Raw genomic sequence first — 51,653 nt, 5'->3', positions numbered from 1 at the left:
TTTCCACTTGATAGATATCAAGCTTTTTTGCTGTGTTGAATTTAGTTTATGAGTTATTTTTGGTGATTAATGATGAAATATTCAGTCCTTTGGCCATCAGTAAATGAATTTTGGTGTTGGCAACTCACGAAGGCGTTATGTTATAAATTTAGAGTAATGGGTGGCTTTATATTTTTAGCAACCAAATTCGATAAGAATTGGTTGGTGGGATTAGCTTGTTTTTGTGCTGTTGAGGGGTACTTAATGGAGAATGTTGGAGACACAAAATTTAGAGAATGGCTAGTTGATAAAAGGTCAGAATAATGTTTATTCTGACCTTTTATCTGTTCAAATTAAATAGCTTTATATGTGTCTTGTTGATGAAAGAATTTAGTAAGCACCAAGGATTGAAATAAACTCGTCACGCTAGATGTAGCCCAATATAAACCGATAGCGGATGGAAAGCTTATTAAGGTAACAACACAAATAATAGCGGGGATTATAAGCAACAAAGTACTGGTCTGCTCCGCGCTACCTGGCATCATAGTCATAGAAAAGTATGTAATAACGCCAACAAGCAATGCCAGTGCAACATCAGGTTTTGCAATGTTAGCAATCCAAGCAAATTTACTATTAAACACTATCTGTTGAAGGGCTTGGAACATGCATAACCCAAAAGCACCCTGACTGACAATATTAACTGCACTGCTTTTATCCAGAATTTTAATATTGTGTTTTTTATATAGTGCCATTGTACATTTAGCTATTTCATTTGGTTTGTCTTTATATATTGTTTTTATTTCTTCTAACTCTGGTTTTATTGCAGATATCGCTTTTTTATTTCTATACATATTCGCCATAGCTAAAACGTTAATAGGCATTAAAGCTAAGCGGCCAATTAGAGTAAACAATATTATTGCTACGGCCTCAGTCACACCAACTTCGTTAGTAAAAAAACCAATAGTTTGTACAATAAAACTGGTGAAAAAATTCCAAATATCCATTTACACTTCCTTGTTTGACATATTATGTCTAAGTTAGCTTTTGAGACATATTATGTCAATTGTTTTTTATTTGACCATTTAGTGAATGAAATATGCAGGAACTAAGAAAGCCTTCAATTTTTACTGAGATGACTTAACAACTTATTGGGCTGGATTTAGACTAAGAAAAAGGTAAAAGGCTCTGATCTCGACGTGATTTACGTTAAGCGCATTGGTTAAGTTATGGGAAACACATAGCTTCAATTTAACTTATTGCCTGCCGCAGGCCTATGTGCATATACAACTGCGAGACGCTGCAAGTACATCCTTGTAAGCTCTGCCAAAACGTCCCTGTTTTGGAAGCTCGCTGCTGCATCTACACCGGAATTTTCATATCTTCGATTTAACTTTATATATTGCGTTTAGTAACAGCGAAAAAAGTTGAATATCTATTTGTCTCTGGCTCAACTTTAATTGAGGCATCGAGAAAAGGCCGTGAGCTTGGCATGGATGCCAAGCTAGCTTTCGTTGGGCCAGGGAAGGCCCATCGGAAGCGTTAGGTTTTTTCGACAATGACCGAAGCCATCTACAAACGAAGTCAAAAGCTGGATTAATCCCCATCGAAAATCATGCGTTTTTCAGCATTTTTCGTCTGGGGCGCTGAGGGATTGTTAAGGGGGACAAGCGCTTTTTCCCTTGGCTCTGGTGTGGGCGAAGCACCACGACTTTGATCTAATCATTAATCTAAACGAAGTTTAGAAATAAACAGACCCATCTTAACCTTCCTAAATTAGCGCTTAAGCAACCGTTGATGAAACACCATTTGTGTCACCGATAAATGTTGGTATAACAGCGTAATAAAATGCTCTCTAAATGCCTGAAAGTTATCAGCCAATCCCCAGTAGATTTACTTCTTTATTTAATAAGCGTTAGTCCACATTCTGGCATTAATGTCAAAATGCTACCGTTGTCACTTTAAATACAATTATGGAACCGAGATTTAACTTATTGGTTACAGCTTGGTTGTTTTTTCCAAACCCTATTGCAACCCTCGTTTTGGAATTCATTCCAGTTCTATGATCACATCATTGATTACACATAGTTTCTCTGTGAGGCACCTTCTTTAAAGCTTAATTATTAGAGAAGGTTTTTTTAACAATAAAAATAATGGTGATGTGATGAAAAAACGTTTATTTCGAAACAATAAAAACTCGGCAAATAGTCAATTTAATTATACCAAAATAGGATTGAATTTAATTGGCGTATTGATTGGGAGTGCGCTTTCTGTGACTGGTGCAAACGCGGCAGTTATTGAAAATACCGATGTACAATTTGGTGGTTATATTAAAGTCGACAGCATGTTCAGTGATTATAGCCATGGTGCACCAGATTCAGGGTCTATTTCTAGGCAGTTTTATGTACCTGGGACAATATATGGCGTAGAGGGTAACGGAAATCAGGTGGTCGATTTTCAGGCGAGAGAAACACGATTTAACTTTAAAACGATTACAGATATTGATGACCATAAGTTAACCGGCTTTATCGAACTGGATTTTATGACTCATGCTGACGGTAACGAACGAGTGTCCAACAGTTATTCGCCACGTATTCGTCATGCATTTGTGAGTTTTGATAATTGGACTGTTGGTCAATCATGGACCACTTTTCAAAATCCAGCCGCTTTACCTGAGAACCTCGATTTTGTTGGCGCTGCAGAAGGCACCCCATTTGTACGCCAAACTCAAATACGCTATACCAATGGCGGCTTTCAATTATCTGTAGAAAACCCTGAAACCACCTTAAATGGTTACCAAAGCCCTAGCCGAATTCTGAGCGGTAGTGGCATGGTACCTGATGTTGTTGCACGCTATAACTTCAAAACAGAGGCTGGTGCTAAATTGTCTGTTGCTGGTATTGCAAGGCAACTCAATATTGAAACTCGCATTAGCGATACTCAATTTGATGCAACGGCTTTGGGTTACGGCGTTAGTTTTAGCGGTATTTTACCCGTAGGTGCAGATGATATTAAATTTACTGCGACTTATGGTGAAGGTCTTGGCCGATATATGGCGCTCAATTATGTCAATGCGGGAGTTATCGATGCCGATGGCGATATTGAGGCGATTACCTCTTATGGTGGTTTTATTGCTTATCGCCATTGGTGGAATGACCAATGGCGTACCAGTGTGACAGCGTCAGCGTTTAGCGCGGATAATGATGTCAGCTTGATGGGCGAAAATGTTAATAAAGACTCATATTCTGGTTATGTGAATTTACTTTATTCACCAGTGAAACCATTAACTGTGGGTGTTGAATATATGTACGCCAAAAACAGTAAAGAAAACGGTATTGAAGGCGAACTTAATCGGGTGATGTTTTCTGCTAAATACGTGCTTTAGTTTACTTATAATTAGTGAGAATAGAGATATAGCGATAATAGAGACATAACATGAGCCTGACAGCAGTCAGGCTCGATTTTAAGTACGTTTACAGGCCGATAGTAAGCTAGCCTTGTTATATACTATGTTAAAAATAATCAAATGGCCTTTGATTACCACATTAATTCATTAAATTCCTTTTCAGCTTACTAAAGTAGCGCTTAAACCATCTTTGGTGCAAAACAACTTGTTTCGCCGTCAATGGTTGATATTGCAGCGCAATAAAGTGTTCAGTCATTTTTTCAAAATTAGCCACCAGTTGTGGTTGCTGCTCACTAAATGCTTGATGAATAAACTGGGCATACGCTTGTGGTGGCATCGCATCACGTTGAAAGCCTTTGTGAGCCAGCTTTGCGCAAATAAGGTTATAGCGTTTGATGCAAGGATCTTGTTTGGGCTGCAGTTTAAACACGCCAGCAAAATAGGCAATAATAAGGGCAATGATGATAAAGCAGATGATCATCATAATAGCCACTTTACTGCTGCTGACATTGCCAAGGAGTTTGGCTAATACTTGTTGCTGGCGTTGCTCATCAAAACCCAGTACCCACACACTCCAGTAAAAATCGATGCTCGCCAGTTGCAGGCGAATATTGTTTAACCACGGAATATTTTTGACCTGTAAACTGGTAAATAGGCTGTCTTGTAAGTAACTGTCTTGGCCTGTAAACGTGGCATCAAAGCCGTCTAATACTCGCTCTGGGGCAATCATGGCGGTGGGGTCAAACCTTACCCAGCCTTGGCCTTCAAGCCAAACTTCAGTCCATGCATGGGCCATGTATTGATAGATGCTGTAATAACCGGCTTTGGGGTTATATTCGCCGCCTTGGTAACCGGTGACCATTCTGGCAGGTATGCCACTTGAACGGGCGAGAAATACTAGCGCTGAAGCGTAGTGGGAGCAAAAGCCTGCTTGGTTAGTAAATAAAAAGTCATCTACTTGCTGTTGGCCAAGCTTTGGCGGGCTTAAGGTGTAGTAAAAAGCCTGCTCAGCAAAGTAACCCATCATGGCATTGATGCGGGCTGCTGGCTGTGGGTAATCCTTAGCAAATTGGGCTGCCAACTGGCGAGTTTGTGGATTGCTATTATTAGGAATGGCCAAATTTATCTTGCTGATGTCTGGCGCGAGTTTGGCATCAAGAGCGCTACTTGGATAAGAGCTCACTTGGTAACTTAAGCGTTGATCAATGTTTCGCAGTGAGAATAGCCTAAAGTCGGATAACTCGACAATGTGCTCAGATTGACTAAAAGCCTGATCTAAACCAAACAACCATTTTTGATAGGTCGGCTCGGTGATCACTTGATAAATTAATGGCGCAGTAAGACCTGCTGAATTGGGCTTAGCGCGCTTAGGTTTATTGCCATAGGCGCTACGTTGTTCATTTTTACGATAAGGCGACTGACTCCAGCGTTGACCATCGTAGTTTTCCATGACCAGTGTGCGCCAGTACAGTTGCTCATTGCTAATGAGTTGCTGCTTATCGGTGTTATTGAGTTCATTTTCAAAACCGACTCTAAATGCCAAATTCGGCGAGCGGGTTAACTTACTAATATCCCCTAATGCAATTTCATCTGACAGGCCGGTAGTAGCATTTTTCATGCTGGGGGCTAACCACAATGGTGGCAGCCTTGGAAACACCACAAAAAGCAGTATGGCTAAGGGTAGGCTTTGGGCAAATAATTTCACCCCGAAGCGAAAGTTTACCTTGCGACTTGAATGCTGATAAATGCTGATCAGCACACAGGTATTAATGATGGCGACAAAGCTCAGTTGTAGAGTGTCGAGTATGGATTGGCGATCTAATAACGCAAAGCCTATTAAGAAAAAGCCCACCAAGACCACGACTTTAACATCGCGCACTTGGCGCATTTCGATGTATTTAAGGGCGTAGCCTAGCAGGAGCAAATTGACTAATGCGTTAAGTAAACCAATTTCCTGTGACACTAAAGCCAAGGTGACAGCGGCGCCAATGGCTAGCCCTGTGACTAATACTTTAGGCGGCGCCGCTACCTTGCCAAGGTAAATTCCCACACGCCACACAAAGCAAATGGCGCAAATGCCGATGCTCCATAAGGTGGCATGCTGGTATAACGGTGATAGCACCAATACATTGGTAATTAATAACCAAAAGAGGGTATTACGACCAATGTTCTCATTAAATGGATCATTTAACTGATGTTTTAACGCCTCTGAGCCTTGGGTCATTTTCTGTTCCCCACTGGGTGTTTATCAGTAAATGCTGACGTTGACTCAGGTGTAACTCTTGGTTCTGTTGTAATTGCTGGCTTAGCTACTGAACCATAAAGCGCAATCATTTGCTGACATTGTTTTCTGTGTGACTCGCCACTGTCTTGTTCGATAATTTGTTGGTTTAATGCCAAGCCAAAAACTTGCTGCGATTGAGATAAGGCGTTGACTTGCCACGCCAGCTTACTGAGTTTTTGTTCAAGACTATCACCGAGGGTGTCGTCTAAACTTAGCCACACCGGTTTGCCTTCAGGTTGGGCAAATTCTTTTGTTAGCATTCCGCGCCCTTGTGCCCATTGCTTCCACGCCACTTGTTTAAGTGACTCACCTTCAACGAAGGTTTTAAGGCCTTTATAGTCATCAACCCCTGGTTGTAATTTACCGTGTTCAAATTCGGTTTGATTGTCATTATCTAAACTGGTTAACGATACATGGGTGGCCAGCGGCGCGGCATAAATAATATGCTGGATATTTAAATCCACATAGGACCAAGTGTTAAATAACCCCAGTGGGAAACTGGATGAGACGCGAATTCTACCGGGGTTAGCTAGGCCTCTGGATTGCGCGGTACAGCTGACGCTGGTATCGACGCCTTCAGCGACATCGGTAATGCGGCTATGGCGCTCATTAGGTAGATTCAAGCAAATTTGCTGGTGGCTGGTTTGGCTGTTGTCTTTGTTGATTTTACTGGATAATACAATCGGAAAGGCCAAGTTTTGGTTGGCATAAGTCTCAGGCGGGGTTAATGCTGTTAAGGTTAAACCTGCAAGATTTTTATAGCTGTAAATAATGCAACTATGGAACACACTGGCCAGCAATAAACTTAAGCCGATCACCAAATTGTTTTGATAGTTGGTGCCAAATAAATACAGCACCACTATCAGCACAAACCAAGCGACGCCAAAGCCACTGGGTAAAATAAAAATACTTTTATGGCTTAAGGTAATTTGTTTGTTCGCCGGTATTCGCTTATCTAGCCACTTTGACCAGCGCTGCTTAATCGCGGCGGGGATCAAGCGTGAATACCATTTTTTTGCTGCCTTGGAATTATTCATCTGCAATTAATTTCTGCTTAGCTTATTGGGTTAACGCGTGCGAGAATTTGATCTGACAGCGCTTGCCCCTGCAGTTGGCTATTGGTTCTTATGCGGTGCTCTGCTACGCAATGAAATACGGCCTGAATATCTTCTGGTACCACATAATTACGATGATTTAATAGCGCCCAGGCTTTAGCTGCGTCTAGCAGTGCAATACTGGCCCGAGGCGATAGCCCATTGCCATCGATTTGCTGACGAGAGTATTGGGCAAGATTGATCAAATACTTAAGCACAGCATCAGAGGCACTGACTTTTTGTACTTGTTGTTGCAAGCTCATTAGCTCGGTTGGGCTTAAGCATTGTGTGAGCGGCGGGGCATCGCTGCGCTGATGTAGTCCTTTTAGCATGGCTAACTCAGCATGTTCATCTGGGTAGCCAATAGAAATGCGCATCATAAAGCGGTCAAGTTGCGATTCAGGCAGCGGGAACGTCCCTGATTGCTCAATGGGGTTTTGGGTAGCGATAACAAAAAAAGGCTGTGGCAATGTGTGTGTTTCACCATCAATGGTGATTTGTCTTTCTGCCATGGCTTCAAGTAAGGCACTTTGGGTTTTAGGGCTGGCGCGGTTGATTTCATCGGCTAATAACATTTGATTAAAAATCGGCCCTGGGTGAAATTCAAACACTTGATTTTGTTGCTGGTAAATGGATACCCCTAGAATATCAGCGGGTAACATGTCACTGGTAAATTGAATACGTTGATAGCTCATGCCCAGTGAGGTGGCTAAGGCCTGAGAAAGACTGGTTTTACCCATGCCAGGTAAATCTTCAATCAGTAAATGACCTTTAGCGAGAATGCAGGCTAGCGCCAGTTTGATTTGCTCAGGCTTACCTAATAATACCGTTTCTAATTGGCTTAACAGCGATTGTAGTTTTGTTGCTGACACTAAACACTCCGTTAGTTAACAAAAAGGGCCTAATTAAGCTATTTTGCTAACAAGTACATCGAATGGCTTACGTTAACCTGCCAAAGATAATAAAGGAAGATATTCAGTGATAAAAAATGATAGCTAAACTCTGTGATGAGTTTAACTATCGTGGCAGTGAGTTATCGGTTTCGAACACTACTCACGACAGCCTTAGTAAGTCTTAAGCGGCGTTAAAGTGGCTAAGCTATTTAGCTAAGGCTAATGGCTATTGGTTAATGACAAAGTGACCAATAAACACATTGCCGTCGTCAAATCTATCAGTAAGCAAACTTGCGTTCGGCTTCGCTGAACATAGGGGCATCGCGACCCTCTTGTTGCTGATAGATCATTCTATAGCTCAGTACGGCTTGCACATATTCCCGGGTTTCCTTAAAGGGAATGGTTTCGATAAAGCTCATGACATCCAGTTTTCCGCCAGACTCTTTTAACCAACGGGTGACCCTGTGGGGGCCGGCATTATAGGCTGCTGTGGCGAGCACGCGATTTTGATCAAACTGTTTGAGCAATTGGCCGTAATAAGCGCTACCAAGTTGAACATTATAATTTACCTTATATAGGTCATTTTTATTGTTAAATTTGAGCTTATTTTTTCGGGCGGTTTCTTTTGCTGTTGCGGGCATGAGTTGCATTAATCCGCGCGCACCCACACCCGAGGTGGCATAAGGGTAAAACGCACTTTCGCGGCGGGCGATTGCGCGTATTTCATCTATCTCAACCTGATATTTTTTACTGGCTTGTTCAAATTCGTTTTGGGCGGCGTTAGGAAAGCGCAATTGCAAACTATTCCATTGTCTGGCTTGTATGCTGGCTTCGACGCTATAATCAAACCAGCCATTTTTAAGGGCGAGTAGGCCATATTCAGCCTTCATCGCGGTATCATGGCGGCGCAGCAAATGAACCCATTCACTGCGAGCATCGCGGGTTTTATCGATGGCAATCAATTCGATAATTCTGGCAAGCCCTGGGTCATCATGAAGTTTTTTGGCAAGCAGTGGCGATGACTGTAACTTGTCATTATTTAACGCCAGCGGGGCCTTTATGGATTGGGCGGCGTAAAAACCATAAAAATTACGTGCTTGGCTAAGTTGCTTCGTTATCTTGTCTGCTTGGGTTTTATCTGTGGTTTTATTTATGCGTGCGCTCCAATACTGCCAGCGAGAGTCATCAATGACATCATCACTGAGTAAGGTTAGATAGTGTTTGATTGCTTTTGTATCTTGCGCTGCGATTGCCCAGCGCAAACGAATTTGAAATAAGTCATCAGAGTCTAAAATCGGTAAGCTTGCATCAATGTGTTCCAGTAAATCAGCTTCTTTTCTGATTAATGCTCGGCGGACAATATAACGATTAAGTTGTTGGCCTTTGATGGCATTAAAACGGTTAGCTTTATCATATTTCTTATATAATTTTACCGCTTGTTTTAAGTCTTTTCTGGCAAGTTTTCTGAGCCCAACATTAACAATATCCGCCACAATGGGCGTTTTAGAAGAAAACTTTTTGGTATTACGTAGGCTGTTGGGATCGCGATAAACTGAAATTAGTAAATCGGCCTCAGCTTTATTTTTGGTGATTTTTCTGGATAGGTATTGGGTTAAGCCATATTGGTTTTCATTAAAACTAAGTAACATTCTTGACCAAATTAATGCTTGGGTTCTTTTACCGGCCTTGGTCCATTGACTAAATAACACATCACAAGCCTTGGGGCGTGAGCGACCATAAAGCCACAGTTTTTCAGCGCCGTCATAAGCGATGTTGTTATTGCCTTGAGATAATTGAGCGCGGTAATAGTAACACTGCAAGGTGACATCATTAGGGGCGTTAGGTGAGATGGCTAAAAAGTTTTGCCACTGCTTTTTTTCGCCAGCATTTTTCAAATAGCGATAACGTAAGCCGTTATAAAGCGGAGTGGTATTAAACTGCTCGATGGCTTTATGGGCCTGAGTTCCACTCATTTTTATAATGTCGGCTACTTGCTCATGGTAATCAAGGTAGACAGTTAATGGGTAATCACCCAACTGCTTACGTAGCTTTTGGTATTGGTTGAGCTGTTGTTTATCTAGCGCTTTGCGGGCATCAAGATACAATTGTTGCTGGGGGCTTAAACTTGATTCTTCAGCATGGGCGAGATTAACGCTAGCTGACAGCCACAATAACCCTTGAAAAAATACAAAACTAACCAATATGTTGCGCATAATAATGAGAATCTCCGCCTCAGTACGACATCTTTTGCGAACCAAACTGTTTGAATCTAATTAATAAATAGTATCTATTAAGCTGCATTATCAATATTAGCCAAGTGTCTATTTTTGCTTAAGGTGTTGCCACCTCAAGCCAAAGAATAGTGCAATTAGCTATAATTGCTCATAAAAATTGCTCATAAAAACTGAATTAAAACCGCTTATGACTCTTTAGAGTCATCTAAGGCTTTATTTATTAATTGAGGATCAAGGTTTTTACTGGTTTCAACGCCCAACTTTTGCATAACATGGGCTTGCCTTATTAAATTACCTTTACCTTGGGACAGTTTATTCATTGCTTGCTGGTAGGCTTTATCGGCAGTGTCTAAAGCGCGGCCAAGTTTATCCATGTCGTCAACATAGCTGCATAATTTATCGTAAATTTTACCTGCTTGGGCTGCGATACTTTGGGCATTTTGGTTTTGGTACTCATAGCGCCAAATATTGTTAATGGTGCGCAGTGCTACTAATAAGTTGGTTGGACTGACTAACATAATATTATGATCGAGGGCGAAGTTCACTAAGCTAGGATCTGACTCCAGAGCCAGTAAAAATGCAGGTTCTATTGGAATAAACATTAATACATAGTCGAGACTTTTTAGGCCGTGTAGCTTGTGATAGTCCTTATGGCTTAGGCCTTTAATGTGTTGACGAATAGATAAAGCCAGCTCTTTTATCGCTTGTTGCTGTACTAGCTCGTCTTCACTATTAAAGAAGCGCTCGTAGGCAATTAATGACATTTTGGCATCAATCACCACATCTTTTTGTTCAGGAAGGTGAACGATGACATCAGGTTTAAAGCGCTTACCTTGATCGTCTTTTAAATCTTGCTGAGTATGGTATTCATGGCCTTCACGTAGACCACTTTCTTGTAGGACCCGCTCAAGGATGACTTCACCCCAATTACCTTGCTGCTTGTTATCGCCTTTGAGCGCCTTAGTAAGATTGACTGCATCTTGACTCATTCGCAAATTAAGTTCTTTGAGTGCATCAAGTTGATGTTTAAGGGCGCTGCGTTCAGTTTGCTCCTGGCTATAGGATTCTCTAACTTGTTGTCTAAAGCCTTCTAGCTGCTGTTTTAATGGCCCAAGCACACCATCCATTTGGCTGACATTTTGCTTTTTAAAGTTTTCTGACTTCTCCTCGAAAATACGATTCGCCAGATTTTCAAATTGCAGTTTTAGTCTTTCTTCGGCTGATTCTAGTAAGGCGATTTTGTCATTTAAAGCGGTTTTTTCGATATTAGCCTGCGCTTGAATGCTTTGTTGAATCGCATTAGATTTAGACAGTGCTAGCTGGGTTTCCATGAATTTACGCTGGCCATCGTTTAACTGTTGTTCTAGTAATGGCACTCTTTCGGCAAAGGCTTCCATTTTAGCTAATTGACCAATCAATGACTCGAGCTTATTTTGAGTGAGCATTAGCGCATCTTGTTTGTCATCAATTTGCTCTGTAAGTGATTGCTGTTTAATTTCAAATTCAGCAGTTAATTGGCTCATTTCTTCAGCAATGCGTTGTCTGTGTTGCTCCCAGCGCTGACGGGTTAATCGCTGATTAAGTAGTGCGCCAATTAGAAGAGATAAAAAAGCGACGGCGGCTAAAACGATAATTTCGGGGATAGTTAAACTTGTAGGAAATGTCATGCAAAAAACCTGCAAAAAATGATGCTTAAGATTCTCATGCAGGGCAGTACACTGCAAGGCTCAAAAGGACTAATTAATACTTAAGCGCTTAATTATTAAACTCAAAACATCAAAATAGTAAACTTTTTGAAATTTTAACGCGTATTAGACTGTCTACTATTTATATCAAATGATAATAATTGAATGAGGTGACCTATGGTGTCAAAGAAAGGTTTTTTCAAAGGCATTGCCAACCCACCATCATGGGCATTAAAAGAAAATCAAGTCACTCCAGAAACGGTGTTTCGGGATCGACGCAATATCGTTAAAGCCTTGGGGCTAGGCTCGCTCGGGGCTAGCTTGCCGGGGCAAGTGCAGGCGGGTTTGTTCGATTTATTTGGCAGCGACGATAAACCTGCGTTTGCGGTGCAAGGTATTGATTATACAAAGCCTAGCCGCTTTCAAATCAATGATAAATTAACCCCAGAAGATAAAATTACCCGTCACAATAATTTCTATGAATTTGGCACTAATAAACAAGACCCGTTTGAAAATGCGCAATCATTTCAAGTTAATCCCTGGGAGCTTAAAATTGAAGGCTTAGTGGATAAACCGTTAACCTTAGATTTGAACGACTTAACCAGTAAATTCGCCCTTGAAGAACGTATTTACCGCTTAAGATGTGTAGAGGCGTGGTCAATGGTGGTGCCTTGGGTAGGGTTTTCACTGGCTGAGTTATTGAAAATGGCAGGGGTATCTAATAAGGCAACTCATGTGGCCTTTGAGACCTTGTTTGACCCTGACCAAATGCCAGGGCAGCGAAATCGTTTAATGGGCGGCGGGATACATTACCCTTATGTAGAAGGGGTAACCATTGCTGAAGCCATGAATGAATTGCCATTTCTTGCCGTAGGCTTATATGGTAAAACCTTGCCGCCGCAAAATGGTGCGCCAGTGAGGTTAGTTTTACCTTGGAAGTATGGCTTTAAGAGTATTAAGTCCATCGTTAAAATTCGCGTTACCGATAAACAGCCACCTACCAGTTGGAATCAATTAGCGCCAAGCGAATATGGTTTTTATGCCAATGTGAATCCGCAGGTTGATCATCCTCGTTGGTCGCAGGCCTCTGAGCGCAGTATTGGTGAAGGCGGTTTGTTTTCAGCCAAACGAATTCCAACACAAATGTTTAATGGTTATGGTGAGTCTGTGGCTGGTTTATATAACAATCTTGATTTGAGGAAGTATTATTAATGCGCTTAACCCCGGGTGGTTTATTGTGGTTAAAAGGGCTTTTACACCTTAGTTTTATCTTACCGGTTGTTTATTTAATTATGCTGGTATTAACCGATAATGCTGGTGGCGATCCGGTGCAATATATTATTCATTTTACCGGTATGGGCGCGATAAATGCTTTGGTGGTGACTTTAATGATCTCACCACTGGCTAAGCTGACTAAACAAGGCTTGTTATTGCAAACAAGGCGGCTGGTTGGCTTATATGTATTTGCCTATGCTTGTCTACATATTAGCGCCTTTATCAGTTTAGATTTGCTGTTTGCGTGGGGATTTTTAGTTGAAGAAGTCATTAAACGGCCTTACATTTTAGTCGGATTTAGCGGTTTTATTATTGCACTATTGCTAGCGGTGACCTCTTTTAAAGCATTAAGGCGCAATATGGGCAGGCGCTGGCAATCATTACATAATTGGATTTATGTGTTAGCGATATTGGCACCCATTCATTTTTACTGGTCGGTCAAATCTGAGATTATTGAACCGAGTATTTATATTGCTGTGATAGCGTGCTTGTTATGGCTAAGAAGACGCCAAATTAGTCACTGGTTAATGCCGAAATCAAAATTGAAACCGAAAATTAATACGAATGCTAAAAGCCAAACCTGAATATTTAAGGTTTTTGAGTAGTTGAATTTTGAACGCTTAAGCTTAAAGGCTATAAGCTTGAAGATTTAGCTGATGACATAAAAATACCGGCAAAGTGTCGGTATTTTTATGGCTAGCATTTATTGAAAATCATTTATCTAAATAAGCTTTGTTTGCTTCTAGCTTGTTTTACTAAGCCATTGACCGAGTAACTGGCAAATAGACTAAATAACATTACCCCAGTCATAATCGCAGCAAGGCGCAGCCAAGGTTGCTCCATGTCTATTCGTAGATCAATATATTGAACAGTGCTTACGCCCCATACCGCGATGGTACCTAATACCAGGCCGATTTGGATTACTCGGTTTAAAAAGTTGCTTTTAAAAGCGAGTAGTAAAGGCATAACCGCACAAGTGATTGCTAATGGCATTTGAGCGTAACGCAAAAAGTGTGCGCCAAGTAACATGTACGCTAAGGTGATTAATAGTACGCGCCACCACATAGGGATTCTCCGAAAAGCTGACAATTGCTTAATGAACTTCTTAAGCAAGGGTGTTGAAAGATGACGCAATATAACCGATTTGCTAATGCTAATTTCTAATCTCTATCACATATTCAATAGAGAATAGTTCTTTAGGTGACAAAGCTTGCTGAAAGCGCTGAAAGTGAGATTTAAGGATTAAATCTAGGCTTGGGATTATGTGTTGATATTGTCATTGTATGGCAAGCACAGATGAAGTTATTAAGGTAATTTAAGTCTCTGAGCTTAATAATGAGTATTGATTTTATGTGTTATTTAGGCAAACGAGAAACTTAAAGAAGGGGTAACGCTAAAGCAGAAGAATTGGTCGGGATAACAGGATTTGAACCTGTGATCTCTTGTCCCCCAGACAAGCGCCTTACCGGACTAGGCCATATCCCGAACGTCATTCTTTAGCTAGATTACCTAGAAGGTATTTGCGCCGCAACAATAAAATGCAAAATTGAATTTAAATGATTAATAAACAGGCATTTGCTTTGTGGCTTTTACATCTTTAGTTATCTTTTGCTTGGAAAACAGGCAATATTTTCTGACGACTAAACCGAGATTGAGTTAAATAGCATCAACCACGGTTCAATGGTTATTTATTGTAAAGCCTTCGACCTTCGCGCATGACCTGAATTAGCTCAGGAGCACTGAGTTTTCGCTTAAGACGTTTTTTGTAGTCGATATCATAAATTCGATATTTTCCGTGTCTGCCTAGAACCGTAATCTCATCTTGTTGGTATATTGCAAAGGTACTGCTATCACCGATATAGACCCAGCTCTTCTCACTGGGTTGTAATAGGTTGTATCCAGAGCTGTAATCGGTGATCGGGTTATTACAATGCAGTGCTTGCCCCATGATTGTCGGTACTACGCCATAGTGGCTAGTACGATAATTTACGGTATCAGAGGTTGTTTTAGGCCAATGCATGACAAAGGGCACTTTGACATTAGCAGGTGAAAGATCCTGATTAACTTCACGAGGATTACTACTGAAAATTTGCCCATGGGTACCGGTGACAATGACTAAGGTTTGATCATCAAGGTTAGTAAGCAGTTGTTGTATTTGCTGATCGATAAAGAATAGCGACTGCCTGTATTGGTTATATAGCACTTTTTCAGCAGGTTTTAAGCTTAGATGGGGCTTAACAGTTTCAATGCCTAAAAAGCCAATTGGGGTGTCATAGTGCTTAGTGGCAGATAAGTTTACCAATGAAAACCACGGTGAGGCTTGCTGAGCTTGCCATTGAATAAATAGCTCAGTATTTTTGATGTCGGTTTGCGCGCTGCCAATATCGCTATGGCTTAGGTGCATATCCATACCGTCAAAAATGGCATGGTTGGCTAATTCGTCGGCATTGTCTTGGGGCATAAATACCGCTTGATGATAGCCTTGTTCTGACAATACTTGGGTTAATACTGGCGCAGTATGCTCGAACGCTTTTTTATCACTATAGCTCCCTTGTAAGCCATAAAGTAAGGCAAACATACCGGTATTAAATTGGTTGCCACCACTAAAGTGTTCAGTGAATTGCTTATTTTGCAGCTGATACTGGCTGAAAAACGGCATTGTTGCCGAGTTCACCATATCAGCTCTTAAACCGTCAACCGAGACGATTAGGATATTTTGTTGTTTTTGCGCTTTGCATTGCAGCGCAGCTATTGGGTAATTCAGTAGTTTTGATTTTGTTTGATAGGTCTTATCTGGCGCAGTGGTGCCTTCAATACCATGACTTTCCATAAATGAACGTGCCGTTGCCGGATAAGACAATGGCATGGTGTCATCAAAACGGGTAATTTGAATGACATCATTAGCATCTGCCCAAATATGGATAACATGACTACTGACAAAACAAATACCGATAAAGGCTATGACTTTATTACCTAACTGCTTTTTCTCTATTTTTTCAATTCGTTTCCACAGAAAATTCGCGGCTGTGAGCTCAATTAAAATAATGCCGATAGGAGTAGCAATATAAGAGGTGTTACCTAATAGGGCATTGAGATCTGACCAGGCTAAGTCAAAAGCGAATGGACTTAAGTGAATACCATAATCATCAAATATTACGGTGTCATAAAGTAAAATACATAAGCCGAGGGTTGCGATTAAGGCAGCATAACCCCGTAGGATTTTTGAATAAGGTAGTAATAATGTGGCAGGAAAAAGAAAAACGACGTAAACAATAAAAGCCAAAAAGCTAAAATGACCAATACTGCTAATGGCTAAGTAACCCCAACCTATGAGGGTTTCAGGGTAACCCACACTACTGAGGTATCGCGTTCCCACAATAATGGCTAACAAGCCATTAAAGAAGGCAAACCAGTGGCCCCAGTTAACAAGACGTGACACTTTGTCACGGGTCATTTGTTTTTTGCGCTCAACCATGCGGTATCGTTTTCCTAATTCGTATTAATCAAAAATAACAGGATAATTGATTAATTTAAATGCCTTTTAATGATACTTAACTGGTTTTTACAGATTGAGCCAAGGCTTTAGCGAATTGCTCTGCTACTGCTTGACGAGATTCACTGGGTACCTTGTTTTCCAATAAGTGAGAAACGCAGTTACCTAGCACCATCAAGCTTAAATCTGTAGGCGCTTGATGCTTATTCAGCACTGCTAATAGCTCAGAAATTAATGCTTCAACTTGGGTGTTGGTGTATTTAGATTGGATAGCCATATTCGAAATCGTTCAAAAAGTAATGAATTAGCACGTGATTATATCGGATTTAAAGCTGATACGCTGCAAGTTTCTGTTGCTGGGTGTTAGTGATTATGGGGTTTATAGCTGGTGTTTTCTAAAGCGGACAGAACATCAGTTTAACCCTTGGATCTCAGGAGATGCATTTGACGTAATTTGACGGTTTTATTTTTAGATTTTTGAACACGGTCTGTTATGATATCTACCGCTATTTCGCTTCCATCACAAAGATCAGTTAGGGCTTATGAGCATTAATATCGAACAAGCAATTATCCATGAAATTTCTCAAGATAGTCAGGGGCAACTAAGTTGTCGTTTAAGACCTCAGCCACTATTAAATAGCAGCGCCGTAGAAGCGATGTTAGAAGAATTACACCAAACCTATACCGGTAAAGCGGGTAAAGGTTTTGGCTTTTTTGGAACCCACGGCGAAGATGGCGAAGCAAACCCCGCTTTTTCTGATGCATTAAGTGAATACCGCAGTGGTGAATTAGGCTTTGTTGAGTTTAGCAGTGCTGCCAGTAAGCTTTTACAAGAAGAACTCGCTAAATATGATTTTAGCCAAGGCGGTTTTTTATTAATGTCTTGCTATACCAACATGACTAGCGATTATTTGTTTGTCGCCTTGCTTAATGCCAAGCCTTCAATGACGGTACTTGATGATATGGAGTTGTCGCAAAATAATCATCTTGATTTAACTAATGTCCAACTTGCCGCCAGAATTGATTTAACCGAATGGCAAGCAGACAAAGCTTCACGTAAATATATTTCATTTGTCAGAGGCCGCGCGGGCCGAAAAGTGGCAGACTTCTTCCTTGATTTTATGGGCTGTGTTGAAGGGGTAAATACGAAAGCGCAAAATAAAACCCTTATGCATGCAGTTGAAGATTTCGTAGCTAGCAGCGAATTAACCAAAGATGAACGTCAACAGTGCCGCGACAAGGTATTCGAGTATTGTTCAGAAAGAGCTGATGAAGGCGCTGATATTGAAGTCAAAGATTTAGCGGATGAACTTGCCGACTCTGGTATGGATTCGTTTTATGACTTTGCCTGCGGTGGATCTTATGAACTTGATGAAGAGTTTCCAGCAGATAAGGCCAGTTTACGTACCTTGAAGAAGTTTTCAGGTACCGGTGGCGGGGTAACATTAAGTTTTGATGGCGGCCATTTAGGTGAGCGAGTTATCTATGATCCTATTTCGGACACGATTTTGATTAAAGGCGTGCCTGCAAATTTAAAAGATCAATTAGACCGTCGCCTAAAAGGTGAATAAAGCAACGATTTACAATTAAAGTGTCCAAATGGGCACTTTTTTTTGCACTTAATTTAAAGATTTAACGATTTCAGCACATTATTTAGGGGATTTGGCTATTTTTACATTTTTATCATGGCAATGTGTGTTCTTTTTAGTACACTAGCCAGCAAACTTAACCTATTGTCAGTGGACGAGAAATCGACCACATTGGGGGATACATGATTACTGCCTATGTTTATGAAAATCGCAAGTTAACTGTTCACGAATTAAATGTTCGAGACAGTATTCCCGATCGAACATTGTGGTTAGATATGTTTAAACCCAATGATGATGAAAGGGAATGGCTAAGTCGGTTTTCGGTAGAAGAAGTACCCGAAGAAGAAGACATCAATGAGATTGAAGCATCAGCTCGTTTTTTCCAAAGTAAAGATGGCTTACATATCAATTCATTATTCCCGCAACGTGTAGGATCAGACGTTAGAGGCATTAACGTTTCTTTCAATTTACGTAAGGATTTTTTGCTGACGATACGTGAAGAGGATATCGGTTTAATTCGCTTGCTGCGTAACTACTTACGCTTAGGTCGCTTAGATGTCAGCTCTCCTCAGGGGTTAATGCTGGAACTTTTCACCCTTAAAGTCGATTACCTGTCTGATTTAATTGAAGATGTATATTCAGTGCTTGAAAGTGTCGGCGAGCAAGTGTTCGAAGACCAAGAATTAGATGATGTGTTTAAACTCATTACCTTACAAGAAGATTCAAATGGTAAAATTCGCTTAAGTTTGCTCGATACTCAGCGGTCTTTACGTTATATCCAACGTTATTATCGCGAACATTTATCTGAAGAAAATATTAAAGATTTGCGTGAAATGCTATCTGATATTGAGTCATTGATGCCCCACAGCCAATTTATTTTTGATAAGTTAAACTTTTTGCTGGATGCGGCGATGGGCTTTAGTGGTATACAACAGACTAAAATTATTAAGATATTTTCGGTTGCAGCAGTAGTGTTTTTACCGCCAACGGTTATTGCCAGTAGTTATGGAATGAACTTTACCAATATGCCTGAACTAGATTGGCGTTTTGGTTATCCCATGGCCATAGGAATGATGCTCGCGAGCGCCGCAGGTACGTATTTCTTCTTTAAACGTAAAGGCTGGCTATAGCGCTTTTATAAAGCTGATGACTTTAAAGCCATTAACGCAACCGTTAATGGCTTTTTTTGTTGGGTCGATGCTGATGTTAAAACGCAAACTTAGCTATTCGATTATGCATTGCCAATGGCATAACTTATGTTTTCTCTTGGGCTTAGGTACTTGAAGATTTTTTCGGGTAATGCAGAAGCTGGCAAACAGCGCACAATGCTGATGTCTTCTTTTTCTAAATCAATAATTGGTGCTTGCTCTTTTGGTACGATAGGGTCGTAGAGCATAATTTGCGGAAATAATATCTTGTTTAAATTTACTGACATTACCATGCCAAATTGACCACTTGAAAGCTCGATGAGGCTGCCCGGTGGATAAACACCGATAGTTTTGATGAGCTTACCAACGTACTCAGGGTTAAGTTTACTTTTATAATTTTTGTAAAGTAGCCCCAAAGAAGCATAAGGGGTTTTAGGTTTTGATAACTTAGTACCGTTACACAAGTTATCGTACTCATTAATAACACTTATTAGTTGCGAGTATTTGTCTAACTGATTGCCTTTTAGGCCTTTGGGGTAGCCAGAGCCGTCAAGGTACTCATGATGATTAGTAATCATGGGTTTAGCCTGTTCAGGAAAGCTGTCAGCTAATTTTAAAAAGTTGAGGCTCATCAAAGAATGTTGTTTTAATAAGTTCTTTTCCGGCGTCGTTAGCGGCAATTGTTTGCTCAAAATATTACTGGGGATTTTTAGTTTCCCCAGATCATGAAATAACGCACCAAGGCCTATAAGTTCAATTTCATCACGAGGCCAGTTTAAGTTTTTAGCCAGCATCATACACATTGTCGACACATTGAGTGAATGATGGAAAATGACATCATTGGGCTTTGCATCAGTCATTAAATGCAGCACCAAATCATCAGAACTCAATAGCATATTGGTCATGTCTGTGATCATTTCTTTTGCATCACTGACCGAATTTAAAGGGCGACTGCCAAGCTTTGATACGCTTGAGCGCATCATGGCGATAGAACGCTCAAATTGCTGTTCGGTTTTTTTCAAATTGCGGCGTAACTTTTTTTGGGCATCGATTTGAATCTGTTTGTAAGATTCCATTTTAGCTTTAATCTGTTTTAGCTCCTCAGGATCAACCACTGTACTAGCGTTTTTATTCGCTGAGGGTTTTAAGTCAATTAACCCTAAATCACTGCGCTCGGCGTCATAATAAATATCGTTAATATTGAGGCTTTTAAGTAATTCAATTTGTGACTGGGATTTTAGTTTGAAATTACTAAATAAAAATGGGTGATCTTTCCATGAAATAGGTAGTCGAATGAAATGACCTACCTGAAGCTGATTAATTGAAATTTTTATGTTTTTGTTCATAGATTAAAAGAGTATCACCTGATTTATTGTTTTATTTATAGCGGTTATGTGGATGCACTTTGCAGTGCAAAACATTCCGTGGCAGCATGATATCATTACAATATTAAAAAGTGCCTATAGATTATGGATTTTATTGACGTTATACCCAATGCTATTAGTGATGATTTGTGCGACAGGTTACGAAATGCTTTTGATAATCACTCTGGAGTGACTGAAGGAAAGACAGGACAGGGTGTCGATAGGGATAAAAAACGCAGTTTAGATTTAACCTTAGACTTGCACAATAACTTAACCCAGCTTAAAAATGAGTTATTACAGTTAACATTAACCCATGCGGCAAACTACTTCAGCCAGTACCCTATGGCACTCATGGGCGCGGTATCTGTCACCATCGCCAATGATAAAGGTGAAGCTGTTACGCTAAATCCTGATAATTTTTCTGACCTAGGGGCGAATAAAGCCAAAGCGATAACGCAATATTTATACCGCAGTGGTACGGTTAATGTGCAAAAATATCAGCAAAGTTTAGGTGGTTACCCTCATTGGCATTCAGAACACTTTCCGCAGTCTGGTTCCCATGAAGCCTTGCATAGAGTATTACTTTATATGTATTACCTTAATGATGTTGAGCAAGGCGGTGAAACTGAGTTTTATTATCAAAATAAAGCCATTAAGCCTACAAAAGGTACTATGGTGATTGCCCCCGCAGGCTTTACCCACACCCATAGGGGCAATATCCCTATCAGTGATGATAAATATATTGCCACCTCATGGATAATGTTCAATCGCGCTGAGCAACTTTATACCGCGCAAGCGAAGTGATGCTCATTGATTGGGGATCTTAATAGTGAATTTTGCCCCTTGTAACTGACTTTCTGTAATTGATAAGGTGCCGTGATAACTGCTGACAATTTCATGACACACAGCAAGTCCAATGCCTTGACCGGGGGATTGGGTGTCAGCGCGCACACCACGCTGAATGATGCGCGTTTTGAGTGCATCTTCAACGCCAGGGCCATCATCTTCTACGATTAACACAGTGCTGCCATCGTCATCAATAAAGGCTGTAACCTTGACCTGACTGATACACAATCTAAAGGCATTTTCCATTAAATTACCGCACAGTTCCATCAAATCACCTTTATTGACTGGAAAGCTAATATCAGAATTAATATCACTACTAAACAGCACTGACTTTTCATGATAAATCTTGAATAACATTTGTGATAACTGCTCAACCATGGGTAACACGGGCGTTTGCTCCTGTATTAGTCCTTGTCGGCCCACTAAGGCTCTTTTGAGTTGATATTTTACGAGTTGATCCATTTGTCCTACTTGCTGCATGATTTTTTCGCTCGCATCAGCCTTACTTAACTGCTGGTCGTCAGTAATGGCGTGAACCGCAGCTAAGCGGGTTTTTAGACTGTGGGCTAAATCATTCATGGCATTTTGATAGCGAGTTTGCTGTTCGCTAGATTGGACTAATAATTGATTTAACGCTTGAGTAACGCCTTTTAATTCTTGTGGGTAATCACTTGATAGTGTTTGTTTTTTTCCCTTAGTGATTGCTTGTAGTTCTTGTTTAAGGGTTATCATTGGGTGCATGCCCCAATAGGCTGCACTGATCAGTAGTATGAAGGCTAAACCTAGTACAACGGCCAGTCGCAGATAAGTTAACCGTTTAAAGCGTTTGAAGTCTCTTTCAACGGTTTTTGCATCTTTGAGCACTATCATGTTGTATTGCTGTTGATTCAATTCAACCGGTAATTGATAGGCAAAATAAGACTTATTATTTGCCGTGGTCAGATAATAGGGCGGGGATGTATCGGCAATGGTTTTAAATCGGCTACAAATGTCATTGATGCCGTTTTCTTTTGCCAGTGTAGAGGTCCAAATTTGGCGATAATTATCCCCACAACTGGCCATAATATAGCGTTTCTGCCTATTATTTTCTTGCAGCCAATTGTTATTTTTCGGAATTAAGTCGTGCTCTCTTAATTCGGCTGCAATTTGAGGCATTTCAGCGATTAGTTGCGAAGTTTCGACATTGTAGCTATTTTGGGCGTGTAAAATGGTCAATGACCAAGCTAGGGCAAAACCAACAAGTGCAATAATCGCTAAGGATGTGATTAACATCCTCGTGAGCAGACGCTTTTTGGGTTTAAATCTTAGCTGCATGGTAAGTTAAATTTATATCCTTGACCGCGTATTGTTGCGATGGGGTTTTCAATAGCGCCTTTAGTCAATTTTTTTCTGATACGGCTTACCATTACCTCGATAGTATTAGGGTCACCTTCTTTATCACCATAAATCACATCAAGTAAGCGTTGCTTGGCAACGACTTCATGGCAATGACGCATTAAATATTCCAAAATTAAATATTCAAAGGCGGTGACTTCCATTGGCTCATCATTTAATGAGACTTGTTTAGCGGCTAAATCAAGCTGCAGAGCACCTGAGCTGATGGTCGATTTAACAAAGCCTGCACTACGGCGCACAAGAGCGTCGAGGCGAGCGACTAACTCTTCTTTTTGAAATGGTTTTACCAGATAGTCATCTGCACCGGCATTAAGGCCTTCTACTTTATCTTGCCAGTTAACTCTCGCGGTTAAGATGAGAATAGGAGCTTTGACGCCTGCATTTCGAATTTCAGAAATCAATGTCATGCCATCTTTATCGGGCAGGCCAAGGTCAACGATGGCAATATCAATAGGGTAGTTAGTTGCTTGATAAAAGCCTTCTTTAGCCGTCAAAGCCACTTGGACTTGATTGCCTAATTCAGATAACTGCACATTTAGATGGTGCGATAAAATCGGATCGTCTTCGATTACCAAAATTCTCATAGGAAATACTCTTACATTGTTAATCGTTAGATATTATCAGCCTAATACTTAACTGTAGCTGACACAGAGGAATTTTATTTTGAATTGTTAACCTCTAGTTCAACAGATGCGTGGATATTAATGACATTGCAATGGTAATAGCGACGCCAAGGAAAATAATACCGGTAATGATATTAATTATATTATTGCCTTTAGCCATTTTGTGTTGAATGTTGGGGTTGGTTAATATGATGGCGAGAAAGCAAAACCAAATGATAGATAAGCCAAATAATAAGCTAGCTGACGCAAATTTCGTTTCTATAGTGACCTGTGGTGTCACCAGTACGGTAAAAATGGTGATAAAGAATATTAACGCTTTAGGGTTAAGCAAATTAGTATAAAGGCCAATTTGAAAGCCTTTTAAAGCAGACATAGTGCCTTGGTGAGGGAGACGGCCATTGATTTCAGTTTCATCAGATGATGCTTGAGTTTGTGTATATGCCCGATATGAGGCCGCTAAAGCGCCATAACCCATCCATGCCAAGTAACTCACCCCAATAATTTGCACCACTATGTAAGCCATTGCAGATTGCTGGATCATGATGCTTATCCCTAAAAGTGATAGCAAACTGTGCACCAATATCGCGGCACTTATTCCTACCGCGCACATGATTGCAGTGCTGCGAGTTTGTTGTGTGGCTGTTTTTACAATAATAGCGAAATCAGGCCCTGGGCTAATTAATGCTAAAGAGTGAATAACGGCAAGGGTTGAAAGCAGGGTAAAATCCATTTTAATCTCATGAGTTAAGCATCTGATTAGTTAGGTTATAACACAAATAAAAAAGGCGCCATAACATGGCGCCTAAATATTTAATGCTAATGTATTTTACGCTTTGACGTTTTTAACTTGATCTTCAAAGCTCGCACTTACTTTACCCGCTTGTGAATCATTGAATACAGCTTCATTGAACTCACCTTCAGATTTGGCAATGACGATAGTTGCGACTGAGTCACCCGTTACGTTAACCGCGGTACGGATCATATCAAGTAGACGATCAACACCGATAATCAATGCAATACCTTCTACAGGAAGGCCGACTTGGTTGAGCACCATGGCGAGCATGATTAAGCCAACGCCAGGAACGCCAGCAGTACCAATGGATGCCAATGTCGCAGTAACAACCACTGTTACATAATCCATTAGGCTCAGTTCAATACCAAATACTTGGGCAATAAATACCGTTGCCACACCTTGCATAATAGCGGTGCCATCCATATTGATGGTAGCGCCTAGGGGTAAGGTGAATGAAGCGACTTTATTATCAGCACCTAAACGGTGTTCACACGTCTCGATGGTAACAGGTAAGGTTGCATTTGAACTTGCAGTACTGAAAGCAAATAATTGCACATCACGGATTTTACGTAAGAACATTAATGGGCTTAAACCTGAGAATGCCTTGAGTAACGTAGGGTAAACAACCAGTGCTTGCAGAAGTAATACAAAAATTACTAAGAAGAAGTATTGAACTACGCTACCGAATGTTTCTAAACCTAGGGTTAAGCTTAGTTTTGCCATCAGCGCAAATACACCATAAGGCGCAAGTTGCATGATTAAAGTAACCACGCGCATGATGACTTCATTTAAATCATTAAATAATGCCGATACACGTGCGCCGCGCTCGCCAATGTGTGAAATTGCAAAACCAAAGATGACTGCAAAAATAATGATTTGCAGCATGTTGCCTTGGCTCATGGCTTCAATTGGGTTTGTTGGTACGATATTAATCACGACTTCAGCAAGGCTAGGGGCATCTTTAGCGCTGAACTCCATCGCAGAGGTTGCCAGTGATGCGTTACCAGGGTGAACGAGAATGGCCATTGAAATTGCGACCGTTAAAGCAATCGCGGTGGTGAACATGTAAAACGCAATGGTTTTACCACCAAGTCGGCCTAATTTGGACGGGTCACTCAATGAACAGGTACCACAAACCAGTGATACGAACACTAGCGGAACCACTAACATTTTTAAACTTGAAATGAAGATGGTTCCAACAACGTGCAAGATACCTTCAGTAATATAATCTTTTACGAATAAACTATCGGGGAACACATTTCTTAGAATTAATCCAAGAATAATACCCGTTGCCATACCTATTAGTATTTTGCTTGTTAAACCAAGCTTACTTTTATTAATCAAAACTACATCCTTCCCATCATTTTTATAAGTATATTTTTTACATTTTTAAGCCTATCAGGAAACGAAATCTTATGAAACGGGGTAAAAGTTAAAGTTTTTGAGGATAAATGTGGAAAAAAACAGTAGAGTAAAGAGAAAGTTGCAATATTTTTGTTTGATATCGCTTACTAAGTAACTATTATAATTCATAAGTACGAGTTTAATGTAACAGGGAGACTGACAATGAGGTCAGCACAAAGACTATTTTTAGCGCTTTTAAGTTCAATATTTCTATTTGCTTGTAGTGGTGGTGGAAGCATTTCCGATGATGGTAGTGGGGGGGTGGATCCTGTTCCTGTCACAATTGATGTAAATCTAACGTCTACGGCCAATACCATTTCCAAAGCAGAACCTGCGACTTTAACTGCAACAGTTAAGGATTCAGAAGGAAATGCTATAGAAACACTGGTCACATTTAGTTTAAATAATGATACTTACGGAACTTTTACACCTTTAACTGGTGAAGTGACGACTAATTCTGATGGTGTTGCTACGATTCAATTAAATACTGCCCAAATAGCAACGGGCGCGACTGTTACAGCTACAACTTCAACGGGTGAAAGTGCAACTTTAAATGTCACTATGGTTGGTGATGGCGCTGAAGCTGGCGGAAATTTAGTTACCGCAGTACTTGTAGATGACTCTGGAGCTACTATCAGTCAAATTAGTGCTGCTGTTTCAGGTGTTGTAAAGGTCACTTACACGGACTCCGATGGTAATGGATTAGAGAGCAAGGTGGTTTCATTCACCTCTGATTATGGCGTATTTACTCCCACATCAGGTACAGCTTTAACTGATTCTTCTGGTGTAGCAAGCATTGCTATATCTGCAGGGTCAATTGCTGGTTCTTCTGAGATATTAATAATAGTTGAAGAAAATGAAACAGTTATTGGGTTTACAACATTAGGCGATGAAGTAGAAATTAAGCCTATTGACTCTTACACTCTAGAAATTGTTGTTAACGATACTCTTGGTAATGAAAATAGAGATATTTCTCAGTCAAAACCTGGCGTAGTCGTTGCGACTTTACTTAAAGATAACTTACCGGCGGCTTTTGAAACAATTACCTTTACTTTAGAGGGGGAAGGAGTATTAAACCCTACGACTGGTACCGCGCTAACTGATAACAATGGTGAAGCTATTATTGCTCTTAATACTGGTAACTCTGCAGGAGCTGGAACTGTTACTGCTCAATTTAATTTAGACAGTGATTCTATCTCAGAAGACTTCAATGTAAATGTAGCTGGTGATGCTCCAGGTGGAGATGGTGAAGCTAATGAGTTAAGGATTAGTTTGCAGGACGCTCAATCAGGGGCTATCACAACTAATGTTTCCCAGTCTAATCCAGGTAAAGTAGTTGTAAACCTAGTTGATAAAGATGGCTTACCTTTAACGGGTAAAGTGATTACATTCAGCAGTACTTTAGGTAGTTTTCTACCCACTAACGGCACAGCTTTAACGGACTCTTCAACAGGTGAAGCATTTATCACATTAACAGCTGGCACCATTGAAGGTGCTGGTGAAGTGACCGCAACTTACGGTGATACCTCTGCTGTTGTTGGTTTTGTGACTGCTGGTGATGATATTGACCCAGTAGAAGCTAGCCCTGCAATAGCGTTCGAATTATATGATTGTAATGATGCGACTACATGGGATAAAAACCTTAAGAATTTTGAAGTTTGTACTGTTACTGACAATATAACTAACGACAGACCAGGTATCCTAGGCGCTACAATCACCCGCTCGGGCAGCACCCAGGTTTTAGAGCAAGTTTTAGTAACAGCTGGTACAACAATTGGTGCAATCAGTCCTAATTCAGGCACTGCTATTACTAACAGTGATGGTAAAGCTATACTAGATTTATATTCAAATGGTGATGTGGGCGCAGGTGAAGTGTCACTTAAAGTACAAGATGTGACAGCCACAAAAGCATTTGAAATAGGCCGTGTTGATATTAGCCTCGAAATTGAGACTGCGGCTGGCTCAGATGTTATTCCTGCTGGTGGTTCGACTATCGTTACTGTTACGGTCTTCAATCCCGATGGATCGTTATCTACAGGTCAACCATTTTCATTAGAGTTCACTTCAGAATGCGTTGCAGCAGGTAAAGCTGTTATTGATACTCCTGTGGTGACTAATGGTGGTAAGGGTTATGCTACTTATCGGTCAACGGGGTGTGAAGGTGATGACACAATTACCGTTTCTGCTATCACTGGTGGTAGTGCTGTTACAGCTTCTACAGCTATAAGTATTGACACTATTACTGTCGGCGCAATTGAATATGTGTCAGCGACACCGACGCAACTTGCTTTACGTGGCACTGGTGGTATTTCACAAGTTGGTTCTAGAAGTGAAACCTCTGTAGTGTCATTTAGGGTTATTAATGAAATAGGACAAGCGGCAGCGTCAGAGCGTGTTTGTTTTGAGCTGAGTACTGAATTAGGTGGCATGACATTAAGCCCTTCTCCTTTAGCTCAAGACTATGATGTATGTAGCAATATGCCTAAAGCAGGTGATGCTGAGTATCCTAGTGATATAACGTCACCTAATAAATATGCAGTCGCTTATACTGATGCTAATGGTGATGTTCAGGTTACTGTGCATTCTGGAGATGTACCAACAGCAGTTAAAGTATTTGCTTTATGGGATGGCAGTACCGAGTCAGGTCATAATGCGATAGTTTCAAATATTTCAGATCAATTAGTCATTTCAACAGGTCTTGCCGATAATAATAGTTTCTCACTATCTGCAACTGTATTAAATGTTGAAGGTTGGGAGCATGATAACGAGAAATCTACGGTAAACATTCTAGCAGCTGATCATTTCAATAACCTTGTTCCTGCTGGCACAGTGATTAATTTCAGAACGGAAGGCGGTGCAATTGATGCGACTTGTGAAACAGGCTTGCAAGATGGTACTGATAAGCCAAATGGTGGCTGTAGTTTAGATTGGCGCAGCCAAGACCCAAGACCATTTTCAGGTACCACGGTTATTTGTCCAAATGGTGGGTTCAATGGTATTACAACGCCACCTTGTACAGGTACAACTGTGGCAGGTTTTGCTGATGGCAGTAACTCGGTTATTGCAGAGCCAAGACCTGGGCGTTCAACTATCCTGGCTTATGCAATTGGTGAAGAAAGTTTTGTTGATTTAAATGGTAATGGATTATTTGATGCAGGTGAGCCATTTACTGATTTAACTGAGGCATTTATTGACCATAACAATGATGGCTTCTATCGCGATCAAAACTCAGCTGGCAATACTCCAGCAGGTGCGATTAATGAGGAATTTATTGATTATAATACCAACAGTTCATTTGACGTTGCTGATGGTTTTTATACTGGCTTATTATGCGCGGCAGGTTCAGAGGCAGCATGTACCGATACTGGTAGTGGTAATTTTAAAGCACAGTTAAACGTGTTTAGAAATATGACAGTTGTTATGTCGGGTTCAACTCCATACGGGCGTTTTGTCGATATTGATGATGCTGGCAATATTACTGATGTTGCAGAAATTGATATTAGAACAGTACTTGATGGTAATGTACCGCCAAACGATATAGGTTTATCGACTAAAACTGTATATCTATTCTTGTCTGATTTAAATAATAATACATTGGCAAGTGGAACCACGATTACGGCAACAACTGAAAACGGTGAATTATCATCTGCTACCAGTTCTTACACGATTGGCAATAACACCTCAATGAGACCATTGCTATTTGCCTTTACTGTGGGCCGTGAGAGTAGCGCTAACCAGAAAACCGATGGTAACTTAACTATCACGGTGCAAACTTTATATGGTGACCCTGTAACGTATACAGTGAACGTTAAAGATAATGGTTAATTGATTAGTATAAACTTTAACAAAAACCGCTCATAGAGCGGTTTTTTTATCTTTGAAAGTGGATGTCACTTCAATAAAAAAGCGCCTAGTTAGGCGCTTTTGGTTATTTTAAGTTTATGATTTATTTCTGAAATTGATAAACACTGCCAAGCTTTAATATCTGAGTTAACTCATCCAATGCTGTGCGCGATTCAATAATTAACTGCGGATCCGATAAATCAGCCACAGTTAAACTGTCGCGGTAATGCTTATCAACCCAAATATTAAGGCGGTTAAATAATGCATCATTCATCAAGGTGTTTTGATTGACTGCGGAGATTTCTAATTCACTCATGGCAACACGTAAACGCAAACATGCAGGACCGCCGCCATTTTGCATACTTTGTTTTACATCAAAATATTTAACGTGTTTTATCGGCGTTCCTAAAGTCACAAGCTCATTTAAATAAGCATGGACTGCCGGGTTTTCTAGGCAATTTGTTGGGGCGATTATCGCCATTTCACCGTTTGGCAAGGTGATAATTTGCGTGTTAAACAAATAGCTTTTAACGGCGTCATTGATGGACACTTGCGAGGTGGCAACTTTGATAAAGTGCACTTCTGTATTCATCTTATGGCGAATTTCTTCGAATTTTGCATCAGTATTTAAAAATGCTTGTTCATGATAGAACAACACATTTTGGTTACCGACAGAAATAACATCATTATGGAAAACCCCCTGGTCAATAACGTCAGGGTTTTGCTGCATGAAAACACAGCTTTCTTCATCTAATTGATGCAGTCTAGCAACGGCTTTTGATGCTTCTAATGTTTGTCTGGCAGGAAATTTCTTGGGTCTAACTGTATTAGGATTAGTGGCTTCTTGACCATAGGCAAAAAGCTCAACGCCTGCATGACCATAATCACCACACAAACGGGTGTGATTAGCTGCGCCTTCATCGCCAAAGCTTGCATGTTCTGGTAAATGTTGATGATGTTTAAAAAAACGTTCGTCTTTAAATGTGGCCTTTAAAATATTCGCCGTAGTTATCGGTTCTATACTACGGTGTAACTTATCTACCAAATTTGCTGGCGTAAAATGAACCTTGCCATCTCGACTGTCAGCACTGGGTGACACAGTTGCAGCATTAGCGGTCCACATAGATGAAGCACTACAGCAGGCATTGAGTAATGCAGGAGCTTGCTTGGCGGCTTGTGTTAACACTTCAGCGTCAGAGCCAGCAAAACCCATACGGCGTAGCGAATAAAGGTCTGGACGCTCTTGAGGGGCTAATACACCTTGAATCATGCCAAGATCTGCGAGTGACTTTGCTTTTTGAAGCCCTTGCTTAGCGGCAGCCTTAGGGTTTGATGCTTGGGCCGCGTTACTGTATGAAGCAACGTTACCAAAAGATAGCCCTGCATAGTTGTGCGTTGGCCCGACTAGACCATCGAAGTTCGCTTCAAAGTGCTTCATTTATTTTCCTTAATAGTCATTCTTATTGTTATTTAAATAGGTTTTTTACGATTTAATTTTGTGAAATTACCGTCAGTATACTGATGATATAAGGGTTAACAAGCGGTGACTCGGGTCGCAAATATTGAAAAAGTGACTAAACATGCACAAGTTTTACTTGCTAGACCCTAAATAATGAAATATTACTTTTTATTAACGCAATATTATTTTTTCTCCTTTTTTATAATTGATTAAAAAATGGCTCGCTGGACACATATTAGAGGTATTTACTTGAAACATTCGTCTCAACACTCTATATATGGAACCAATTTATATCTGTTAGAGACTTTTTGGCGCAAATTAAACTATGGGTAAATCACTAGTTATTGTCGAATCGCCGGCCAAAGCCAAGACTATTAATAAGTACCTTGGTAAAGAATTCATCGTTAAATCGAGTGTAGGTCACATCCGTGATTTGCCTACATCATCATCGCCAGACAGCACGGTAGCGACTAAAACGCCGGCTGAAGTTAGAAAAATGGCGCCTGAAGAAAAAGCTAAATACAAACTCGCGCGGGATAAACGTGCTTTAGTTGCCCGTATGGGGATTAACCCAGAAAAAGGCTGGGCGGCTAAGTATCAAATCCTACCAGGTAAAGAAAAAGTCGTTAAAGAGCTGCAAGCATTAGCTGAAACTGCTGACCACATCTATCTCGCAACCGATTTGGATAGAGAGGGTGAGGCAATTGCATGGCATTTGCAGGAAATTATTGGTGGTGACGAATCTCGTTATCAGCGCGTTGTGTTCAACGAAATTACCAAAACAGCCATTCAAGATGCATTTAGCAAACCATCTGTACTTGATACCAACATGGTTAACGCACAACAAGCGCGTCGCTTTTTAGACCGAGTTGTGGGTTTCATGGTGTCGCCATTACTTTGGAAAAAAGTAGCTCGCGGTTTATCTGCAGGCCGTGTTCAATCGGTAGCCGTTAGACTGGTAGTTGAGCGTGAAGGTGAGATTAAGGCATTTGTCCCTGAAGAATTTTGGGATGTGCATGCTGATTTAGCAACTTCGCAAGCTCAAAAGCTAAAAATGCAAGTGGCAAAATATCAGTCGGCGGCCTTTAGTCCAATTAATGAAGCTCAAGCTCAAGTAGCGTTAGATGCGTTAAAAGATTCAAAGTTTGTGGTTACCGGTCGTGATGATAAAGCGACATCAAGTAAACCATCAGCGCCTTATATCACCTCAACATTACAACAAGCAGCGAGTACTCGTCTTGGTTTTGGTGTTAAAAAGACCATGATGATGGCGCAGCGTCTTTATGAAGCAGGGCATATTACCTATATGCGTACCGACTCGACTAATTTAAGTCAAGAAGCGGTAGATGGTGTACGGGAAATGATCGCTTCTGAGTACGGCAACGACTATTTACCAGAAAACCCAATTCGATATGGTAGTAAAGAGGGCGCTCAAGAGGCGCATGAGGCTATCAGACCGTCTAACGTTAAAATCCTATCAGCTACAATGACTGACATGGAAAGAGACGCTCAGCGCCTTTATGAGCTTATTTGGCGCCAATTCGTTGCATGTCAAATGAATCCAGCTAAATATGATGCGACTCGTTTGACTGTGACTGCAGGTGATTACGAACTTAAAGCCAGTGGTCGTACACTGCGCTTTGACGGTTGGACTAAAGTGCAACCGCCAATGGGTAAGAAGAACGAAGAAGACAAGACTTTGCCAGTGGTTAATAAAGGCGATGTGTTAGATCTAAATGAATTGTTACCTAAACAACATTTTACTAAGCCGCCTGCACGTTTTAGTGAAGCGTCATTAGTTAAAGAGCTTGAAAAGCGCGGTATCGGTCGTCCATCAACCTATGCAACGATTATTTCAACTATTCAAGACCGCGGTTATGTAAAAGTAGAAAACCGTCGATTCTTCGCTGAAAAGATGGGTGAAATTGTTAGTGACCGTTTAGTTGAAAGCTTCAGTGACATTATGAACTTTGACTTTACAGCTAGCATGGAGCAAACCCTTGATGATGTCGCTCAAGGTAAACTTGAGTGGAAAAAAGTCCTTGATGGTTTCTATGGCGATTTAACTAAGCAACTTAAACATGCAGAGTTAGATCCGGAAGAAGGCGGCATGCGTCTTAATGAGATGGTGCTGGCTGAAGACATTAAGTGTCCAACCTGTGGTCGCCCAATGGGTATTCGTACCGGCACCACCGGTGTGTTCTTAGGCTGTTCTGGTTATGCTTTACCGCCAAAAGAGCGCTGTAAAACCACCATGAACTTAACACCAGGTGAAGAAGCTGTCAGCGACAATGAAGATGCTGAAACTGATGCACTGCGTGCTAAACATCGTTGTGGTAAATGTGGCACCGCAATGGACAGTTATCTCATCGATGAAGAACGTAAATTACATGTTTGTGGTAATAACCCAACCTGTGAAGGTTACGAAATCGAAGCTGGTCAATTTAAGATTAAAGGTTATGAAGGACCAATCATTGAATGCGATAAGTGCGGCAATGATATGGAACTTAAAAATGGCCGCTTTGGTAAATACTTTGGTTGTACCAACACCGAATGTAAAAATACCCGCAAGTTACTAAAAAGCGGCGAAGCGGCGCCACCTAAAGAAGATCCTATCTTCTTACCTGATTTGAAATGTACTAAGTCTGATGCACATTTTGTATTGCGTGACGGCGCGGCAGGTATTTTCCTTGCAGCAAGTACGTTCCCTAAATCTCGTGAAACACGAGCGCCTTTGGTTGAAGAACTGGTTCATTATCGTGAGCAACTTTGGCCAAAATATCAGTACCTTGCCGATGCGCCAGTTACCGATGATGATGGTAATAAAGCCGCAGTTAAATTTAGTCGTAAAACCAAAGAGCAATATGTTGCTACTGAAGTTGACGGAAAAGCCACTGGTTGGTCATCAAAATTCATTGGTGGCAAATGGGTGAGCGAATCAACTAAGAAAAAGCCAGCTAAGAAAGCGGCGGCCAAAAAGCCAGCAGCGAAAAAAACAGTAAAGAAAAAGGAAGATTAATCTTCTTTCTCTAACAAATTAGCGATTGAAAAAATGGGACCATAGGGTCCCATTTTTATTGCTCAATTTTCATGTTTTTTAATCATCTAAATAAATAGCTATAGGATAATTAGCATTGCTGTTTTGATTATTGGGGGGCGATTATATTTCACTCAATAAAAAAACCTCCGAAGAGGCTTTAAAATCTGTAAATTAAATAAGTTAACCCGTTACCACTTCTTTTTAGGTTGAAACAACATATCAATATCATCACCTTCATTTTTATTCGGTTTTACTGCATCTGGGATCACTTGTTTTTGCTGTGAGTTAATCTCACTGAGTAACTCCTTTGCTTCGTCAACTTTGCGGGAAATAAATGGGTCATCCGGGGTTTTCGCTTTAATCGCTTGCAGTGTCGCTAGCGCCTTCGACACCATTTGCTTAGAAGAGCCAAATTGTTTTAGCGAATTAGACGCTCTTGCTCTTGAAAGCATGGATTCAACATTGATGCGTAACTGGTAACTGTCGATACGACTTTCTGCTTCAGCAAACACCTGCGGCTCTATTTTACCTTTATTATTTTCTGCCCGAACAATGGCTTTTAATTTTTTAAGCATTTGTACTAATTCTAGAATTTGCTTGTCATTGTCAGGTAAACGAAAGTTTTCTATGGCTAAGGCTTGCATTGCATTGTTATTTAAATTGGTTATTTGCGCTTGAATATCAATTTGTCTGCGTTGGTAATCCGCCTGCTGAGGCTGATTTACTAAATAGGAAACCGACACCTGTAGGGCTTCATTGATGCGTTTATATAACACCAAAATAATACTGCTAGGAAAAGAAGCTAAGCCGGTGCTGGAAAGTACTGACTCAGTTTCATCTATGATGGCTCGCTGACGTTTTAATTCCATTCGGCGTTCGGCTTCAGCACGCTCTTTTTGTTGTTGTATCAGACTGATACCAATGATGAGGAGAAAAAGTGCACCTATAAGGATCAGTACCAAAGTAAAGGTCATGTGGTTTCCATTCAATAATAAAATTGGACAGTGGCTTAACTGCCACTTTTATAAATATCTAAGCTGGTATTCTAGCTTATGAAAAAGTGTGTGTCGTAAAAAAGTCTTACATTGTGACGAAAAATTGTGGAAATAGTGACACAGTGGTCAAGATTAGCATTACAGAGCAATAACATGCAAAACTCTCAATGTTGTTATTACTGTTTGCATTAATATTTTAGATGTTCTATAACATTTAGCTATAAGGTTAAAATAATATGTGATTGGCAAGGGTGAAGGTCGTAACATGAAATTACAGCAACTAAGATATATTGCCGAAGTGGTAAAACATAATTTAAATGTCTCGGCTACCGCTGAAGACCTTTATACTTCTCAGCCGGGGATCAGCAAACAAGTACGGATGCTAGAAGATGAGTTAGGGATCCAAATCTTTGGTCGCAGTGGTAAACATCTTACACATGTGACCCCAGCAGGCCAAATGGTCATTGATATTTCTAATGACATTTTGGGTAAAGTTGAAAGCATTAAAAAAGTATCAGAAGAATATACCCAGCCTAACCAAGGCGAGCTGAATATCGCAACGACAGATACTCAGGCCCGTTACGCTTTACCGCAAGTGATTAAGCCTTTTATTAAGCGCTATCCGAAAGTTAACTTACATATGCACCAAGGTACGCCATCGCAAATCAGTGAACAAGCTGCTCGCGGTGATGCCGACTTTGCCATTGCAACTGAAGCTATGCATCTGTATTCAGACTTAATTATGTTGCCTTGTTACCATTGGAACCGTTCTGTGGTGGTGACCAAAGATCATCCGTTGGCCAATCGTAAAACATTAACCATTGAAGATTTAGCTGAATTTCCGTTAGTGACTTATGTGTTTGGCTTTGATAAAGCCTCAGAAATAGAAAAATCATTTAATAAAGCCGAACTTGAGCCCAGAGTGGTATTTAGTGCTACGAGCGCTGACGTGCTAAAAACCTATGTCAGATTAGGCCTAGGTGTGGGTGTTATTGCTTCTATGGCCATTGACCCAATTATTGATAAAGACTTGGTTGCCATTGACGCAAGTCATTTATTTGCCCACAGCACCACTAAAATAGGCTTTAGACGTGGCAGCTTTTTAAGAAGTTACATGTATGACTTTATGTATAACTTCGCCCCGCATCTCACCCGTGATGTGGTAGAAAAAGCGGTTGCGTTACGTGATCAGCAATTGATTGATGAAATGTTTGCAGGCATGACGTTACCTGTTCGCTAGTTTTGAACTTGAAGGGGGCATAAGCTGTGTTCAAACAAAAAAATCTCGCGAATGCGAGATTTTTTATTTGAAGCTGATAGCAAGTTAACGTGATTTAGTCTGGTGCGTAACCATGCACGCCAATCACTTTATCATCTAAATAGGCGATGTTATCCACCATTTTTAAACGCTGTAAGCTGAACCACTTAACGACCAGTGGGTAAATAGCATGCTCTTGTTCATGTACACGTGCTGCAAGCGTATCAACATCATCTTCTTCATAAACCGGTACTTTAGCCTGCAAAATCACAGGCCCAGCGTCAAGCTGCGGAATAACAAAGTGCACACTGGCGCCATGTTCAGCATCTTTGGCATCTATGGCTCTTTGATGGGTATTTAATCCAGTGTATTTAGGCAATAAAGAGGGATGGATGTTGATCATCTTTCCCAGATATTGGCTAACAAATTCATCAGATAAAATCCGCATAAAGCCAGCAAGTACAATTAAGTCAGGTTGATATTTCTCGATGGCTTGCTTCAGGCGTTGATCATATTGGACTCGAGTTTCATCTTTGCGTGCAATAACGCAGCTAGTATCAATTTCACTCTGATGCGCACGGATTAATCCATAGGCATCAGGCTTGTTACTAATTACGCCGACTACCTCAGCACTGACATTGTCATCGCAACCATCAATAATGGCTTGTAAATTACTGCCATTACCTGAGATGAGTACTAAAACACGACAGCAATCAGTCATCTAGTTAATCTCCACTTGCTCTTCGTCGCCTTGACGAGTTGCAATTTCACCGATTAACCAAGCGTTTTCACCTTCAGCTTGTAGCAAGGTTAATGCGGCATCAACTTGCTCTGCTGGTAAGGCGATTATCATGCCTACACCGCAGTTAAAGGTGCGGTACATTTCAAATTGTTCAATGTTGCCGTTTTCCATTAACCAATCGAAAACCACAGGCCACTGCCAAGAATCACCTTTGACAACTGCTTTGCAATCGTTTGGCAGTACACGAGGAATATTTTCCCAGAAGCCACCGCCAGTGATATGAGCCATGGCATGCACTTCTGTTTGTTCAAGCAGCTTTAAAAGCGGCTTAACATAAATTCTTGTTGGTTCTAACAGATGATCGATTAGCGGCTTACCGGCTAAATCTTGCTTAGGATCCGCTTTGCTTACTTCAAGTACTTTACGAATTAAAGAATATCCATTTGAATGAGGACCAGTAGAACCCAGAGCAATTAACGCATCGCCTGATTTTACTTTAGTACCATCGATGAGGTTTTCTTTTTCAGCAACGCCAACACAAAAGCCTGCTAAATCGTAATCTTCACCTTCGTACATACCTGGCATTTCAGCAGTTTCACCACCGATTAATGCACAACCAGACTGAAAACAGCCTTCTGCAATGCCATTAACAACTGAAGTTGCTGTTTCGACATCAAGCTTGCCTGTTGCGTAGTAATCAAGGAAGAATAAAGGCTCTGCACCAGATACGATTAGGTCATTAACACACATAGCAACTAAATCAACACCGACAGTGTCATGCTTTTTGTAATCAATGGCTAAACGCAGTTTTGTACCAACACCGTCAGTACCAGAAACTAATACAGGGTGTTTATATTTAGTTGGTAGCTCGCATAGCGCGCCAAAACCACCTAAATTGCCCATAACTTCAGGACGATGAGTGCGTTTTACTGCAGTTTTAATGTTATCTACTAATGCATTACCAGCATCGATATCAACGCCAGCGTCTTTGTAACTAAGTGGTGTAGGAGTAGTCACGGAGGATCCTCTAGGGTACATCGTTTTATGGGATTTTATGCGGCGATATTCTAACAGCTTGTGATCGTCGTCGAAAGCCATCATTTGGATTTATGCGCCCATGAAAACAGTTTTCTGTAATAGTTTTATTGTTTTAGCGTGAGATTGTTTGCAAATATGAAACTTTATGTTTTCTAATGAGGATAAATAAACTAAAATTTGAAGAATTTGCGAAAAATATCTCATCAATAGGAGTGCAAAAATGAAAGTCGTTGAAGTTAAACACCCGCTAATCCGCCATAAAGTGGGTTTAATGCGTGAAGCTGATATTAGTACTAAAAGATTTCGTGAGCTTGCTACTGAAGTCGGTAGTTTATTAACTTATGAAGCCACTTCTGATTTTGAAACTGAAAAAGTAACCATCCCTGGCTGGAACGGCCCTGTTGAAATTGAGCAAATAAAAGGTAAAAAGGTGACAGTGGTACCTATTCTGCGTGCTGGTCTTGGCATGATGGATGGTGTCTTAGAGCATATGCCTAGCGCTAAAATTTCAGTTGTGGGTATTTACCGTGATGAAGAAACACTTGAGCCAGTGCCATATTTTGACAAGTTAGTCAGTAATGTTGATGAGCGTGTTGCCATTGTGGTTGATCCAATGCTTGCTACTGGTGGCTCAATGATTGCGACTATCGATTTACTAAAAAGCCGTGGCTGTGTGTCTATTAAAGCATTAGTGCTTGTGGCGGCCCCTGAAGGTATTAAAGCACTAGAAGCTGCCCATCCTGATATTGAATTATACACTGCCGCTATTGATGACTGCCTAAATGAGCAAGGTTATATTTTACCTGGTTTAGGTGATGCTGGTGATAAGATATTTGGTACTAAGTAACTAACCTCTGTTACTAACATTGTTAAGCAATAAAAAGGGAGCCAATTGGCTCCCTTTTTATTGCTTATTTTATTAACTACAAAACCATCGCAGCAATCCAACCAAATGCGATTAACGGAATGTTGTAATGAATAAAGGTTGGGATAACACTGTCACGAATATGATCGTGCTGGCCATCAGCATTCAAGCCTGCTGTTGGGCCTAAGGTTGAGTCCGATGCAGGAGAGCCCGCATCACCTAATGCAGCGGCTGTGCCCACCAAGGCGATTGTAGCCGCCACTGAAAAGCCAAATGTCATTGCTAATGGAACATAAATCGTAGCAATAATTGGGATGGTAGAGAAAGAAGAGCCAATCCCCATGGTAATTAATAAGCCGACAACAAGCATCAATAGTGCGGCAAGCGCTTTATTATCGCCAATGATGTCGCCTAATGAAGTCACTAGGGTGCTGACTTCACCTGTTGATTTTACCACAGCAGCAAAACCTGCAGCTGCAATCATGATGAAGCCGATATTGGCCATCATTAGCACGCCTTGGTTAAACATATCTTGCCTCACATCCGCTTTGATAATGCCTGAGAAGCGGAAAATGAGAAAGCCCGTCAAGGCGCCAAAAATCATTGAATCAGTTTGTAGCTGCACCACTAAGGTTGCAAAAATGGCGAATAAAGAAATCACGATAGTTTTCTTGTTGATACTCACTGTTTTTTCTGTGGACTCGACATCTTTAATTTCATACTGGCGTGGTTTACGGTAAGTGATAAATACCGCTATTAATAAGCCAGTGATCATTCCAAGAGCGGGTAGCATCATTGCCATTGGAATTTGCTCTTTAACAGCGCCAAGGCCGTTATTGTTTAAATTAGCTAACAAGATGTCATTTAAGAAAATACCACCAAAACCAATGGGTAAAATCATGTAGGTGGTAACTAAGCCAAAAGTGATGATACAAGCCACTAAGCGGCGATCAATGTTGAGCTTACTTAATACATGTAATAGTGGCGGAATTAAAATGGGAATAAAGGCGATATGAATAGGTAAAATATTTTGCGAGCTAATGGCCATGATTAATATTGACGCTAAGATCAACCAACGAACCACTAAGGTATTGGTGCTGTTTGGTTCTTTTCCCACTTTTTTAATGATGTTGTGGGAAATGAGCGTGGTTAAACCTGAGTGTGATAGCGCAGCAGCAAAGGCACCTAAAAGTGCATAACTTAACGCAATTTGTGCTCCGCCACCGAGACCATTATTAAAAGCGGTGATGGTTTGATGTATATCTAATCCACCAAATAGGCCAGCCGCGAGGGCACTAATGGTGAGCGCGATGACAACATTCACACGCATAAGACTTAATGCGAGCATTAAGGTGACAGCAATTACGACGGCATTCATATTAATTAATTCTTATTGAGTTGTGTTTTAGATAATTATTCTGAGCTTATTCTTATCTGTATAGGTATACATGTCCAGTTTATCTCTAACGAGTTTAAATGTTTTGCCTGCTTGTGATTGGGGTTTATGATTCTTGTAACAAGGCTTGTGAGGATGTTATTTTTATTCTTCATGTCACAGAATCTTTTTAATATGGAGCATTTATCAGCAGCTGAAATACTTTTCAGCATAAAGGGCTTATCTCTTTTATCAATAACGGGTAAGGTATAGCTCAAATATGAGAACAATATATCTATTTAGGTATGCATTAATGCGAGCTATCTCGCATATTGCTGCAGTTCGGGTATAATGCCATCCAGATTAACAGGCATTGTTTTAAATTTTTTTCAATCCATAGATGGAGATATAAAATGAGCGTATTAGTAGGCCGTCCGGCCCCAGATTTTACTGCCGCTGCGGTTCTTGGTACTGGTGAAATCGTTGATAGCTTCAACCTAGCGACTGCTATTAAAGGTAAGCAAGCTGTTGTTTTCTTTTACCCACTTGATTTCACTTTCGTGTGTCCTTCTGAGTTGATCGCATTTGATCACCGTATTGAAGAATTCACTAAACGCGGTGTTGAAGTTATTGGTGTTTCAATTGACTCTCAGTTCTCACACAACGCTTGGAGAAATACTTCAGTAGATAAAGGCGGTATTGGTGAAGTTAACTACACGTTAGTTGCTGACGTTAAGCATGAAATCTGTAAAGCTTACGATGTTGAGCATCCAGAAGCTGGTGTTGCTTTCCGTGCGTCTTTCTTAATCGACAAAGAAGGTCAAGTCCGCCATCAAGTTGTTAACGATCTACCACTAGGCCGTAACGTTGATGAAATGCTACGTATGATCGATGCATTACAATTCCACGAAGAGCACGGTGAAGTTTGTCCTGCTGGTTGGGAAAAAGGCGACAAGGGTATGACTGCAACCACTGAAGGTGTTGCTTCTTACTTAAAAGATAATTCTGACCAGCTTTAAGTAATTAGCTAGTTAGATCTAAAAAAGCTGCCCAATGGCAGCTTTTTTGTTATTGGGACTTAATTAGTCCACAGTTTCTCTTTTTTAAAGCTGTTATATTTTTGCAAACAGCTAACATGCATGACTACTGAGCTGTAGGTGTTATCGCAGTCACAGCACTGGTATCAAGCTCTGCAGAAGAATCTTCAGTGTCTTCTGCAACTGGCATAGGCCAGCCACCTAACGCTTTCCATCGATTGACGATATAGCAAAAAAGTTCAGCAGTACGTTCAGTATCATATAAGGCGGAATGCGCTTCTTTATTATCAAAATCAATGCCGGCCATTTTACAGGCTTTGGCTAATACCGTATGACCAATAGCAAGACCTGCAAGAGTTGCGGTGTCAAAGGTCGCAAAAGGGTGGAATGGCGACCGTTTTAAATCATTTCGCTCAATGGCTTTATTTACAAAGCCAATATCAAATGCTGCATTATGGGCAACGATAATACAGCGATGACAGTCAGCAGCTTTTTGCGCTTTTTTAACCATCTTGAATATTTCTAGAAATGCTTGTTTTTCGTCAATAGCACCACGTAATGGATTGGTTGGATCAATCCCATTAAATGCTAAGGCTTCTGGTTCAAGATTGGCACCTTCAAAAGGCTCGATATGAAAGTGAATGGTTTTATCCAATTCGATTACGCCATCATCATTCATTTTAAGGGTGGTGACAGCTATTTCTAGCAACGCATCAGTTGCAGCATTAAATCCCGCAGTCTCGACATCGATAACTACAGGGAAGTAACCTCTAAAGCGGTGTTTGAATTTGTTTGCGTCGCAGATATCGCTCATTAAAAACCTCATTCTTCATTCTGGCGGCTATTATGCTAAAAGTGCGCCTCGGTGTCATGTTTGATCGGCGAATAATTCTGCTAAAGGAAAATTAAATACTGCCGATAAAAAATATGTGATCAGCAATCGGGATGTTTTTATGTGGCGTAAATTACTTTTAGTAAGCAGTTTTTGTTTTGTATCTTCAGCACAAGCTGATTTACAACAATATGTTGCGACTCTTGATGACTCTATGTGGCGCCTAAGCGAAAATAGCCCGATAGAGTGTCGGCTTGAACATGACATCCCTGCATACGGCAAAGCTATTTTCACTAGTCGTGCTGGTAAAGACTTAAATTTGAACTTTAGTCTTGATATGTGGAATAAACCCGATCAAATCACCGAGGCGCAACTGATAAGTAAAGCGCCCCAATGGCGCCCAGGCGTTAATGCAAAAGAGATCACCACCTTAACTTACCATAAGCAGTTTAACGGTGAAGTGCCACGTAAAGCAGCTTGGTCGATGCTGACTGAATTAAGTAAAGGCATGCAGCCGACTTTTTATTATGCTGATTGGTATAACCGCACTGATAAAGTCGCGGTAGGGTTATCAGCAGCTAATTTTGGTGGTGAATATCGTCAATTCCGTTCTTGTTTGGCTACGCTATTACCTTATAGTTTTGACGATATCGCATTTACTGTACTTAACTATGAAGCAGGCGGCACCGCATTAACCCGTTTCTCTAAGCTTCAATTAAACCGAGTGCAGGAATACTTATCTTATGACTCTGATGTTGAGCTAGTGTTTGTTGACGCTTATACCGATAGTTATGGTGGGCGTTCGGTTAACCAAAGGGTATCGGATAGACGGGCCGATTCTGTGGCTGATTTATTAGTTGCCAGTGGCATTGAGCAAAGCAGAATCCATAAAACCGGTCACGGTGAAAGACGCCATGTTGCATCGAATCAACTCTCTGAAGAAAGAGATCGTAACCGTCGAGTAGTGATTAAAATTTCTAAAACGATTTAACCTACAGATGATAAATTTTCTAATTGGCTTAGTCGGGTGATTAGGCCTTTTTTGTCTCTACTATTTCTGTATTATTCTCGAAAAATAGGCAAAAAAATACCCGCTTAAAGTAAGCGGGCAAACAATTTGTATTCACAAATTCAAGGAAGGAAGTCAAGCATAAGAACCAGGGGTAAGTTGAGGTATTGGGATACATCAACTAGAAGTTCTTGGTTTTCTATAACTCAGTAAGCTATGTCAACTTAATAAGCTATGTCCTGAAAACAAGGCGTATATTAGAGACTTTGCTCTAAGCTGACAAACTAGAAAAATTTCGACTTCGGATTAAAAAAACTAATGTGACTTTAGGTTGAGCTTTAGCGTTTAAGCACCCATTTATGAAGTAATAGCGCTATAAGTAAATGAATAATCATCTGGCGTGCATATTTAGTCGAAAGTGTGCGGTATTGGATGATAATCAATTGTTAAGTTATTCAATTAAAGTACCTGGCTAATTATTTTTATTCGAAATTATCTTGTGATAAGCCTATGAAATAGTCTTGTAATCCCTAAATAAATACAGATTTTCGCAATAATTATATTTTGAGGTATATTACTTTCAGGCATGAAGCCACAATGCAAAAAAAGGTTGCTTAAAATGATAATAAAAATGCCCTTATTACAGGGTTCACTACTCTCCATTGTCCTTGGAACTGCACTTACTGCTTGTCAACACGCACCAGACTCTACGGTAGAACAAGTCACAAGTACCACTAAATATTCTTATCCAAATACAGTCGAACAAGATTTGGTTGAAACACTACACGGTGTGAGTGTTGCCGATCCTTTCAGACATTTAGAGCAAAATACACCAGAAACTGAACAGTGGGTTAAACAACAACAAGATTTTGGTAGCCAGTATTTAAATAACATTAACAACAAGCAAGCTGTGGTTGATCGCATTACAGCATTATGGAATTTTGAGAAAGTGTCAGCGCCATTTGAAAATGGCTCAAATACTTTTTTCTATCAAAATGACGGGTTGCAGTCACAGTCTGTGTTGTATGTAACTGATAAAGCTGGCAATACCAAAGAATTACTTAACCCCAATACACTTTCTGAAAACGGTACCGTTGCGCTATCTGGTGTTTCGGTCAGTAATGACGGTAAAACACTGGCCTACGGCGTTTCAAAATCTGGATCTGACTGGCAGCAGTGGCAGTTCATTGATATTGCCTCAGGCGCAGCGCTGGCCGATAAACTGCAGTGGATTAAGTTTTCAACCGCCACGTGGGACGCCAATAACCAAGGTGTTTATTATTCTCGCTATGATGCACCAGCCGGTGGCGATGCACTTGCTGATGTCAATTTTAATCAAAAAGTGTATTACCACAAAATTGGTACCCAGCAAGCTGAAGATATACTTATTTATGAGCGCCCACAAAACAAAGATTGGGGCTTTGGGGCTGAAATAACCGAAAAGGGCGACTACTTATTATTAACTGTCTCTCAAGGCACTGATAGCCGCAATCGGTTCTTCTATAAGTCACTGCAATCTGCTGATGCTGAAGTGGTTGAGTTAATCACCGATTTAGAAGCTCAATATGTTTTCCTTGGTAATGATGAAGAGCATTTCTATTTTAAGACAGATTTAGATGCGCCAAATGGAAAAGTTATTGAGATAAATATTAATCGTCCAGAAAAAGCCCATTGGCAAACCATTATCCCTGAGTCTAGCGATCCCATTAACGATATTGCGATTGTCCATGATCATTTTGTAGTGAGTTACCTACATGATGTATTAGGTAAAGTATCGATATACGGTTTAAATGGCACCAAAAGGCAAGATGTTGCGCTTCCAGGTAAAGGCCGTGTTTTAGGACCATACGGAAAACGCAGTAAAGATTATTTCTATTTTGCCTTCAATAGCTATGTGCAACCGCAAACGATTTATAAATTTGATTTTAGAAGCGGTGAAACCAGTTTATATAATCAGCCTAAAGTTTCGTTTAATCCCGATGACTACGTTTCTGAGCAAGTGTTTTATACCAGTAAAGATGGCACCCGTATTCCAATGATGGTGTCTTATAAAAAAGGGGTAACCCTTAATGGCAACAACCCAACACTGCTCTATGCCTATGGTGGCTTTTCGATTTCGATGACACCACGTTTTAGCCCTGCAAATATTGCTTGGCTCGATATGGGCGGAATATATGCCGTTCCCAATATCCGCGGCGGGGCAGAATATGGCGAAAGTTGGCATCAAGCAGGCATGTTCGATAAAAAGCAGAATGTGTTTGATGACTATTATGCTGCTGCGGAATACCTGATTGATAATGGTTACACCAACAAATCAAAGTTAGGCGCTTATGGTCGCAGTAATGGTGGTTTATTGATGGGCGCGGTATTAACACAGCGACCTGATTTATTTGCCGCAGTACTGCCAGCGGTCGGTGTGCTAGATATGCTACGGTTTCAGAAGTTCACCATAGGTTGGGCCTGGGTCAGTGAATATGGCAGCGCGGATGTGGCTGAGCAATTCCCTGCATTATTAGCTTACTCTCCGTATCATAATGTCAAACCTGGGAATTATCCTGCCACTATGGTGATGACAGCAGATCATGATGACCGCGTTGTGCCACTGCATAGCTTTAAATTTGCAGCTATGATGCAAAAACATCAACAAGCAAACAAGCCGGTGATTATGCGTATTGAGTCCAATGCTGGTCATGGCTCTGGTAAACCTACTGCCATGAAAATTGATGAAGCTGCAGATATATACAGTTTCTTGTGGCACAGTTTTGGTTTAGCCATTCCCGCTAAAATTCATTAGTGATAATTTATGTTGAGATTACTATCTTGAAAGGCCTAGATTTACAGCCTATTCGTGATGTTAATCTCAATTTTTATGTTACCTAAATGTAACTGCAAAAGGCGCTAACATTAAACTTTATTCATTTGCCGCTAATATCTCTGCAAAAGCCATATTTTAATGCCAAATTAAGTCTTAAACCCTAAAATAATCCCCGTTTTGCTAGGTCGCTTTGTTCACAAGCGTGGTGGTACTCGGTATAGTAAGCCATCTTTTATTACGCAAAATTCACAATCGCTAATTATGTTTACATGGCCTATTTCTATTTATTATGAAGACACCGATGCTGGTGGTGTTGTTTATCATTCGAATTATTTAAACTTTTTCGAACGTGCTCGCACAGAGTGGTTAAAAGCTATGGGAATAAAGCAAACTGAATTGTTAGCTAATGACATTGCTTTTGTGGTGAAACATGCTGAGCTAGACTTTAAAGTTGCAGCAAGATTCGAGCAGAACTTAATTGTTGAATCTGAGCTGACAGAATTAAAAAAAGCTTCGCTGATATTTAAACAGCGATTGCTAGATGATAATGGTGTTAGCTATTGTGAAGCCACTATTGTTGTCGCTTGTATTGCTTTATCTCGAATGAGACCTAGGGCTATTCCATCCAATATTGTGCAGGAGTTTAATCGTGCAAGCTGAAATTTCTTTTATCGGTCTTTTTTTAGAGGCAAGTCTTCTCGTTAAGTTAGTGATGCTAACCTTATTATGTTTATCTATTGCCTCGTGGGCGGTAATCATTCAGCGCCGTAAATTGCTCAATTCAGCCCGCGCTAAATCAATAAAATTTGAAGATACTTTTTGGTCTGGTGTGGATTTGAATAAACTTTACAAAGAGTTGTCAATTCGTGGTGAATCATTGACAGGCCTTGAAGCATTATTTGTCGCAGGCTTTAAAGAGTACTCTCGCTTGAGTTCAGCAAACAGTAAGTCTCCTGAAGCTGTTATGGACGGCACATCAAGGGCTATGCGAGTCAGTTTATCCCGTGAAGTTGAAAAGCTTGATACTCATTTACCTTTATTAGCCACAATCGGTTCAACCAGCCCTTATATCGGCCTGTTCGGTACAGTATGGGGCATTATGAATTCATTTATTGCATTGGGCACAGTAGAAAATGCCACTTTAACTATGGTAGCGCCGGGTATTGCTGAAGCTTTGATCGCGACAGCTATGGGGTTATTTGCTGCTATTCCAGCTGTTATTGCCTATAACCGTTTCTCGACACAAGTAGAAAAACTTGAAATGGCCCACGTTAACTTTATGGAAGAATTTTCTAACATATTACAACGCCAAGCCTACAGCGAGAAGGAATCGGTGTAATGTATCAACGCAAGCGCCGCCGTCCAGTTGCCGAAATTAATGTTGTACCCTATATCGACGTAATGTTGGTGCTGCTTATTATTTTTATGGTGACAGCGCCAATTGTTTCACAAGGCGTAAAGGTGGAACTACCTCAAGGTAAAGCTGAACCATTATCGGCAGAAAGCAAACCGCCTATCGTTGCCTCAATTGATGAGTTTGGTGAATACTTTCTGAATGTGGGCAGCGGATCAAATAACGATCCACTCTCATTGGATGAAATTTCAGTGCAAGTGGGTGCAATGATCCAGCTTGAGCCAGAAAGACCTGTAGTTGTAAAAGCCGATCGTCGCATAGCATATGAAAACGTGATTCAACTCATGGTCAGCTTACAAGGTGCGGGTGTGCCTGCGGTGGGCTTAATGACTGATTCGCCTGAGGAGTAGTTTGGTGGCTGTTAAATCTGAATTAACTTTACCCGTTGTTATTTCTGCCGGCATTCATATTGGGGTAATCGTGGTGCTTGCTTTAGGCATTAGTTTTGAAGATAAACCTAAACATTTACCACAAACTCAATCTGAACCCATCGTTCAGGCCGTTGTGGTTGATCAGCAGCGTATTAATGACCATGCTGAAAAACTTAAACAACAACGAAGCGATGCCGAGCGAAAAGAAAAACAACGTCAAGCTGAAATCGATAGGCAAGCGCGCAAAGCTAGAGAAGAAGTGCGAAAAGAACAAGAACGTATTAAGCAGCTTGAAATTCAACGTAAGCAAAAAGAGCAAGAAACCATAAAAGCCAATAATGCCGCTAAGGCTGCGCAGCAAAAAGAAGCTGCAGAAAAAGCCAAAGCAGAAAAGGCCGCTGAACTTCGTAAACAGCAAGAAGCGCAGCGTATAGCTGCAGAGAAAAAAGCTGAAGAAAAGCGCCAGCGTGAAGAAGCTGCAGCTGCTAAAAAGCGTGAAGAAGACAGAAAACGTAAAGAAGAAGCTGAACGTAAACGTAAAGCCGAAGAGGCTGAGCGTGCTCGCCAGGAAAAAGAAATGGCAGATGCAATGGCTGCTGAGCAAGTTGCCTTATCTGCAACCCGTAATAAACAGGTTGTATCTGAGGTAAACAAGTATACCGCGATGATTAAATCAACTATCCAACGTAATTTGGTTGTTGATGAGTCAATGCGTGGTAAAAGTTGCCGCGTGTTAATTCGATTAGCGCCAGATGGCTTTGTTACCGCGAGTCAAACATTAAGTGGCGATCAAGTTGTTTGTCGTGCAGCGAAAGCTGCGATAAATAAAGCAGGGCGGTTACCGGTTTCTTCTGAAGCTGATGTGTATAACAAAATGAAAGAAATTAATTTAACCGTATCACCGGAATTTAATTAAAGGGGTCACATGAAGATTTTGGCAAAATGGTTAACACTATTTGTAGTTCTTGTAAGTAGCAGTGCGAATGCCGCATTAGATATCGTTATTACTGAAGGTGTTGATGCTGCAAGACCTATCGCGGTTATGCCGTTTGTATGGCAAGGTACAGGGCCAGCACCTGAGCGTATCAGTGATGTGGTGACTAGTGACTTAGCTCGCAGTGGCACATTTAGTCCGCTTGATGCGCGCAGTTTACCGCAAGCAAATATCAGCACTGTGAAAGAATTTACCTCTCAAGTGTGGAATTCAACGGCATCTGAAGCGTTATTAGTGGGCTCAATTAAGCCTTATGGCAATAATCAATATTTGGTGAGTTTTGATCTGATTGATTTAGTCAAAGCCCAGCTACAAACTGATAAAGGCCCAATGAAAAACAGTGAACTACTGCTTGAGAGCCGTGAAACTGTTATCAGTGAAGCACAGTTTAGACAATATGGTCACCGCATTAGTGACATTGTTTATGAAAAACTAACCGGTATTCGTGGGGCGTTTTTAAGTCGAGTCGCTTATGTTGTCGTTAAACAAGGTGAAAAATCTCCTTACCATTTGATGATTGCCGACTATGATGGTTATAACGAGCAAATGTTACTTCGCTCGCCAGAGCCGTTAATGTCACCAAGTTGGTCACCAGATGGCAGACGTTTAGCTTATGTGAGCTTTGAAAACCGTAAAGCGGAAATCTTTGTGCAAGATATTTATACCCAAGAGCGTACTAAAGTCAGTTCTCATCAGGGTATTAATGGCGCACCGAGTTTCTCACCAGATGGTAAAAAGCTTGCTGTGACACTATCTAAGGATGGTCAGCCTGAAATTTACGTAATCGATATTGCCAGTAAAGCGATAAAGCGCATTACTAATCATTATGCTATCGATACTGAAGCATCGTGGATGCCAGATGGAGAATCACTTATTTTTACCTCTGAGCGCGGCGGAAAACCGCAAATTTACCAAGTGAAACTCAGCACAGGTAAAATTTCACGTATGACCTTTGAAGGCGAGTGGAACTTAGGTGGCACGATCACTCCAGATGGTCGCAGTATGATTTTTGTAAACCGTACTAACGGAAAATACAATATTGCACGAATGGACTTGCAAACCCGTTTTATGCAAGTGCTGACATCAACGACCCTTGATGAGTCGCCAAGTATTGCACCAAATGGCACCATGGTTATTTATGGTACTACACACCAAGGCAAGCAAGTGCTCGCTGCGGTGTCTATGGATGGACGATTTAAAGCAAGATTACCCGCAGGTCAAGGTGAAGTTAAATCACCAGCCTGGTCACCATTTTTATAATATTAATAAGGATTTCCAATGAATCTGAATAAGTTGTTTAAAGCTATGTTAGTTGTTGTACCTGTTATGGCATTAGGTGCATGTAGCACAACTTCAGAATCTGAAACCGATGCAAGTGGTTCTACAAGTGGCTCAACCACAACTACTGGCGGTGAATACGGTTCTGGTGGTGTTGAAACAGGAGGCGTTGCACCAATCTTAACGCCTGAAGAGCAACAACGCGTAGAGCAAGAAGAATTACGCGCTCAAAATATCATTTATTTTGATTTTGACCGCAGTGAAGTACAAAGCGAAAACGCTGCCATTATTCAAGCTCATGGCAATTACTTAGTTGAGCATCCAAATCTTCGTGTATTAATTGAAGGTCATGCTGATGAGCGTGGTACACCTGAATACAATATTGCTTTAGGTGAAAGACGCGCTAAAGCTATTGCGAAATACCTTCAAAGTATGGGTGTACAACCAAGTCAAATGAGTGTTGTTAGTTATGGTGAAGAAAAGCCATTAGATTTCTCTCGAAGCGAGAGTGGTTTTGCTAAAAACCGTCGTGGTGTTTTAGTTTACTAATCATCGCGGTTGAACTTTCGTAATAGGAAGGCCAGCACTTGTTGGCCAGTTTAGGAGTTTATTGATGAAACATGCTGTTTTATTTGCTGCAATGTTTTTTGCTGCTGGTGCCACTGCTGCGCCAGCGCCGGTGCAAGATCTTGCTGGTGGTTCAAATGACGATCGTATATCTCGTCTCGAGCGTATCATTAAAGCAAAACAACAAACGGAATTTGAAGCGCAGCAGCGTTTAGATACTTTGCAACGTGAAGTGTTAGATTTGCGAGGCATTACTGAGCAGCAAGACTATCAAATTAGTCAAATGTTACAGCGTCAACGTCAGTTGTATGAAGAAATTGCTAATTTATCAGCTAGTGCCGCGGCGACTACGGTTACCGTTGCTGAAAATAATGCCGCTTCAGCAGGCCCATCTAGCTTAGGTGAAACTGCAAGTTACGAGCAAGCGGTGAATTTAGTGCTTAAAGAGCGTAAGTACGATGAGGCTATTCCTGCTTTTAGTGATTTTATTAAGCAATACCCTGATTCCACTTATTCAGCAAATGCAAATTATTGGTTAGGGCAACTGTTGTTTAATAAAGGTACCTTTACTGAAGCGAAGCAAGCTTTTGATGCAGTGGTCACTAAATACCCTAATTCTAATAAGCGTGGTGATAGTTTAGTTAAGTTAGGCATGATTGCTGAAAAAGAAGGTGATAAAGCTACCGCAACTGCTTTTTACAATCGAGTGCTTAAAGAATACACAAATAGTGCATCGGCACGTTTAGCACAGCAACAATTGTCTGCGTTGTAACCCTAATTTAACCTAAAAACAGCCTCTTAGTTTGTTTTTAGTGCAAACGGCAAAAAAACGCTAAATTGCGCTTGCATGAGCAAATGAAAAAGGTATTATAGGCGCCCTCAGAACGGAGCGACGTTCTGGGGTCATTTGAATGAGTTAGATTAACTTATTTTGATGGCAGATTGATTGAATACTATTTATAGGCTTCAATTATTCTGAAAGCTTTAAGATGGGTCGTTAGCTCAGTTGCTTGTTCAAAACAGACAGTTGGCTTTTGTTCCAATCAAGACTTTAGTGTTGATAAAACCAAGATGGGTCGTTAGCTCAGTTGGTAGAGCAGTTGGCTTTTAACCAATTGGTCGAAGGTTCGAATCCTTCACGGCCCACCACTTTTCTGAAAGTGAGATTGCCTGTTAGGCTTTAATTCAGACGTAACCCATCGTTACGTAAAACCCAGAT

Annotated in this window: 40 protein-coding genes and 2 tRNA genes; 21 read left to right on the top strand and 21 right to left on the bottom strand. The window is 40.7% G+C overall.

Translation table 11 applies throughout. The features are described 5' to 3' along the window. Window positions 1–332 precede the first annotated feature (332 nt). Complete coding sequence (locus tag Q4557_RS17540; protein ID WP_303414319.1) at window positions 333–983, bottom strand: YidC/Oxa1 family membrane protein insertase; 651 nt, start codon at window positions 981–983, stop codon at window positions 333–335. Window positions 984–2,140: 1,157 nt separating this feature from the next. Between Q4557_RS17540 and Q4557_RS17535 the strand changes: the two genes are divergently transcribed. Continuing rightward, entirely contained in the window at window positions 2,141–3,361 is a 1,221-nt protein-coding gene (locus tag Q4557_RS17535) for a DcaP family trimeric outer membrane transporter (protein ID WP_303414315.1), read from the top strand. Window positions 3,362–3,521: 160 nt separating this feature from the next. Here the strand turns inward: Q4557_RS17535 and Q4557_RS17530 are convergent, their stop codons facing one another. The 5 genes from Q4557_RS17530 to rmuC all read right to left on the bottom strand — a co-directional run bounded on the left by Q4557_RS17530 (window position 3,522) and on the right by rmuC (window position 11,554). After that, window positions 3,522–5,606 (bottom strand): DUF3488 and transglutaminase-like domain-containing protein, encoded by a 2,085-nt coding sequence (locus Q4557_RS17530; protein ID WP_303414312.1) that lies wholly within the window; start codon window positions 5,604–5,606, stop codon window positions 3,522–3,524. Beyond that, window positions 5,603–6,703 (bottom strand): DUF58 domain-containing protein, encoded by a 1,101-nt coding sequence (locus Q4557_RS17525; RefSeq protein WP_303414310.1) that lies wholly within the window; start codon window positions 6,701–6,703, stop codon window positions 5,603–5,605. The genes Q4557_RS17530 and Q4557_RS17525 overlap by 4 nt, the downstream gene beginning before the upstream one ends. Window positions 6,704–6,720: 17 nt before the next feature. After that, a complete protein-coding gene (locus tag Q4557_RS17520; RefSeq protein ID WP_102439756.1) occupies window positions 6,721–7,632 on the bottom strand; it encodes a MoxR family ATPase in 912 nt (303 codons plus the stop codon). A 299-nt stretch (window positions 7,633–7,931) separates the two neighbouring features. Continuing rightward, on the bottom strand, window positions 7,932–9,866 hold the full coding sequence (locus tag Q4557_RS17515) for a transglycosylase SLT domain-containing protein (RefSeq protein ID WP_303414308.1): 1,935 nt from the start codon (window positions 9,864–9,866) through the stop codon (window positions 7,932–7,934). A 206-nt stretch (window positions 9,867–10,072) separates the two neighbouring features. Continuing rightward, window positions 10,073–11,554: a DNA recombination protein RmuC gene (gene rmuC / locus Q4557_RS17510; protein ID WP_102439758.1), complete on the bottom strand. Its 1,482-nt coding sequence runs from the start codon at window positions 11,552–11,554 to the stop codon at window positions 10,073–10,075. A gap of 195 nt (window positions 11,555–11,749) precedes the next feature. Here rmuC and msrP point away from each other — a divergent pair, with 195 nt between their 5' ends. Next, window positions 11,750–12,784 (top strand): protein-methionine-sulfoxide reductase catalytic subunit MsrP, encoded by a 1,035-nt coding sequence (gene msrP, locus Q4557_RS17505; protein ID WP_102476121.1) that lies wholly within the window; start codon window positions 11,750–11,752, stop codon window positions 12,782–12,784. Beyond that, the gene (gene msrQ / locus Q4557_RS17500) at window positions 12,784–13,431 is read left to right on the top strand and encodes a protein-methionine-sulfoxide reductase heme-binding subunit MsrQ (RefSeq protein WP_303414304.1); all 648 of its coding nucleotides are present in this window, start codon (window positions 12,784–12,786) and stop codon (window positions 13,429–13,431) included. Before msrP ends, msrQ begins: the two co-directional genes overlap by 1 nt. A gap of 133 nt (window positions 13,432–13,564) precedes the next feature. Here the strand turns inward: msrQ and Q4557_RS17495 are convergent, their stop codons facing one another. The 4 genes from Q4557_RS17495 to Q4557_RS17480 form a co-directional block, all read right to left on the bottom strand. Beyond that, window positions 13,565–13,912 (bottom strand): hypothetical protein, encoded by a 348-nt coding sequence (locus Q4557_RS17495; protein ID WP_303414302.1) that lies wholly within the window; start codon window positions 13,910–13,912, stop codon window positions 13,565–13,567. Window positions 13,913–14,255: 343 nt separating this feature from the next. Next, window positions 14,256–14,332, bottom strand: a tRNA-Pro gene (locus Q4557_RS17490). Window positions 14,333–14,531: 199 nt separating this feature from the next. Further along, window positions 14,532–16,322, bottom strand: coding sequence for a DUF3413 domain-containing protein (locus Q4557_RS17485; protein WP_303414299.1), 1,791 nt, complete (start codon window positions 16,320–16,322; stop codon window positions 14,532–14,534). A 76-nt stretch (window positions 16,323–16,398) separates the two neighbouring features. Further along, window positions 16,399–16,617 carry a YejL family protein gene (locus tag Q4557_RS17480; protein WP_076536859.1) on the bottom strand — a complete coding sequence of 73 codons (219 nt, stop codon included), beginning with the start codon at window positions 16,615–16,617 and terminating at the stop codon, window positions 16,399–16,401. Window positions 16,618–16,882: 265 nt separating this feature from the next. Here Q4557_RS17480 and yejK point away from each other — a divergent pair, with 265 nt between their 5' ends. Further along, window positions 16,883–17,911 (top strand): nucleoid-associated protein YejK, encoded by a 1,029-nt coding sequence (gene yejK / locus Q4557_RS17475; RefSeq protein ID WP_102439763.1) that lies wholly within the window; start codon window positions 16,883–16,885, stop codon window positions 17,909–17,911. Between the two features lie 200 nt (window positions 17,912–18,111). After that, window positions 18,112–19,059: a magnesium/cobalt transporter CorA gene (gene corA / locus Q4557_RS17470; RefSeq protein ID WP_102439764.1), complete on the top strand. Its 948-nt coding sequence runs from the start codon at window positions 18,112–18,114 to the stop codon at window positions 19,057–19,059. A gap of 101 nt (window positions 19,060–19,160) precedes the next feature. Here the strand turns inward: corA and Q4557_RS17465 are convergent, their stop codons facing one another. After that, window positions 19,161–20,423: a DUF3391 domain-containing protein gene (locus tag Q4557_RS17465; protein ID WP_303414294.1), complete on the bottom strand. Its 1,263-nt coding sequence runs from the start codon at window positions 20,421–20,423 to the stop codon at window positions 19,161–19,163. 123 nt (window positions 20,424–20,546) lie between these two features. On the opposite strand from Q4557_RS17465, the gene Q4557_RS17460 reads away from it, so the two are divergent. Then, on the top strand, window positions 20,547–21,245 hold the full coding sequence (locus Q4557_RS17460) for a 2OG-Fe(II) oxygenase (protein ID WP_102519954.1): 699 nt from the start codon (window positions 20,547–20,549) through the stop codon (window positions 21,243–21,245). Between the two features lie 3 nt (window positions 21,246–21,248). Here the strand turns inward: Q4557_RS17460 and Q4557_RS17455 are convergent, their stop codons facing one another. The 4 genes from Q4557_RS17455 to Q4557_RS17440 form a co-directional block, all read right to left on the bottom strand. Beyond that, window positions 21,249–22,601, bottom strand: a complete 1,353-nt coding sequence (locus tag Q4557_RS17455; RefSeq protein ID WP_303414291.1) for an ATP-binding protein — start codon at window positions 22,599–22,601, stop codon at window positions 21,249–21,251. Next, on the bottom strand, window positions 22,592–23,266 hold the full coding sequence (locus Q4557_RS17450) for a response regulator (protein WP_102439768.1): 675 nt from the start codon (window positions 23,264–23,266) through the stop codon (window positions 22,592–22,594). The genes Q4557_RS17455 and Q4557_RS17450 overlap by 10 nt, the downstream gene beginning before the upstream one ends. Before the next feature lie 94 nt (window positions 23,267–23,360). Further along, entirely contained in the window at window positions 23,361–24,035 is a 675-nt protein-coding gene (locus Q4557_RS17445; RefSeq protein ID WP_102439769.1) for a LysE family transporter, read from the bottom strand. Window positions 24,036–24,131: 96 nt separating this feature from the next. Next, complete coding sequence (locus Q4557_RS17440) at window positions 24,132–25,442, bottom strand: dicarboxylate/amino acid:cation symporter (protein WP_303414287.1); 1,311 nt, start codon at window positions 25,440–25,442, stop codon at window positions 24,132–24,134. 222 nt (window positions 25,443–25,664) lie between these two features. On the opposite strand from Q4557_RS17440, the gene Q4557_RS17435 reads away from it, so the two are divergent. Continuing rightward, window positions 25,665–29,327 carry an invasin gene (locus tag Q4557_RS17435; protein ID WP_303414284.1) on the top strand — a complete coding sequence of 1,221 codons (3,663 nt, stop codon included), beginning with the start codon at window positions 25,665–25,667 and terminating at the stop codon, window positions 29,325–29,327. A 121-nt stretch (window positions 29,328–29,448) separates the two neighbouring features. Here the strand turns inward: Q4557_RS17435 and astB are convergent, their stop codons facing one another. Continuing rightward, the gene (gene astB, locus Q4557_RS17430; RefSeq protein WP_303414281.1) at window positions 29,449–30,783 is read right to left on the bottom strand and encodes an N-succinylarginine dihydrolase; all 1,335 of its coding nucleotides are present in this window, start codon (window positions 30,781–30,783) and stop codon (window positions 29,449–29,451) included. Window positions 30,784–31,129: 346 nt separating this feature from the next. On the opposite strand from astB, the gene topA reads away from it, so the two are divergent. Then, a complete protein-coding gene (gene topA / locus Q4557_RS17425; protein ID WP_102519959.1) occupies window positions 31,130–33,823 on the top strand; it encodes a type I DNA topoisomerase in 2,694 nt (897 codons plus the stop codon). A gap of 209 nt (window positions 33,824–34,032) precedes the next feature. Here topA and Q4557_RS17420 read toward each other — a convergent pair whose 3' ends face one another. Then, the gene (locus tag Q4557_RS17420) at window positions 34,033–34,818 is read right to left on the bottom strand and encodes a hypothetical protein (protein WP_102476128.1); all 786 of its coding nucleotides are present in this window, start codon (window positions 34,816–34,818) and stop codon (window positions 34,033–34,035) included. Window positions 34,819–35,104: 286 nt separating this feature from the next. On the opposite strand from Q4557_RS17420, the gene cysB reads away from it, so the two are divergent. Continuing rightward, a complete protein-coding gene (gene cysB / locus Q4557_RS17415; protein ID WP_102440502.1) occupies window positions 35,105–36,079 on the top strand; it encodes an HTH-type transcriptional regulator CysB in 975 nt (324 codons plus the stop codon). Window positions 36,080–36,173: 94 nt separating this feature from the next. On the opposite strand, the gene purN is transcribed toward cysB, so the two are convergent. Together purN and purM are read right to left on the bottom strand one after the other, a co-directional pair. Continuing rightward, window positions 36,174–36,818, bottom strand: a complete 645-nt coding sequence (gene purN / locus Q4557_RS17410) for a phosphoribosylglycinamide formyltransferase (protein ID WP_303414276.1) — start codon at window positions 36,816–36,818, stop codon at window positions 36,174–36,176. Next, entirely contained in the window at window positions 36,819–37,856 is a 1,038-nt protein-coding gene (gene purM / locus Q4557_RS17405) for a phosphoribosylformylglycinamidine cyclo-ligase (RefSeq protein WP_102440497.1), read from the bottom strand. It lies immediately after the preceding gene. 241 nt (window positions 37,857–38,097) lie between these two features. Between purM and upp the strand changes: the two genes are divergently transcribed. After that, window positions 38,098–38,724, top strand: coding sequence for a uracil phosphoribosyltransferase (gene upp / locus Q4557_RS17400; RefSeq protein WP_076536836.1), 627 nt, complete (start codon window positions 38,098–38,100; stop codon window positions 38,722–38,724). Window positions 38,725–38,800: 76 nt separating this feature from the next. On the opposite strand, the gene Q4557_RS17395 is transcribed toward upp, so the two are convergent. Continuing rightward, a complete protein-coding gene (locus Q4557_RS17395; protein ID WP_102476130.1) occupies window positions 38,801–40,120 on the bottom strand; it encodes a Na+/H+ antiporter family protein in 1,320 nt (439 codons plus the stop codon). Window positions 40,121–40,530: 410 nt separating this feature from the next. On the opposite strand from Q4557_RS17395, the gene Q4557_RS17390 reads away from it, so the two are divergent. Then, entirely contained in the window at window positions 40,531–41,136 is a 606-nt protein-coding gene (locus Q4557_RS17390) for a peroxiredoxin (RefSeq protein ID WP_102440499.1), read from the top strand. 124 nt (window positions 41,137–41,260) lie between these two features. On the opposite strand, the gene rnt is transcribed toward Q4557_RS17390, so the two are convergent. Beyond that, the gene (rnt, locus tag Q4557_RS17385) at window positions 41,261–41,968 is read right to left on the bottom strand and encodes a ribonuclease T (protein WP_102440500.1); all 708 of its coding nucleotides are present in this window, start codon (window positions 41,966–41,968) and stop codon (window positions 41,261–41,263) included. Between the two features lie 139 nt (window positions 41,969–42,107). Here rnt and Q4557_RS17380 point away from each other — a divergent pair, with 139 nt between their 5' ends. The 10 genes from Q4557_RS17380 (at window position 42,108) to Q4557_RS17335 (ending at window position 51,583) form a co-directional block, all read left to right on the top strand. After that, the gene (locus Q4557_RS17380; protein ID WP_303414269.1) at window positions 42,108–42,977 is read left to right on the top strand and encodes an OmpA family protein; all 870 of its coding nucleotides are present in this window, start codon (window positions 42,108–42,110) and stop codon (window positions 42,975–42,977) included. A gap of 637 nt (window positions 42,978–43,614) precedes the next feature. Continuing rightward, on the top strand, window positions 43,615–45,789 hold the full coding sequence (locus Q4557_RS17375) for a prolyl oligopeptidase family protein (protein ID WP_102476131.1): 2,175 nt from the start codon (window positions 43,615–43,617) through the stop codon (window positions 45,787–45,789). A gap of 279 nt (window positions 45,790–46,068) precedes the next feature. Then, complete coding sequence (gene ybgC / locus Q4557_RS17370) at window positions 46,069–46,470, top strand: tol-pal system-associated acyl-CoA thioesterase (RefSeq protein ID WP_102440503.1); 402 nt, start codon at window positions 46,069–46,071, stop codon at window positions 46,468–46,470. Continuing rightward, on the top strand, window positions 46,460–47,149 hold the full coding sequence (gene tolQ / locus Q4557_RS17365) for a protein TolQ (RefSeq protein ID WP_076536823.1): 690 nt from the start codon (window positions 46,460–46,462) through the stop codon (window positions 47,147–47,149). Before ybgC ends, tolQ begins: the two co-directional genes overlap by 11 nt. After that, entirely contained in the window at window positions 47,140–47,574 is a 435-nt protein-coding gene (gene tolR / locus Q4557_RS17360; RefSeq protein ID WP_102436497.1) for a protein TolR, read from the top strand. The genes tolQ and tolR overlap by 10 nt, the downstream gene beginning before the upstream one ends. Window positions 47,575–47,578: 4 nt before the next feature. Continuing rightward, complete coding sequence (gene tolA, locus Q4557_RS17355; protein ID WP_102436501.1) at window positions 47,579–48,511, top strand: cell envelope integrity protein TolA; 933 nt, start codon at window positions 47,579–47,581, stop codon at window positions 48,509–48,511. Between the two features lie 9 nt (window positions 48,512–48,520). Continuing rightward, complete coding sequence (gene tolB / locus Q4557_RS17350; protein WP_102476132.1) at window positions 48,521–49,849, top strand: Tol-Pal system beta propeller repeat protein TolB; 1,329 nt, start codon at window positions 48,521–48,523, stop codon at window positions 49,847–49,849. 18 nt (window positions 49,850–49,867) lie between these two features. Beyond that, entirely contained in the window at window positions 49,868–50,416 is a 549-nt protein-coding gene (gene pal / locus Q4557_RS17345; protein WP_303414265.1) for a peptidoglycan-associated lipoprotein Pal, read from the top strand. A gap of 64 nt (window positions 50,417–50,480) precedes the next feature. Further along, complete coding sequence (gene ybgF / locus Q4557_RS17340; protein WP_303414262.1) at window positions 50,481–51,206, top strand: tol-pal system protein YbgF; 726 nt, start codon at window positions 50,481–50,483, stop codon at window positions 51,204–51,206. Between the two features lie 301 nt (window positions 51,207–51,507). Beyond that, window positions 51,508–51,583, top strand: a tRNA-Lys gene (locus Q4557_RS17335). Window positions 51,584–51,653 lie beyond the last annotated feature (70 nt).

It is taken from the genome of Shewanella sp. 5_MG-2023, from assembly GCF_030547465.1.
GTDB lineage: Bacteria > Pseudomonadota > Gammaproteobacteria > Enterobacterales > Shewanellaceae > Shewanella.
This window is presented reverse-complemented; position numbering and strand designations above follow the sequence as displayed.

Coding starts and splice junctions, on each gene's coding strand:
- Q4557_RS17530 (WP_303414312.1), bottom strand. CDS start 5,606: ATGACCCAAGGCTCAGAGGCGTTAAAACATCAGTTAAATGATCCATTT.
- Q4557_RS17465 (WP_303414294.1), bottom strand. CDS start 20,423: ATGAACAAAAACATAAAAATTTCAATTAATCAGCTTCAGGTAGGTCAT.
- Q4557_RS17515 (WP_303414308.1), bottom strand. CDS start 9,866: ATGCGCAACATATTGGTTAGTTTTGTATTTTTTCAAGGGTTATTGTGG.
- Q4557_RS17390 (WP_102440499.1), top strand. CDS start 40,531: ATGAGCGTATTAGTAGGCCGTCCGGCCCCAGATTTTACTGCCGCTGCG.
- yejK (WP_102439763.1), top strand. CDS start 16,883: ATGAGCATTAATATCGAACAAGCAATTATCCATGAAATTTCTCAAGAT.
- Q4557_RS17535 (WP_303414315.1), top strand. CDS start 2,141: ATGAAAAAACGTTTATTTCGAAACAATAAAAACTCGGCAAATAGTCAA.
- Q4557_RS17480 (WP_076536859.1), bottom strand. CDS start 16,617: ATGGCTATCCAATCTAAATACACCAACACCCAAGTTGAAGCATTAATT.
- pal (WP_303414265.1), top strand. CDS start 49,868: ATGAATCTGAATAAGTTGTTTAAAGCTATGTTAGTTGTTGTACCTGTT.
- Q4557_RS17380 (WP_303414269.1), top strand. CDS start 42,108: ATGTGGCGTAAATTACTTTTAGTAAGCAGTTTTTGTTTTGTATCTTCA.
- astB (WP_303414281.1), bottom strand. CDS start 30,783: ATGAAGCACTTTGAAGCGAACTTCGATGGTCTAGTCGGGCCAACGCAC.
- Q4557_RS17450 (WP_102439768.1), bottom strand. CDS start 23,266: ATGAGAATTTTGGTAATCGAAGACGATCCGATTTTATCGCACCATCTA.
- Q4557_RS17525 (WP_303414310.1), bottom strand. CDS start 6,703: ATGAATAATTCCAAGGCAGCAAAAAAATGGTATTCACGCTTGATCCCC.
- rmuC (WP_102439758.1), bottom strand. CDS start 11,554: ATGACATTTCCTACAAGTTTAACTATCCCCGAAATTATCGTTTTAGCC.
- upp (WP_076536836.1), top strand. CDS start 38,098: ATGAAAGTCGTTGAAGTTAAACACCCGCTAATCCGCCATAAAGTGGGT.
- rnt (WP_102440500.1), bottom strand. CDS start 41,968: ATGAGCGATATCTGCGACGCAAACAAATTCAAACACCGCTTTAGAGGT.
- corA (WP_102439764.1), top strand. CDS start 18,112: ATGATTACTGCCTATGTTTATGAAAATCGCAAGTTAACTGTTCACGAA.
- cysB (WP_102440502.1), top strand. CDS start 35,105: ATGAAATTACAGCAACTAAGATATATTGCCGAAGTGGTAAAACATAAT.
- msrP (WP_102476121.1), top strand. CDS start 11,750: ATGGTGTCAAAGAAAGGTTTTTTCAAAGGCATTGCCAACCCACCATCA.
- Q4557_RS17455 (WP_303414291.1), bottom strand. CDS start 22,601: ATGCAGCTAAGATTTAAACCCAAAAAGCGTCTGCTCACGAGGATGTTA.
- Q4557_RS17495 (WP_303414302.1), bottom strand. CDS start 13,912: ATGTGGTGGCGCGTACTATTAATCACCTTAGCGTACATGTTACTTGGC.
- Q4557_RS17460 (WP_102519954.1), top strand. CDS start 20,547: ATGGATTTTATTGACGTTATACCCAATGCTATTAGTGATGATTTGTGC.
- purN (WP_303414276.1), bottom strand. CDS start 36,818: ATGACTGATTGCTGTCGTGTTTTAGTACTCATCTCAGGTAATGGCAGT.
- Q4557_RS17540 (WP_303414319.1), bottom strand. CDS start 983: ATGGATATTTGGAATTTTTTCACCAGTTTTATTGTACAAACTATTGGT.
- ybgF (WP_303414262.1), top strand. CDS start 50,481: ATGAAACATGCTGTTTTATTTGCTGCAATGTTTTTTGCTGCTGGTGCC.
- Q4557_RS17485 (WP_303414299.1), bottom strand. CDS start 16,322: ATGGTTGAGCGCAAAAAACAAATGACCCGTGACAAAGTGTCACGTCTT.
- Q4557_RS17375 (WP_102476131.1), top strand. CDS start 43,615: ATGATAATAAAAATGCCCTTATTACAGGGTTCACTACTCTCCATTGTC.
- Q4557_RS17445 (WP_102439769.1), bottom strand. CDS start 24,035: ATGGATTTTACCCTGCTTTCAACCCTTGCCGTTATTCACTCTTTAGCA.
- topA (WP_102519959.1), top strand. CDS start 31,130: ATGGGTAAATCACTAGTTATTGTCGAATCGCCGGCCAAAGCCAAGACT.
- Q4557_RS17420 (WP_102476128.1), bottom strand. CDS start 34,818: ATGACCTTTACTTTGGTACTGATCCTTATAGGTGCACTTTTTCTCCTC.
- Q4557_RS17395 (WP_102476130.1), bottom strand. CDS start 40,120: ATGAATGCCGTCGTAATTGCTGTCACCTTAATGCTCGCATTAAGTCTT.
- msrQ (WP_303414304.1), top strand. CDS start 12,784: ATGCGCTTAACCCCGGGTGGTTTATTGTGGTTAAAAGGGCTTTTACAC.
- Q4557_RS17435 (WP_303414284.1), top strand. CDS start 25,665: ATGAGGTCAGCACAAAGACTATTTTTAGCGCTTTTAAGTTCAATATTT.
- tolB (WP_102476132.1), top strand. CDS start 48,521: ATGAAGATTTTGGCAAAATGGTTAACACTATTTGTAGTTCTTGTAAGT.